Source organism: Rothia sp. HMSC062H08 (genome assembly GCF_001810775.1).
Lineage (GTDB): Bacteria > Actinomycetota > Actinomycetes > Actinomycetales > Micrococcaceae > Rothia.
Genome location: NZ_KV802674.1, coordinates 1 through 49,249 on the forward strand (window position 1 = coordinate 1; position 49,249 = coordinate 49,249).

At 60.1% G+C, this 49,249-nt stretch carries 39 protein-coding genes and 1 tRNA gene; 16 read left to right on the plus strand and 24 right to left on the minus strand.

Annotated features, from left to right (window positions below; translation table 11 throughout):
- Positions 1-495: 495 nt before the first annotated feature.
- From rlmB to HMPREF2765_RS07300, 9 genes are all read right to left on the minus strand, one after another.
- The gene (gene rlmB, locus HMPREF2765_RS07260) at positions 496-1,482 is read right to left on the minus strand and encodes a 23S rRNA (guanosine(2251)-2'-O)-methyltransferase RlmB (protein ID WP_070605010.1); all 987 of its coding nucleotides are present in this window, start codon (positions 1,480-1,482) and stop codon (positions 496-498) included.
- A gap of 95 nt (positions 1,483-1,577) precedes the next feature.
- Entirely contained in the window at positions 1,578-2,996 is a 1,419-nt protein-coding gene (gene cysS / locus HMPREF2765_RS07265; RefSeq protein WP_070605013.1) for a cysteine--tRNA ligase, read from the minus strand.
- An 82-nt stretch (positions 2,997-3,078) separates the two neighbouring features.
- Entirely contained in the window at positions 3,079-3,561 is a 483-nt protein-coding gene (gene ispF, locus HMPREF2765_RS07270) for a 2-C-methyl-D-erythritol 2,4-cyclodiphosphate synthase (protein WP_005509302.1), read from the minus strand.
- A 73-nt stretch (positions 3,562-3,634) separates the two neighbouring features.
- The gene (gene ispD / locus HMPREF2765_RS07275) at positions 3,635-4,378 is read right to left on the minus strand and encodes a 2-C-methyl-D-erythritol 4-phosphate cytidylyltransferase (protein ID WP_070605015.1); all 744 of its coding nucleotides are present in this window, start codon (positions 4,376-4,378) and stop codon (positions 3,635-3,637) included.
- A 15-nt stretch (positions 4,379-4,393) separates the two neighbouring features.
- Positions 4,394-5,077, minus strand: coding sequence for a response regulator transcription factor (locus HMPREF2765_RS07280; RefSeq protein ID WP_005507150.1), 684 nt, complete (start codon positions 5,075-5,077; stop codon positions 4,394-4,396).
- 41 nt (positions 5,078-5,118) lie between these two features.
- Entirely contained in the window at positions 5,119-6,246 is a 1,128-nt protein-coding gene (locus HMPREF2765_RS07285) for a sensor histidine kinase (RefSeq protein ID WP_049357739.1), read from the minus strand.
- Between the two features lie 182 nt (positions 6,247-6,428).
- The gene (locus tag HMPREF2765_RS07290) at positions 6,429-7,166 is read right to left on the minus strand and encodes a phosphoglyceromutase (RefSeq protein ID WP_070605018.1); all 738 of its coding nucleotides are present in this window, start codon (positions 7,164-7,166) and stop codon (positions 6,429-6,431) included.
- Positions 7,167-7,387: 221 nt separating this feature from the next.
- Positions 7,388-7,705 carry a DUF2516 family protein gene (locus tag HMPREF2765_RS07295; RefSeq protein WP_070605019.1) on the minus strand — a complete coding sequence of 106 codons (318 nt, stop codon included), beginning with the start codon at positions 7,703-7,705 and terminating at the stop codon, positions 7,388-7,390.
- Between the two features lie 48 nt (positions 7,706-7,753).
- Positions 7,754-8,956, minus strand: coding sequence for a trans-sulfuration enzyme family protein (locus tag HMPREF2765_RS07300; protein WP_070605022.1), 1,203 nt, complete (start codon positions 8,954-8,956; stop codon positions 7,754-7,756).
- A gap of 159 nt (positions 8,957-9,115) precedes the next feature.
- Here HMPREF2765_RS07300 and tmk point away from each other — a divergent pair, with 159 nt between their 5' ends.
- Positions 9,116-9,832: a dTMP kinase gene (tmk, locus tag HMPREF2765_RS07305; protein WP_083303635.1), complete on the plus strand. Its 717-nt coding sequence runs from the start codon at positions 9,116-9,118 to the stop codon at positions 9,830-9,832.
- Positions 9,829-10,968: a DNA polymerase III subunit delta' gene (locus tag HMPREF2765_RS07310; RefSeq protein ID WP_070605025.1), complete on the plus strand. Its 1,140-nt coding sequence runs from the start codon at positions 9,829-9,831 to the stop codon at positions 10,966-10,968. The genes tmk and HMPREF2765_RS07310 overlap by 4 nt, the downstream gene beginning before the upstream one ends.
- Positions 10,969-11,099: 131 nt before the next feature.
- Here HMPREF2765_RS07310 and HMPREF2765_RS07315 read toward each other — a convergent pair whose 3' ends face one another.
- The 3 genes from HMPREF2765_RS07315 to manA form a co-directional block, all read right to left on the minus strand.
- Complete coding sequence (locus HMPREF2765_RS07315) at positions 11,100-12,455, minus strand: PFL family protein (protein WP_049340341.1); 1,356 nt, start codon at positions 12,453-12,455, stop codon at positions 11,100-11,102.
- Between the two features lie 10 nt (positions 12,456-12,465).
- Positions 12,466-12,735: an ACT domain-containing protein gene (locus tag HMPREF2765_RS07320; RefSeq protein ID WP_049340339.1), complete on the minus strand. Its 270-nt coding sequence runs from the start codon at positions 12,733-12,735 to the stop codon at positions 12,466-12,468.
- A gap of 299 nt (positions 12,736-13,034) precedes the next feature.
- Positions 13,035-14,222 carry a mannose-6-phosphate isomerase, class I gene (gene manA, locus HMPREF2765_RS07325; RefSeq protein ID WP_070605027.1) on the minus strand — a complete coding sequence of 396 codons (1,188 nt, stop codon included), beginning with the start codon at positions 14,220-14,222 and terminating at the stop codon, positions 13,035-13,037.
- 137 nt (positions 14,223-14,359) lie between these two features.
- Between manA and HMPREF2765_RS07330 the strand changes: the two genes are divergently transcribed.
- A complete protein-coding gene (locus HMPREF2765_RS07330; RefSeq protein WP_070605030.1) occupies positions 14,360-15,766 on the plus strand; it encodes a phosphomannomutase/phosphoglucomutase in 1,407 nt (468 codons plus the stop codon).
- 157 nt (positions 15,767-15,923) lie between these two features.
- On the opposite strand, the gene HMPREF2765_RS07335 is transcribed toward HMPREF2765_RS07330, so the two are convergent.
- The 3 genes from HMPREF2765_RS07335 to HMPREF2765_RS07345 all read right to left on the minus strand — a co-directional run bounded on the left by HMPREF2765_RS07335 (position 15,924) and on the right by HMPREF2765_RS07345 (position 20,411).
- On the minus strand, positions 15,924-17,105 hold the full coding sequence (locus HMPREF2765_RS07335) for an FAD-binding oxidoreductase (RefSeq protein WP_070605032.1): 1,182 nt from the start codon (positions 17,103-17,105) through the stop codon (positions 15,924-15,926).
- Positions 17,106-17,730: 625 nt separating this feature from the next.
- A complete protein-coding gene (locus tag HMPREF2765_RS07340) occupies positions 17,731-18,201 on the minus strand; it encodes an RrF2 family transcriptional regulator (RefSeq protein WP_044150790.1) in 471 nt (156 codons plus the stop codon).
- Between the two features lie 359 nt (positions 18,202-18,560).
- Positions 18,561-20,411, minus strand: coding sequence for a phosphoenolpyruvate carboxykinase (GTP) (locus tag HMPREF2765_RS07345; protein ID WP_049340330.1), 1,851 nt, complete (start codon positions 20,409-20,411; stop codon positions 18,561-18,563).
- A 499-nt stretch (positions 20,412-20,910) separates the two neighbouring features.
- On the opposite strand from HMPREF2765_RS07345, the gene HMPREF2765_RS07350 reads away from it, so the two are divergent.
- From HMPREF2765_RS07350 to HMPREF2765_RS07370, 5 genes are all read left to right on the plus strand, one after another.
- A tRNA-Arg gene (locus tag HMPREF2765_RS07350) sits at positions 20,911-20,986 on the plus strand.
- A gap of 385 nt (positions 20,987-21,371) precedes the next feature.
- On the plus strand, positions 21,372-22,958 hold the full coding sequence (locus tag HMPREF2765_RS07355) for a DNA repair protein (RefSeq protein ID WP_049340329.1): 1,587 nt from the start codon (positions 21,372-21,374) through the stop codon (positions 22,956-22,958).
- Complete coding sequence (locus HMPREF2765_RS07360; protein ID WP_070593010.1) at positions 22,958-24,223, plus strand: cell wall biosynthesis glycosyltransferase; 1,266 nt, start codon at positions 22,958-22,960, stop codon at positions 24,221-24,223. Before HMPREF2765_RS07355 ends, HMPREF2765_RS07360 begins: the two co-directional genes overlap by 1 nt.
- Before the next feature lie 293 nt (positions 24,224-24,516).
- Positions 24,517-24,837 carry a 2Fe-2S iron-sulfur cluster-binding protein gene (locus HMPREF2765_RS07365; protein ID WP_005509285.1) on the plus strand — a complete coding sequence of 107 codons (321 nt, stop codon included), beginning with the start codon at positions 24,517-24,519 and terminating at the stop codon, positions 24,835-24,837.
- A gap of 2 nt (positions 24,838-24,839) precedes the next feature.
- Positions 24,840-25,772: a DUF4232 domain-containing protein gene (locus HMPREF2765_RS07370; RefSeq protein ID WP_049350511.1), complete on the plus strand. Its 933-nt coding sequence runs from the start codon at positions 24,840-24,842 to the stop codon at positions 25,770-25,772.
- Positions 25,773-25,924: 152 nt separating this feature from the next.
- Here HMPREF2765_RS07370 and HMPREF2765_RS07375 read toward each other — a convergent pair whose 3' ends face one another.
- Complete coding sequence (locus HMPREF2765_RS07375) at positions 25,925-26,512, minus strand: malonic semialdehyde reductase (protein ID WP_049340324.1); 588 nt, start codon at positions 26,510-26,512, stop codon at positions 25,925-25,927.
- Positions 26,513-26,659: 147 nt separating this feature from the next.
- Between HMPREF2765_RS07375 and HMPREF2765_RS07380 the strand changes: the two genes are divergently transcribed.
- Positions 26,660-32,206 carry a DEAD/DEAH box helicase gene (locus HMPREF2765_RS07380; RefSeq protein ID WP_070605035.1) on the plus strand — a complete coding sequence of 1,849 codons (5,547 nt, stop codon included), beginning with the start codon at positions 26,660-26,662 and terminating at the stop codon, positions 32,204-32,206.
- Between the two features lie 276 nt (positions 32,207-32,482).
- Here the strand turns inward: HMPREF2765_RS07380 and HMPREF2765_RS07385 are convergent, their stop codons facing one another.
- Positions 32,483-33,067, minus strand: coding sequence for a TetR/AcrR family transcriptional regulator (locus HMPREF2765_RS07385; RefSeq protein ID WP_005507171.1), 585 nt, complete (start codon positions 33,065-33,067; stop codon positions 32,483-32,485).
- A 570-nt stretch (positions 33,068-33,637) separates the two neighbouring features.
- Between HMPREF2765_RS07385 and HMPREF2765_RS07390 the strand changes: the two genes are divergently transcribed.
- The 5 genes from HMPREF2765_RS07390 (at position 33,638) to HMPREF2765_RS07410 (ending at position 39,364) form a co-directional block, all read left to right on the plus strand.
- A complete protein-coding gene (locus HMPREF2765_RS07390) occupies positions 33,638-34,789 on the plus strand; it encodes a pseudouridine synthase (protein WP_070605038.1) in 1,152 nt (383 codons plus the stop codon).
- 163 nt (positions 34,790-34,952) lie between these two features.
- Entirely contained in the window at positions 34,953-36,215 is a 1,263-nt protein-coding gene (locus HMPREF2765_RS07395) for a glycoside hydrolase family 76 protein (RefSeq protein WP_070605040.1), read from the plus strand.
- A 173-nt stretch (positions 36,216-36,388) separates the two neighbouring features.
- Positions 36,389-37,327 carry a Dyp-type peroxidase gene (locus tag HMPREF2765_RS07400; RefSeq protein WP_070605041.1) on the plus strand — a complete coding sequence of 313 codons (939 nt, stop codon included), beginning with the start codon at positions 36,389-36,391 and terminating at the stop codon, positions 37,325-37,327.
- 184 nt (positions 37,328-37,511) lie between these two features.
- Complete coding sequence (tgt, locus tag HMPREF2765_RS07405) at positions 37,512-38,822, plus strand: tRNA guanosine(34) transglycosylase Tgt (RefSeq protein ID WP_070541876.1); 1,311 nt, start codon at positions 37,512-37,514, stop codon at positions 38,820-38,822.
- Positions 38,823-38,854: 32 nt separating this feature from the next.
- Complete coding sequence (locus HMPREF2765_RS07410; RefSeq protein ID WP_070505903.1) at positions 38,855-39,364, plus strand: SRPBCC family protein; 510 nt, start codon at positions 38,855-38,857, stop codon at positions 39,362-39,364.
- Positions 39,365-39,486: 122 nt separating this feature from the next.
- Here the strand turns inward: HMPREF2765_RS07410 and HMPREF2765_RS07415 are convergent, their stop codons facing one another.
- From HMPREF2765_RS07415 to HMPREF2765_RS07445, 6 genes are all read right to left on the minus strand, one after another.
- Positions 39,487-40,194: a hypothetical protein gene (locus HMPREF2765_RS07415; protein ID WP_070599291.1), complete on the minus strand. Its 708-nt coding sequence runs from the start codon at positions 40,192-40,194 to the stop codon at positions 39,487-39,489.
- Positions 40,195-40,412: 218 nt separating this feature from the next.
- Positions 40,413-41,537 carry a phosphoglycerol transferase gene (locus tag HMPREF2765_RS07420; protein ID WP_070605043.1) on the minus strand — a complete coding sequence of 375 codons (1,125 nt, stop codon included), beginning with the start codon at positions 41,535-41,537 and terminating at the stop codon, positions 40,413-40,415.
- A 111-nt stretch (positions 41,538-41,648) separates the two neighbouring features.
- The gene (locus HMPREF2765_RS07425; RefSeq protein ID WP_049340311.1) at positions 41,649-42,161 is read right to left on the minus strand and encodes an acyl-CoA thioesterase; all 513 of its coding nucleotides are present in this window, start codon (positions 42,159-42,161) and stop codon (positions 41,649-41,651) included.
- Positions 42,162-42,507: 346 nt separating this feature from the next.
- Positions 42,508-44,013, minus strand: a complete 1,506-nt coding sequence (locus HMPREF2765_RS07435) for an amino acid permease (RefSeq protein ID WP_049350501.1) — start codon at positions 44,011-44,013, stop codon at positions 42,508-42,510.
- Between the two features lie 226 nt (positions 44,014-44,239).
- A complete protein-coding gene (locus HMPREF2765_RS07440) occupies positions 44,240-45,694 on the minus strand; it encodes an amino acid permease (RefSeq protein ID WP_070605048.1) in 1,455 nt (484 codons plus the stop codon).
- Positions 45,695-45,801: 107 nt separating this feature from the next.
- Positions 45,802-46,530 (minus strand): queuosine precursor transporter, encoded by a 729-nt coding sequence (locus HMPREF2765_RS07445; RefSeq protein WP_070605051.1) that lies wholly within the window; start codon positions 46,528-46,530, stop codon positions 45,802-45,804.
- A gap of 291 nt (positions 46,531-46,821) precedes the next feature.
- Here HMPREF2765_RS07445 and HMPREF2765_RS07450 point away from each other — a divergent pair, with 291 nt between their 5' ends.
- The gene (locus tag HMPREF2765_RS07450) at positions 46,822-47,904 is read left to right on the plus strand and encodes a hypothetical protein (RefSeq protein WP_049360592.1); all 1,083 of its coding nucleotides are present in this window, start codon (positions 46,822-46,824) and stop codon (positions 47,902-47,904) included.
- A gap of 109 nt (positions 47,905-48,013) precedes the next feature.
- The gene (locus HMPREF2765_RS07455) at positions 48,014-48,709 is read left to right on the plus strand and encodes a TetR/AcrR family transcriptional regulator (RefSeq protein WP_005509262.1); all 696 of its coding nucleotides are present in this window, start codon (positions 48,014-48,016) and stop codon (positions 48,707-48,709) included.
- A gap of 143 nt (positions 48,710-48,852) precedes the next feature.
- Here HMPREF2765_RS07455 and HMPREF2765_RS07460 read toward each other — a convergent pair whose 3' ends face one another.
- A complete protein-coding gene (locus tag HMPREF2765_RS07460; protein ID WP_005507186.1) occupies positions 48,853-49,176 on the minus strand; it encodes a type II toxin-antitoxin system VapB family antitoxin in 324 nt (107 codons plus the stop codon).
- Positions 49,177-49,249: the final 73 nt, after the last annotated feature.

Genomic DNA, 49,249 nt, shown 5'->3' on the forward strand with positions numbered 1-49,249 from the left:
GCCGCGGCGACTCATACAACTATACAGACCCCTAAACACCCCTGCAACCCGAAAATGGGTGAAGTAGAGCACAAATACGGGGGTTTAGGTTCATCCTGACCTAAACAGAACAGCAAAACCCCTAGTCAACGCAGGATAAGCCTCCCGAAAGTTCTTCAAAAAAAGTTTAAAAACCTTCAAAAGACCTCGAAAACCTGCAGAAGCTCCCTATAGAGCCCATATAGAAGGGCAGAAGAGCCCCTCAGCATCAAGAAGATAGGAAGAGAAGACGGGAAGAAAAGATGGGAAGAGGGGCTCCGCCCCTCCCCCATCTCTGTATTTCATACCGCCGTATTTCTGTACCGCTGCACTCCCCCGTTCTGCACCTCCCTATATATGAGCACCTACATATGGGGAGAGCGCAGAAGAGCACAGAAAAGGAGGGCACCCCTCACGGGGGCGCCCTCCTTATTCAAACTACAGAGCTACAGGCTGTAGCTCGCTAGCTTCAAAACTTTAGTTCGCGGAAGCGCGACGACGAGAAACATCGTACAGAGTAATACCCACAGCCATCGCCGCGTTCAAAGACTCCATCGCAGAATCAATCGGAATCGACACAATCTGATCGCAGTTCTCAGTCACCAGGCGGGACAGACCCTTACCCTCAGAACCAACCACCACGCACAGCGGCTCATTCGCAAGCTCCAGAGCCGGCAACTCAATATCGCCGCCGCCATCCAGACCAATCACGAAAATACCCTGCTCCTTAGCCTGCTGAATCACGCGAGTCAGATTAGTCGCCATCGCAACAGGAATACGAGCAGCCGCACCAGCACTAGTCTTCCACGCACCAGCAGTCACAGCAGCCGAACGACGCTCAGGAATAATCACGCCATCACCGCTAAACGCGGACACGCTACGAATAATCGCACCCAAGTTACGCGGATCAGTAATACCGTCCAAAGCAACAAACAGCGGCGGAGTCGACAGCTTACCCGAGTGCCAACGCTCCATAGTATCCAGCACCAGGTCAGTAGCGTCCGGGTATTTGTACGGAGGAATCTGCATCGCAACACCCTGATGCACAGAACCATCAGTCAAACGATCCAGCTCGCTACGCGGAATCTCCAGCATCGGAATATTGCGCTTATTCGCAATAGTCATAATCTCGCGGACGCGGTCATCCACCTCAATGCGGCTCATGATGTACAAGTGCTTCGAGGGAATCTCAGTACGCAGAGCCTCAAGCACCGCATTACGACCAGTCACCAGCTCATCGCTAGCACGCTTACCGCCCAGACGAGTCTGGAACTTACGGTTCGTACCGGTAGCAGCACGACGCTCAGCCGCACGCTTCATCTTATGCGCCTTGTGATAAACGCGGTCCTCAGCCTTCGGAGTAGGACCCTTACCCTCAAGCGCCTTACGACCGTGACCGCCAGTGCCCTTAGTAGCACCCTTCTTCTTGGTGGTAGCGCCCGGGCGCGAACCTGCCTTAGCCATTCTTCTCTTCCTTCGTCAAAGTAATGAATACGAGTCTACGCGAGAGAAACCCGCGCGACCTAAGCCTTACGCACAAACGCGGGGCACATCACCCTCTAGCCAACGCTCCAGCTCGAACCATTCGCGCCATCCTTCACCTGCACACCAGCAGACGCCAACAAATCACGCATCGCATCAGCCTTCGCCCAATCCTTCTGAGCACGAGCATCAGCACGCTCCGCCAACACAGCCTGAATCAGCGCATCCAAAGCCTCATGCTCAGCACCCGAAGTGCCCTCAGCGTTAAAGCTCATCAACTGCGCCAAGCCCAGAACCTCAGCCATAGCCATCACAGCATTCGCCGCCTCCGAAGCATCCTCACCAGAAGCAAGCGCCGCATTACCCGCACGAGTCTGCTCATGCAGAACCGCCAAAGCACGCGGAATATTCACGTCATCATCCATAGCCTCAGCAAAAGCCTCCGGAACCTCACGACCCGGCTTCAGCACATCCTGAGTTGCAGCAAGGAACGCCTCAACACGCTCAATAGCGGTTGCCGCCTCCTGCAGAGACGACGGACGGTAATCAAGAATCGAACGATAATGCGCACTACCCAGGTAATAACGAACCACCAGCGGACGAGCCATCTGCAGCATCTGCGCCGGCGAAATCGTATTACCGATAGACTTCGACATCTTCTCACCCTCATAGGTGACCATGCCGTTATGCATCCAGAAGTTCGCGAAATCATCACCAGCAGCAGTCGACTGCGCCAACTCATTCTCATGGTGCGGGAAACGCAAATCCAAACCGCCACCGTGAATATCGAAACGCGAACCCAAATACTTACCAGCCATCGCCGAGCACTCCAGATGCCAGCCCGGACGGCCGCGACCCCACGGAGACTCCCACGAAGCAGTCAGCGGCTCACCCTCCTTATAACCCTTCCACAGGGCAAAATCGCGAGGGTCACGCTTACCGCGCGGATCAGCATCCGCAGAATCCTGCATATCCTCAACGCTCTGATTCGTCAGCGCACCATACTTACCCCACGAACGCACGTCAAAATACACGTCACCAGAATCATCCAGCGCAGGATACGCGTGGCCACGATCAATCAGACGCTGAATCAGAGCAAACATCTCCGGAATATGACCGGTCGCACGCGGCTCATACGTCGGCGGATCAATACCCAACGCCGCATACGCCTGAGCAAAAACCTTCTCAAAACGGTACGCGAGCGCCCACCACTGCTCATTCGGGAACTCACCCTCAAAACCGGGTTCCATAGAATCAGCAGACTTCGCCAAAATCTTGTCATCAATATCAGTGACATTGCGGACCGTCGTCACCTTCAAACCGCGGTAACGCATCCAACGGCTCAACTGGTCAAAAACCAACGCCGAACGGATATGGCCCAGATGCGGTTCACCCTGCACCGTAGCACCACAATAATAGATACGCGCCTCACCGGGCACGACGGGCTCAAACTCACGAATAGTCGCGGAAGCTGAATCATAAAAACGCATAGTCACACTCTCATTCTACGGGGTCGGCTCAGACGCCGGGGCGGTAAATCAGCGATAGGTTACAGAATGGCTCGAAGCAGCCAAACACCTACGAACGCGGGTACACCAACGCCGTCGCAATAGCAGCCACACCCTCGCCGCGGCCCGTCAAACCCAAACCATCAGTAGTCGTCGCAATCACCGTCACCGGAGCACCCGCCGCCTCGCTCAGCACACGGTTCGCCTCATCACGGCGCGGAGAGAACTTCGGGCGGTTACCCACCAGCTGAACGCTCACATTACCAATCTCAAAACCAGCAGCACGCACAATCGCCGCAGCCTCAGAAAGAATACGAACACCAGAAGCGCCCTTCATATCCGGGCGGTCCACACCAAAATTAGAGCCCAAATCCCCCGTGCCGGAGGCGGCAAAAAGAGCATCCGCGGCAGCATGAGCCACCACATCACCATCAGAATGGCCGCTCAAACCACGCTCACCCGGCCAATGCAGACCAGCAATATACAGAGGAGTGCCCTCCTCACCAAAAGCGTGGACATCAACACCGGTACCAACACGAGGAATAACAGTCATCACAGGACCCTTCAATCGATTAAACATCTTCTCAGCAGCAGCGCCTCGGCAAAAGAGGCGTTAGGCGGCAGGGTTAGGCAGCAGAATCACCAAACAGCGCACGAGCAACCCGCAAATCCATCGGAGTCGTCACCTTAAACGCATCCGCATCACCGGCAACCGTCAACACCGGCTCACCCGCCGCCTCCATCGCCATCGCATCATCAGTCAACAGCTCAGCTTCCTCAGCAGGCAGGGAACGGCTACGCTCATGCGCCGCCAACAGGGCAGCCACCTCAAAACCCTGAGGAGTCTGCACCGCACGCATCTGCGCACGCGAAGGAGTACCCGTCACTAGGCCGGCAGAATCCACGGTCTTCACCGTATCCACCACGGGCAACACCGGAATCACCGCACGCACAACACCCTGCGGGCTCTCAGAACCTAAGCCCTCAAGCACTCGGTGATACACCTGCGGCGGAGTAAAAGCACGAGCGCAATCATGAATCAGCACATAATCCACCGGAACCTGCGCATCCTTCAAAGCATCCAACGCCGCAACCACCGAAGCCGTACGCGTATCACCGCCGGCAGTAATCAACGCACCGGCACGGCAGGCATCCTCCAAAAGCTCCGGGCAACTCACCGAACAATCAGCAGGAACAGTCACCACCACATGCTCAGCAACACCCGAAGCGAGCGCACCCTCCAACGCATAATCCAGCAAAGTACGACCATGCACACGCACAGCAGCCTTCGGAATCGGCTCACCCAGGCGAGTACCCGAACCAGCCGCCAAAACAATCACAGCAGTATTCGCCGCAGAAGCAGAACTCATCAGTCTCAAGCCCGCCTACGCCTCGAACTTATAGCCCAAGCCGCGAACCGTCACCACATACTGCGGGGCAGAAGAATCCGGCTCAATCTTCGAACGCAGACGCTTAATATGCACATCCAGGGTCTTCGTATCACCCACATAGTCAGCGCCCCACACGCGCTCAATCAGTTGGCCACGAGTCATCACACGACCCACATTGCGCAGCAGAATCTCCAGGAGCTCAAACTCCTTCAGTGGCATAGAAATCTCTTCACCATTAACCGTCACCACATGGCGGTCAATGTCCATACGCACCGGGCCGCCCTGCAGCACCGACTCAGTAGCAGAATCAGTCTCCGCCGAACGACGACGCAACACCGCGCGGATACGAGCAATCAGCTCACGCGCAGAATACGGCTTCGTCACATAGTCATCAGCGCCCAGTTCCAGACCGAGCACCTTATCCAGCTCAGAATCCTTAGCGGTCAGCATGATAATCGGGACCGAAGACACCTCACGCAGCTTACGGCACACCTCCATACCGGACATGCCCGGAAGCATCACATCCAGCAGCACCAAATCTGCGCCCTCGCGGTCAAACACCGGCAGAGCATCCAGACCGTTGTCCACAACAATCGTCTGGAAGCCCTCACGACCCAGCAAAAACGCAAGGGGATCCGAGAGGGCCTCTTCGTCCTCAACAATCAGAATTTTAGACATCAATAACTTCCTTCGATTTCATAAAACCTATACCGCTAACACTACACTGCGGCCGGAGGCTCGTTCAGCGGCAACGCCAACGTAAACGTCGAGCCTTCCTGCGGCATCGACCGAACCGTCACGCTACCACCGTGCTGAGTCATCACATGCTTCACAATGCTCAAGCCCAAACCAGTGCCGCCCGTCTGACGCGAACGAGCCGGATCAACCCGGTAAAAACGCTCAAAAATACGCTTCTGCTCGTCCTCCGGGATACCCACGCCCTGATCAGCAACCTCAACCAGCAGCTGATCAGCCACACGATGCACCCAAATATCCACCTTCGTATGCTCCGGCGAATAACGCACCGCGTTCTCCACCAGGTTCTGCACAGCAATACCGAGCAGCTCGGCGTCACCGTACACCTCGGGGACCTCCTCGATGCGGGTAGAAATCTGAATGTCCTTCTCCTCCGCCACAATATGCGAACGATCCACCGCATCAGCCACCAAAGAAGGCACCGACACCGGACCACCACGCGCAATCACATCAGTCGACTGCAGACGCGAAAGCTCAATAATGTCACGCACCAGCGCAGACAGGCGACGAGTCTCCTTATGCAGACGACCCACAAAATACTCAATCGCCTCCGGGTCATCACTCGCCTGTTCAATAGCCTCCGCAAGCAGACTCACCGCACCCACCGGAGTCTTCAACTCATGCGACACATTCGCCACAAAATCATTACGCATACGCTGCACACGAGAAATCTCAGTGCGGTCATCCGCGAGCACCAGAATGTACTCGTCACCCAAAGAAGCCACGCGAACGTCCAGCACCAGCGCCTCACCCTCACCGCGGTCAATTTCAAAAGTACGCTCCGCAAAAATACCGCGATGACGCACCATGCGAATCATATCCGCCAACTCATCAGACGCCACAGTATGACCACGCACCAAACCCATCGCATACGCACCCGGAGAAGCCTGAACCACGCCGCCCACCTCATCAATCACCAGGTAGGCGCGACCAATCACAGCAAGTACCTGAGCGGCACCATCACGCAGCGCCGGCGCCGATACCAAACTACGCTCCTGCTCCCGCTCACTACGCGCCACCGCGTTCATGCTCAGGACGCCCACCAGCAGACCTATCATGCCCGCAATAAAGGCGATCAGACCGGCATCCATGTACTTCCCTTCCATTCGGGTACCCCATAAGTATAAATGTGGCCGATACCCAGCACTTGGGCGAACGCCCCTCTTCTCAGACAGGCTCCCCGTGCAGAAACCCTGCAGAGAACGCAATGAGCCGCCCACCTCAACGGTGGACGGCTCATCACAATGACAGGGGTGAAACCCTGCCGGAGGTATTACTTGCCCTGGTTTGCTACGGCAGCAATAGCGTCCTTAGCAGCCTCGGGGTCCAGGTACTCGCCAGCCTTGACGGGCTGGAAGTTCTCATCCAGCTCGTAGTACAGCGGAATACCGGTGGGGATGTTCAGACCAGCAATGTCCTCATCGGAAATACCCTCGAGGTGCTTAACCAGCGAACGCAGGGAGTTACCGTGTGCAGCAACCAGAACGGTCTTACCTGCTGCGAGGTCGGGCTTGATGTCCGACTCCCAGTAGGGAAGCATACGGCCCAGAACGTCCTTCAGGCACTCGGTGCGGGGAGCGTTCTCAACATCCGCGTAGCGGGGGTCGTGTGCCTGCGAGTAGGGGTCGTTGTCATCCAGCGGGGGCGGCGGAACGTCGTAGGAACGACGCCAAGTCATGAACTTCTCGTCGCCGTATTCCTCGCGAATCTCGGACTTGTTCTTACCCTGCAGAGCGCCGTAGTGACGCTCGTTCAGGCGCCAGGTGCGCTTGACAGGAATCCACAGACGGTCTGCTGCATCCAGTGCAAGGTTTGCGGTGTTGATTGCGCGACGCTGCAGGGAGGTGTGAACAACATCGGGGAGGATGTTGCGCTCTGCCAGCAGCTCGCCGCCGCGCTTAGCCTCAGCGCGGCCCTTATCGGTCAGGTTAACGTCCACCCAGCCGGTGAACAGGTTCTTCTCGTTCCACTCGGACTGGCCGTGGCGCAGGAGTACTAGTTTGTAAGTCATACCTCTATTTTTTCATTTACCCGCCGGTTTGTCATGCCTTAGAGCCTAGAAAATATGCATTCTCCCAAAAATTTATAAGGGTCTTTTCTACCAGAACGAAAGGCTCAAAAACCCCGCCAGAAATAGGGAAAAGCCCCGCACACCATCCGACCGGGACAAACCCGTCAGACAGCGCACGAGGCTTCACCATCTATCGCACAAAGCGAGCGCACAAGCTAACGCTAGAAACGGCGGCGACCCACCGAAGGCCACACACCAGCCAAGAACACACAGCTAATCACAGCAGCAATCAGCTGAAGAATCAGTACAGTATTACCGCCGCCAGTCACCGCAGCAAAAACGCTAAACAGCGACACCGCAGCAGAACCACCGGTCAAAGCCAGCCACGTGTTCTTCGGGCGCTTACCGGCAAAATCGTACGCGTTCGCCGGAGACGACCACGCACGAACAAAAGCCAGCACACCAACCACAGCGCCGGCAACAGCCAGTAGCACATCGATAAGAGTGGTCACATAGATGACCAACAGAATAGGAGACATAGTATTCCTTAGAATCAGCAGCTTCTCTAGACAACCCTAGCAAAGCGCTTAGCGGACAACCTTAAAGGCCTCAACCAAGTCATTGTAAAGGTCATCCACGTTCTCAATACCCACCGACAGGCGCAGCAGAGACTCCGGAATCGAATCCGGCTCGTTACCGTGGCGACGACGACGCTCCACAAGAGACTCCACGCCACCCAGAGAGGTTGCCGGGGTCCACAGCTTCAACGCCTCCACGACGTTACGGGCACCAGCCGCATCGGTATCCAGAGTGACGCACAAAATCGCACCGAAACCGTCCATCTGCTTCTTCGCAACCTCATGACCGCGGTCGCTCTCCAGACCTGGGTAACGCACCTCAGTCACGAAGGGGTGCTCGCTCAGACGCTCTGCGAGAACCTGCGCGTTCTCTACAGCACGCTCCACGCGCAGCGCCAGGGTGCGCAGACCGCGCAAACCAAGCCACGCCTCCACCGGACCGGGGATTGCGCCGTTGGTGATGCGGTGGTGCAGCATCGCGTTGTACAGCTCCTCATTCGAGGTCAAGGTCATACCCAGCAGAACATCAGAGTGGCCCGCAAGGAACTTCGTAGCGGAGTGAACCACTACGTCTGCACCCAAATCCAGGGGACGCTGCAGAATCGGGGTCGCGAAGGTGTTGTCCACCGCGGTCACAATGCCCAGGCGGCGAGCAGCAGAAAGCAGGGCAGGCAGGTCAGCAACCTCAAGCATCGGGTTCGTGGGGCTTTCCAGCCACGCCAGGACCTTCGGTGCCGAGTAGTTCACGTTCTCCGGGGTCACGCCGGTGCGGGATGCGGCATCCTCCATAGCGGCGATAACGCTCTCGGTGTCTTCAATGTCCACGCGAACGAGCTCAATGATGCCGCGGCGTTCCAAATCCTTGCACAGGGTCACCGACGCCATGTATGCGTGCTTAGGAATCAGAACGATGGAACCAACCGGCAACAGGTCGATGACAGCAGCGACAGCAGCCATACCGGAGGGGAACAGCAGACCGGGCTGGGTAGCGTTCTCCAGCTTTGCCACAACCTCTTCCATGCCCTCCCAGGTGGGGTTCGAGAAGCGGGCGTACACGCGGTCCTGCTCAATATTGACGGCGTCCACACCGCGGTAGGTGGAAGAAAGAACGATCGGAGGGTTCACCGGCGCATCATGCTCGTGTGCCGGGCGGCCGCCAGAGACGACGAAGGTCTCTGCGGAGTAATTCATGTCGTGGTTATCTGCACTCATGTCTTTAAGCCTGGCACACCCTGGCATAGAACGCACGTCCGTACGAGTGATAGCACACAGGATTTACATGTTTTTTACCTTTATGCGCGCTCAACCCCACGCGGAGGTATCACCAAAACCGCACCGGTGCTGCTAAGAGACCCGGTACCCTTAAGGGTGATGGATACTCTCAGCTACACCCCCGATGCGCAGAATCTTCCCGCCGACCCGACCGGTCGCCGCGGGCTTTTTATCGTGGTTGAAGGAGGCGACGGCGCCGGCAAAACCACCCAGCTTACCTTGCTGGATAAAGCACTACGCGCCCGCGGATACCGTGTCATCACCACCCGCGAACCCGGCGGCACCGAGATTGGCGAAAAGCTGCGAGCGCTCGTCCTTGAGGCAGGTCAGGGCACCATTGACGACCGCACCGAGGCACTGATTTTTGCGGCGTCCCGCGCGGCACACGCCTCCCAGCTGATTCGCCCGGCGCTCGCTGAGGGCGCCATCGTACTCAGCGACCGCTATATTGACTCTTCTGCCGCCTACCAGGGCGTAGGCCGTGATCTGGGCGTTGAAACCATCGTCGATTTGAGCCGTTGGGCCACCGCCGATCTGGTTCCCGACGCAACCCTGCTGTTGAGCGTGCCGCTGAGTGCCGAGCAGGAACGCATGGACCAGCGCGGCACCGTCGACCGTATTGAGGCTGAAGGTGCGGCGTTCAAGGCGCGTATTCACGGCGCGTTCGAGCAGATCGCCCGCGAGGACGCTAACGGTTCGCACCGCATCATTGATGGTGTGGGCACGATTGAGCAGGTGCACGCGCGCGTGCTCGAGGTGATTGAGCCTCTGCTTGCCCTCCGCGAGCTGGTCCGCACCGGTAAGGAGGGCTCATGAGCCTCTGGGATACCCTGCTGATTCCCGCCGATAAGCTCCAGCAGCTACGCGCAGACGCCGCAGCTGACCGCCCCACGCACGCTTGGCTGTTTACCGGGGCGACCGGCGCGCCTCACCGTGAGGCGGCAAAGGTTTTCGCCGCCGCTCTGCTGTGCGAGCAACCCGACCCGCAGAACCGCGGGTGCGGCCAGTGCAAGGGTTGTGTGACCGTGATGAACGGTTCGCACGCGGATTTTACGCACTTTAGTACCGAGGCGATGCAGATTAGCATTGATGAGGCACGCGAGCTGGTCATGAAGGCTCAGGACCGCCCAACCGTGGGTCGTTGGCGCGTGATTCTGGTCGAGGACACCGAACGCATGCCGGAGCGTACCTCCAATGTGTTGTTGAAGGCAATTGAGGAGCCGCCGCCGCACACGATTTGGCTGCTGACGGCGCCCTCCCCCACTGACGTGCTGGTGACGATTCGTTCGCGTTGCCGTCCGGTTCAGCTGCCAGTTCCGACGGATGCTCAGGTGCACGAGTATTTGCTGGCGCACGGCGTGGCTGATCCGTTGGCGCAGCGTGCGGCCCGTCTGGCTCTGGGTGATGCGCAGGAGGGGTACCGTCTGGCAACCGATGAGCAGGCGATGGCTCGTCGGGAGCTGATTACCTCCCTGATTCTGAATGTTCGTTCTATTTCTTCGGCTTTCAATGCAGCTGAGAAGCTCACTGACCTTGCCGACCAGGACTCACAGGCCGTCTCCGCTCTCAAGGATGAGCAGGAACGCCAGGAGCTGCTGACTCTGTTGGGTATTCGTGAGGGCGAGCGGGTTTCGCCATCTTTGCGAGCGCAGGTTCGCCGTCTGGAGGAGCAGCAGAAGCGCCGCGCTAAGCGCGTTTCCTCCGATACGCTGTTGCGTTCCGTGGCGCAGGTTCAGACGGTACTGCGTGATGCGTTGACGGTGGCTCTGTCGGCGAAGGCTCCGCTGGTCAATGAGCATTTGCGTGAGCCCCTAGAAGCGTTCTGCACCCGCCGTTCCGCCCTGCAGCTACTGGAGGATGTGCAGGCGATTGAGCTGACTCTGCGTCGCCTGCGGACGAACGCAAATGCGCGTCTGGCGCTTGAAGCATTGATGAGCCGCTTCGTGTATTAGAAACGCTCAGACAAGAGTCTTTGGCTCTTCAAGACAGCACAAAATGGGGAGGCACCGAAGAAATATTCTTCGATGCCTCCCCTTTTTCTATTGGTTCTCAGTGCCCCTAGAGTTTAGTTGCGGAATCGAGCTTAGTTGCGGAAACCGTGAACCGGCGACGGAATACGACCGCAGCGGGCGATGAACGCCTCCGCGCTGGGGGTGTGGGTGGGCATGACGGGTGCTCGACCGAGCAGGCCACCAAATTCGACCATGTCGCCTACGCCCAGGCCGACCGCCGGGATGACGCGAACCGCGGTGGTCTTGTGGTTCATCACGCCGATTGCTGCCTCGTCGGCAATCATTGCGGCGAGGGTCGCGGCGGGGGTGTCGCCGGGAACCGCGACCATGTCCAGGCCCACCGAGCAGATGGCGGTCATCGCTTCAAGCTTATCGAGGCTGATGTGTCCGGCGGCTGCGGATTCAATCATGCCGATGTCCTCAGAGATCGGGATGAAGGACCCGGAGAGGCCGCCGACATTTGAGCACGCCATGAGGCCACCCTTCTTCACCGCGTCGTTGAGCAACGCGAGTGCCGCAACGGTACCGTGGGTACCGACGGTTTCCAGACCCATTTCCTCGAGGATGTGTGCGACCGAGTCGCCAATCTCTGCGGTGGGCGCCAGGGAGAGGTCGATAATGTTGAACTGCACGCCAAGGCGTTCAGCGGCGAGGGTACCGACCAGCTGGCCAACGCGGGTAATCTTGAAGGCTGCCTTCTTGATTTCTTCTGCACAAGTGTCGAAGGATTCGCCGCGGACCTTCTGCAGGGCGCGGTGTACCACGCCGGGGCCGGAGACACCCACGGAGATGGTGGTGTCTGCCTCCTGAACACCGTGGAATGCGCCCGCCATGAAGGGGTTGTCGCTGACGGCGTTCGCGAAGACGACGAGCTTGGCGCAGCCGAAGCCGTGTGCATCCGCGGTCAGGTCTGCGGTGGCGCGGATGGTCTCGCCCATGAGCTTGACTGCGCTCATGTTAATGCCGGCTCGGGAGGATCCGATGTCTACGGAGGAGCAGACCACGTCGGTTTCTGCGAGCGCTCGCGGGATGGAGCGAATCAGCTTCTCGTCGGCGGGGGTCATGCCCTTATCGACGAGGGCGCTGAAGCCGCCGACGAAGTTCACGCCGACTGCCTTCGCAGCTGCGTCGAGGGTACGAGCGAACTCTACATAGTCCTCGTCGCCGGAGGCGCCTGCCACCAGCGCGATGGGGGTGACGGCGATGCGCTTGTTGACGATCGGGATGCCGAGCTCAGCTTCGATACCTTCGCAGACGCTGACGAGGTTTGCGGCGCGGTTGGTGATCTTGTCGTAGATTTTGCGGCGGGCTACTTCGCCGTCGGAGTCGGCGCAGTCGAGCAGGGAGATGCCCATGGTGACGGTGCGAATGTCGAGCTTCTGCTCCTCGATCATTCGGATGGTTTCTAGAATATTGGTGTTGCGCATCAGTGGAGCCCTAGATGGCGTGCATTGCTTTGAAGATGGATTCTGCCTGGATGCGAATCTGCACCTTCTGTTCGTGTTCGACACCGATCATGGCTTCCTGCAGATCGATGAGGTTCTGCTGCGCTTCGTCGAAGGAGCAGTGCATGATCATGGTGAAGTATTCGCCCATGATGGTCTGGGAGACGTCGAGGACGTTGACCTTACGCTCGGCGAGGGTTGCGGTCACGGCAGCGATGATGCCTTCGTGGTCGATGCCTGTGACGGTGAGGATGATCTTCACAGTGTTCTCCTAGCAGTTTGGGGCTGCGTACCTGAGGAAGAGGTGCATAAAGGCACAGGTATACGCATATTTATAAGACCAATTATAGGTTACTCAGAACACACTGTGCAGGGTAGACACAAAAATATCCCCTGCATCCCATATTCGGGGCATAAAAAATCCACGCCTTCCCGGTCTGAATAAATACAGGGAAGAACGTGGATTCTTTATTATGTGCCAGTCTTGATGTATCTTTCGACACTCCTTATATCTGGCTAGATTATAACTGTCTAGAAGTTTTAGTTATCGAGGATTATTTCCTAAACATAAGAAGCAATGTACAGCTCGCCATTACCGCTCAAGGTTGCCTCGGAGGGCTCACCCACGTGCAGTACCGACTCGGTGGCGCCCAGCACGAACTCTTCGGTGCCGTTGCCGTCTGCCGCGTGAATGGTGATTTCACCGGATACGCTCAGTGCGGCACTAATACCCTCAAAGGTGTATTCCTGCGGCTTGCCCTCTTCAACGCGGATGCGGGTTACGCTCATGCGCTCATCCCACATGGCATAGGTGCCCACGGGTGCGTTATCGGGGGTGGGTTGCTGAATCACGGGGGCGTCCTGGCTTTCGCCGAGAACCTTGATGAGCTCTTCGGTGTCGATGTGCTTTGCGGTCAGACCCGCGCGCATCACGTTATCGGAGGGGTTCATCAGCTCAATGGCGGTACCGGAGACGTAGGCGTGCACCTGGCCGTCGGGGGTGAATGCGGATTCGCCGGGTGCCAGGTGCACCAGGTTCATGACGAATGCGACGAGCAGGCCGCGGTCGCCGGGGTACTTGCCGGCAACAATCTGTACGAGCTCAGCGGCGTCAGCAATGAGCGCGTTTTCGGAGCCGGTCAGCTGTGCTGCCACCTCGATGAGCTGTTCAACAGCGGTTGCGGCAGCGTCTTCGGGCATGCGAATAATCTCGGTCAACAGCTGCTTGGGGGTAAGCTCCACGCGCTCTGCCAGCCAGTCAGCTTTGAATGCCCTCGCCAGTTCTGCCAGCTGCGCGGAGGTGCGCACACCGGTGAGCACACGCATCGGGGTCAGCGCAATGACGGTTTCGGGCTTGGAGTAGCGGTCCTTGTAGTTGCGGTGCGGCGCGTCAATCGCGATGCCGCGTGCCTGCTCGTCCTCGAAGCCAGCAATAGCCTGCTCGGGGGTGGGGTGCACCTGAATCGACAGGGGTGCATCAATCGCAAGGATCTTAAAGAGGAAAGGGAACCAGTCGGAGGTACGGTCCGGGCGCAGGAAACGGGAGGGCTCAGCCTGAATCAGTTCGTTGAGCGGGGACTCGGTGCCGTCAACGGTTGCGCGGGAGGGAGCAGCCGGATGCGCACCAACCCACACCTCAGCCTCGGGCTGCTCGGTGGGTACGGGCACGCCACGCATGCGTCCGAGAATTTCGCGGGAACCCCACGCATAATTCTGAATCTGGTTTTTTAGGGAAAAAATCTCACCCATGGGGGAAAATACCTCTCGACGTGAGTTATTTGAAGCAAGTGACGTGATAAAAAACCCATACATTCAGCGGAATTTATAAGGTTTTACCAGCCCATTATAGAGGCTACTTGCACTTCTTTACCGCTAAAATAAAAGGCGTGACTACTATTAATCTACATGACTCATTCAAAGCGTACGACGTGCGTGGCATCGTCGGCGAAACCATTACCGCAGAGACTGTTCGCGCTACTGGCGCGGCTTTCGTAGACGTTCTGGGCCTGGAGGGCCAGACCATTCTGGTCGGCGGCGACATGCGCCCCTCCTCCCCCGAATTCATGGATGCATTCGCCCAGGGTGCAACCGCTCGCGGTGCAAATGTTGAGAAGATCGGTCTGATCTCCACTGACGTTCTGTACTTCGCATGTGGCGTTGAGAACGCTGCCGGTGTTACCTTCACCGCTAGCCACAACCCCGCAGAGTACAACGGCATGAAGATGTCCAAGGCTGGCGCTGTTCCGCTGTCTTCCGAGTCCGGTCTGTTCGATATTCGCGATCTGGCTCAGAAGTACCTGGATTCGGGCGAGATTCCTTCGGTTGAGAAGGTCGGCACCGTTTCTGAGAAGGACATTCTCAAGCCTTACGCAGAGTACCTGCGCAAGCTGGTTGATCTGTCTTCCATCCGCCCCCTGAAGGTTGTTGTTGACGCTGGTAACGGCATGGGTGGTATGACCACTCCCGCTGTTCTGGGCGACACCATCCTGCCGGGCCTGCCCCTGGAAATCGTTCCTCTGTACTTCGAGCTGGACGGTACCTTCCCGAACCACCCGGCTAACCCGCTGGAGCCGGCTAACCTGGTTGACCTGCAGAAGGCTGTTGTTGAGCACGGTGCTGACATTGGTCTGGCATTCGACGGCGACGCTGACCGTTGCTTCGTCATCGACGAGAAGGGTGAGCCCGTCACTCCTTCCGCTGTGACCGCTCTGGTTGCTGAGCGCGAGATTGCTCGTGCGAAGGCTGAGGGTAACGAAGAGCCCGTCATCATCTACAACCTGATCACCTCGAAGGCTGTTCCTGAGCTGGTTGAGAAGCTGGGCGGCCGCGCAGTGAAGACCCGCGTGGGCCACTCCTTCATCAAGGCTGTTATGGCTGAGGAGAACGGCGTTTTCGGTGGCGAGCACTCCGCTCACTACTACTTCAAGGACTTCTTCAACGCAGACACCGGCATGCTCGCTGCAATGCACGTGCTGGCTGCTCTGGGTGGTAGCGATCAGCCTCTCTCCGAGATCAGCGCGAAGTACTCTCCGTACGTTGCTTCCGGTGAGATCAACTCCGAGCTGGAAGACAAGGCAGCCGCTGTGGACCGCGTGCGTGCACACTACGCTAACGCTCCCGTGGTTGTTGAGGACTCCGACGGCACCACCTTCACCAACACCGAAGAGGGTTGGTGGGTGAACCTGCGTCCTTCGAACACCGAGCCTTTCCTGCGCCTGAACCTTGAGGCACCGGATGTTGCGACTATGGAGCGCGTCCGCGACGAGGTTCTGGCTCTGGTTCGCCAGGGCTAAGCACTAGCTAGCTGCTAAAGATCCCGTCCCGCAGATTATTTCTGCGGGACGGGATCTTTTATTTTGGGTTCTAAAAACCCGGCTAGGTTCTCCTATCTCAGAGGAAGAACCTAGCCGGGTTTAAGAAACCTAGCGGACGAGCCGGCTTACGGGGTTTTTACGCCTCGCGTGCCTGGTCGTGGAGCATCCACTGGTCGGGGCCGAAGATTTCGTAGTTGATGTTCTTGCCGGGAACGCCTGCCTCAACCAGTGCGGAGCGTACGCCCTGCATGAAGGGCAGCGGGCCGCAGAGGTAGACGTTAGCGTTGGCGGGAACGTCCAGCTTGGAGACGTCGACGCGGCCGGTGTAGTCGCCACCCTCACCTTCGATGAAGGAGACGAGGCGTGCGTTGGGCAGCTTGCCGACGAGCTCGGTGAGCTCTTCGCGCAGGGGCCAGGTGTCCAGGCGGCGGTCTGCGTGGACCACGGTCACGGGGCGCTCGGAGCCCTTCTCAACCAGCTCGGAGAGGAAGCTGAGCATGGGGGTGGTGCCAATACCTGCGGAGAAGAGGTACAGGGGTGCCTGGGGGTCGCCGAAGCCTTCCAGGGTCAGGTCACCGTAGGGGTTGGAGACCTCGACGACTGCGCCGACTTCCAGCTCGTGCAGGATGGAGGTCATCTCGCCGTTGGGGTCGAGCTTCACAGCGATGCGGCGCTGGTTCTTTTCGCTGGGCAGCAGGGTGTACTGGCGTGCCTGGCGCAGGCCGTCACGTGCGGGAACGACGATGGAGATGTACTGGCCGCCCTTGGACTCGGTCATGGGGGTCTCGTCGGCGGGCTCGAAGGTCAGCACGACAACGTTCTCGCCGGTCTCCTTGCGCTCAACGAGCTTGAAGGGTGCGAACATGACGTCGTTTGCCTGAGAAGCGTACAGGCCCTTCTCCAGCTTGATGAGGGCGTTGCCCATGAGCCAGTAGACCTCGGTCCATGCCTCAACGATTTCGGGGGTAGCCAAATCGCCCAGGTTAGCGGCGATTGCCTCGAAGAGGTACTTGTAGACGGTGGGGTATTCTTCTTCCTTCAGGCCCAGGGATGCGTGCTTGTGGGCCACGCGGGAGAGGACCTCGTCCGGGTAGGAGTCCGGGTGCTCGACAATGTAGGAAGCGAATACTGCGATGGAGCCAGCCAGTGCGCGAGGCTGAGTGCCTTCAAGCTGGGAGGAGCGGGAGAACATGCCGTCCATCAGGTCGGGGCGGGCAGCAAACATTCGACGGTAGAAGTCGGGGGTGATGTCGTTGATGCGCTCAGCGATAATGGGCAACGTTGCCTCAATAATGGGGCGGGACTTCTCAGAGAGCATGTCATGCCTTCTTCCTGTGTGGTCACCTCGGTCATTGTGGCGAGGCCCCTCAATATCAGTATTGCGGGGCATTCACTCAGACAGCTCAGTTGGTGACGAAGTGTTTATAAAGCACCCTTACCGTAGCATTTTGCGGGGTGCTTGCGCTGTGTGCAGGTCATGCCCCGAGGGTTATTTGGCGCTACAGATGCTACTTATGGTTCACCCTGACTCAAAGAGAGAGCCGAGCGTCACACTATATATTTTCAGCACTGTTTTTGAGTTCGCCGGGTGACTAGCCCCGAAGTGTGCATAAAAATTCTGGCATGGAAATATATTTACTATGGAAAGTATGCAGTGCGGTGCAAAAATGAATATGGTCACATTTTCTGCATTTGAAAAGCAAATTTGCAATATCCTGCATTTACTGCACATTTTCCGGGTTCGTGCAGGTGCCGACAACCGCGCACGCAGAGTCAAAAACACTCCCCCGCGGCCCTCAAAACCCCCACGAAACACCCCCGCGCGAACCGCCTAGCAGCCCCCGCATCAAGCACAGAAACGCCCAAACCTCCGTGTTAAAAACTCTGTGGAGCCTCCCGCTGGAAAGCTCCACAGGCATCACGTATCGCTTGAATACTTACGACTAGCGCGCAGGCAACGCATTCTCCGGAGGCCCAAAGCCCAGCTCGACGAACACCGGGCCAACGGGGCGCGCACCGGCAGTCAGTTCGCTAATGATCACCGAATCAACCGATGCATAGAATGCCTCGCGAGCCTTCGCCAGCACATTGCGCAGGCGACAGAACTTATCGAGGGGGCAGTGGCCATTCTCGTCCTCGCACTCAATCATGGGGATATCGCCCTCAGTAGCGCGAAGAATAGTGCCGACGGTCGCAGAACGACCCGCATCCGAAAGCATGACGCCACCGGAACGACCGCGAGTCGAGTCCAGGTAACCCATGTTCACGAGGAAAGCTACAGCCTTCGCCACGTGGTTGTAGGGGGTGTCCACACCTTCAGCGATCTTCTGGGTGGAAAGCTTCTGACCGGGCTCCAGAGCAGACAGGAGCATCAGAACGCGGAGCGAGACATCCGAGAATGCTGTCAAACGCATGGATACTCCTTCTAATCTCTCGTGCCACCACATATCAGTACATGTAGCAGCGGATATGCGCAGCTCGTGAAAGCCATGTGCATTCAAAAATCTTACATTGGAATTGTATAGGGGTGATAAGAGAGGCAAGAAATTATAACCAGCTGCTTCTGTGCCCCAACCACCCCGGCGGGGATTTAAAGTATTTCTCAAGAGCAAGTGGACTGCATAGCCTTACATTCACACCTTTGCGAGAAAACTTATCATTCCCCCCAGCTGACGGGGATTCAAATTTTCCCCAAGCAGAAGGAAGGAGCGGAATCTCATCGGGAGATTCCGCTCCTTCAATGCGCTAAACCTTAGGTATTAGCTGGAGTGTCTTAGCCCTCCAGAGCCTTCGCCAGAGCGTCGCGCTGTTCGCGAACCTCAGCAGGCAGCTTGTCGCCGAACTTCTCGAGCCACTCGTCGATGCTGGGCAGCTCAGCAACCCATTCTTCCTTCGAGACAGCCAGAGCAGCCTTCAGTTCTTCCTCGGAGATTTCCAGACCGGTCAGGTCCAGGTCTTCCTTGGTGGGAACGGTGCCCAGGAAGGTCTCCTGGCCGCCAGCCTTGCCGTCGAGGCGGTCGCAGATCCACTTCACAACGCGAGAGTTCTCGCCGAAGCCGGGCCATGCGAAGCCACCGTCGGGGGTACGGCGGAACCAGTTGACGTAGTAGACCTTCGGCATATTCTCAGCGCCGTGCTTCTTGCCCAGGTCCAGCCAGTGCTTGAAGTAATCACCAGCGTTGTAGCCGATGAAGGGCAGCATTGCCATCGGGTCGCGGCGAATCACACCGACAGCGCCCTTAGCAGCCGCGGTGGTCTCGGAGGAGAGGGTAACTGCGCGGAAGACGCCCTGCTCCCAGCTCTCGGACTCGGAAACCAGGGGGATGGTGGTCTTGCGACGGCCACCCAGAACGATGGCGCTCAGCGGCACACCCTCGGGGTCGTAGTACTCGGGAGCGAGCATATCCACCTGGGATGCGGGGGTGCAGAAGCGGGAGTTCGGGTGAGCTGCCGGGCGGCCGGACTCGGGGGTCCAGTCCTGACCGGTCCAGTCAATCAGGTGCTCGGGAGCCTCATCGGTCTTACCCTCCCACCAGACGGAGCCGTCGTCGGTCAGTGCAACGTTGGTGAAGATGGTGTTGCCCTTGGCGATAGCCTTCATAGCGTTCGGGTTGGTGGAGTAACCGGTGCCCGGTGCCACGCCGAACAGGCCAGCCTCGGGGTTGACCACGCGTGCCTGGTGGTTCTCGTCGAACTCGATCCATGCGATGTCGTCGCCGACCATCTCAGCCTTCCAGCCGTCAATGGTGGGTTCCATCATTGCGAAGTTGGTCTTGCCACATGCGGAAGGGAACGCTGCGGAGATGTAGCGAACCTTGCCCTCGGGGTTGGTGACCTTCAGGATGAGCATGTGCTCTGCCATCCAGCCCTCATCGCGACCGATAACGGATGCGATACGCAGTGCGTAGCACTTCTTACCGAGCAGTGCGTTACCGCCGTAGCCGGAGCCGAAGGACCAGATTTCGCGGGTCTCGGGGAACTGGACGATGTACTTCTCGGGGTTGCAAGGCCAGGGAACATCTTCCTGACCGGGCTCCAGGGGTGCACCAACAGAGTGCAGAGCCTTGACGAAGAAGCCGTTGGTCTCGTTCAGCTTGGCAAGAACGTCCTTACCAATGGTTGCCATGATGCGCATGGAGCAGACAACGTATGCGGAGTCGCTGAGCTCAACAGCAATCTTGGGGTTCTTAGCCTTCAGGGAGCCCATGACGAAGGGAATGACGTACAGGGTACGACCGCGCATGGAGCCCTCGAACAGACCGGTCAGGGTCTGCTTCATTTCGACGGGGTCGCGCCAGTTGTTGGTCGGGCCTGCGCCTTCTTCAGTCTCGGAGCAGATGAAGGTGCGCTCCTCGACACGTGCAACGTCGTCGGGATCGGAGAAAGCTGCGTAAGAGTTCGGGAATTCGTGATCGCTGAGGCGAACGAAGGTACCGGCGTCAACCAGTTCCTGTGCCAGGCGGTCATATTCTTCCTGGGAGCCATCGACCCAGTAGATGTGTGCGGGCTGGGTCAGTGCCGCAACCTCGCGAACCCATTCCAGAAGACCCTGGTGGGTGGTGGGTGCGCTCTGCAGCTCCTTTTCGAGTTCGGCAGAGAGAGTACGAGTTGAGGTGTCAGCCATTGACGTTTTCCCCTTCATTCGGTGGCCCGGATACTACGTTGATCCGGTTAGGTCTGCGGTAACAAAGAAGCAGTTAAACACTACAAGCGTGCAAACAAATGTGAATATGCACGCTTGGACAGTCTCCACTTCCTCGTGATGCTTACAGAATAACGCATTAATGGTCTGCAGAGCTTTCTATGACACCATTTCTTAAGTTCTGCGCATCACATTCTTAGAGTACGAGAAGATTTCTGTAAAGAATTTTTAGGTCGTATGGCGGGACCCTTCGGGGATTTTAGGGGCCTACAGCACCGGTTTTAGGGTGCCGAGAAAATATTTTGAAAAAATTTTACGCCGCCAAAAACCCCGGAATCATGCGGTAAAACAGGGCATTATCGAGTCTTTCGGAGGGGATTTTGGGTCAATTTCGAGTTTTTCGGCTTGCGCACCCTTGGAGACATCCGTATAGTAGTACCTGTTGCCGCGACGGGTTGAAGAAATCCGAAGCGAGGAACATGCGCCTGTAGCTCAACGGATAGAGCATCTGACTACGGATCAGAAGGTTGGGGGTTCGAATCCCTTCGGGCGCACCACCGATCCCCGGTTCTTTGGAACCGGGGATTTTTTGTATGCCCAGAAGATAGACCCCGGAAGACACACCCCTGGAAGACATCTTTGGGAAACAAGCGCGCTGAAAACGCTCTGACACAAGCCCCGGGCAGAGCTCAAGCCACTGCACAGTACAACATGTTGCAGTACGACACGCCGCAGGCTCTAGCTAGGTGTAGCAAGGACGCTTCACCAGCTGACGCTGCCCCATCCGTGCCAAAAACCGCGCCCCAAAGCACCCCAACCTGTGAATCCACAGATTTATGCTCCCAGATGACGTGCCCCGGGGCACACCCGCCAAAAAACGCATAGGATGGAAAGAGGACCCTCCACACATAGGCTGGAGAGCAGACAACGCGAAGGAGCACTATGGCACAGCTATCCATTCCGCAGTCCCTGATAGGTGCACTCATCGATATAGCCGACCTTGGAACACTCGACTACTTCCCGCCCACCGAACGATGCGCCCACTGGTCCCTCTATGACGCGCAACACCAGGAACTACTCTGCCCCTGCGCACCCGCCGCCAACGCCACCACGGAGAAGCTCTTTGAAGCCGCGGCGAAGATTCTCTACGAGAACTTCCCCCGATATATCGACTCTCCCGAGGAAATCATTCCCTATACCTCCCGGCAGGAACTCGTTGCCGCTCTGCGTCGTGGCGACGATGAGCTCAGCGATGAGGAGCAGACAACCAAAGTTACCGCAGACTCTACGGCTGATGTTGAGGTTGAACCTAACCCCACAGAATCTGCAGTAATTGAGGATGCTGAAGTTAGCGCTTCTGTTGCGCCCAAGCCTGCAGCCCCGAAGCCTGCGCCTTCCCCCGCGCTCTTTGCGGCCCGCGCAGCGCAAGCCCCCAGCCCGGTTCCCAGCGTGCCGGAAGAAGCACCCGCAGAAAAGACCGCACCGGTGCCGAGCCCGGCAACGATTACCGCTGCAACGTCTGTAGCAGCGGCACCCGAGCCCACTGTACCGAAGCCAGCTGCGCCCAAACCCGCAACTCCTACGTCTGCAGTGCCGAAGCCTGCCGCACCGACTCCCGGTGCCCCCTCCCCCGGTATGTTCCGCAAGTCCACGCTCACCTACCGACCGCCGCGCATCGAAGAGTACCTGGAGGGTCTGCGCGCCCGCCAGCAGGCGGCCGAAGCCGCCGCCCCGGAAGCCGCGCAGTCGGTAGCGGGTACCGAACAGGTATCTGCTGAAGAGTTGCCCGTGCTCAGCCACGCTGCACCGATAGCTACGGTCCCGAAGCCTGCCGCGCCGAAACCAGGTGCGCCGAAGCCTGCCGCGCCTACCCCGAGCGCTCCCGCCGCAGAGCCGGTCGCCGCAGCACCTCGCGCCATTACCGCTGAGGACCGCGAACGCCCCTACCCCTACCGCCTGCGTCCGAGCCTGCGTGCCCGCCTTGAACGCGAAAACATCAGCGAAGAGCTCGTGCGCGCCATCCTGCGCGAAGGTAAAGCAGAACGCATCAACGACTGGACCATTCGCTTCACCCACGACGACTACCGGGTTGACGTGAACACCGCCTCCGCAGAAGTCATTACCGTCATCGACGAATACGACGCCGACTACAACGAGGCGGCGCAAACCTCCCTGGCTCAGGGCGAATACACCTCGCTCAACGCCCTGGAACTTGAGTTCAGCGAGCGCGCCCGCACCTTCTTGAAGAAGAACCCGCCGTTCGTTTTCGATCTGATGCTCCAGACGCTGAGCAGCCCCGAGAGCGTGCGTATGGCTGAAGGCTGGACCCGCATCTACGCGGCGCAGGGCCTGGAAATCGCAATCTCGCCCGATGAGCGGACCGTTATGGCTCTGGCGAAGACAGCGGACTTCCACAACCTGCACGCAGAAACCCTGCGCAAGGTGCAGCTGGAAGAGCTCAGCAACACCCTGGCAAAGCAGGCAGAAGATAAAGCAGCTCGGGCAGACACCACCGAGGAGGAGAAATAATGTCCGCTAAGCAGATTACCGTTCCTCTTGAGGTGTACGTTCGCCTGCAGGAGCTTGCTTCCCTCGCAACCTATAGCTACCGGGACAACCAGGGCTCAGAAGAAAGCACCGCAAACGATAAGCCGTGGGATTTGCTCTCCAAGGACGGCGCGTCCCTACTCGATGAGAACGGCGCGCTCAAGCCCGAAGCGGCAGAGCTCTACTTCACCCTGTTGCCGCTCATCGCCCAGGAATTCGTAGAGCAACAGCAGGCACTCGTGGACGCATACCGTCAGGCGCCCAAGCCCGCCGCCGCACGCGCCAAGATTCGCCCCTCCAACCAGCGCCTCATTCCGCTGACCGAGGTGCCGCTGGAGAACCAGCGTATTGCCGCGCGCATCGAGAAGGAATTCTACGGCGAGGTGCCGCCGCGCCGCCGTATCTACGGCGTGCTCCCGGGCGTGATGGACTATATGATGCGCCACAGCCTCACCTACGAGCTACTGCTGGACATCATCGAATCGCCCGCAAGCACGGTGGTTCAAGAAAGCGCGCAAGAGAACCGCTACGGCCGAGAAGTCACCCTCTACACGCATGAAGAGGAAGGCTACCAGGTGGTGCTCAACCCCCTGACCGCCGAGGTGCTCGCGCTACGCCCGCTGCAGGCTCTCGCCGGAGGCTACCAGCTCTCCCCCGAGGCTCAGGCTCAGCTCAAATCGCTCGGACTGACCGGCGAGTACATTGCCCGCATCCTGGATGAGGCCGAGGACCGCCGCCCGATTCCCGGCAGTAGCCGCACCGTGTACTCGCTCAACGGCTACCAGGTGGAGTTCTCGCACTCCGACCAGCAGGTGATTCGTATTAGCCGCGGCACCGCGCCCAGCCGTAACCCCTTCGAATCGCAGCCGAGGATGAGCGGTACGAAGAGGCAGCGCGGCCGCAAGATTCCGCACGATGTGGATGCGTTCGTGCAGCTACTGCAGGAGCACGGCTTCACCATCACCATGGGTGGTAAGCACTACGATATCCGCCACGAGAAGCTGGCTCCGGGGCAGAAGGCGGTCACCTCGGTGACTCCCTCGGATTCGCAGCGTTGGCACCTGAACTCGGCACGCCAGATCCGCAATACCTTCGGTATCGACCTGCGCTACGCCGACCCGCGTGATAGCGTGCGAGGTATTGTGCGCGGTCCGGGACGAAGCGTCCAGAATACTGATGACCACAGCGTAGAAAAGCAGGACGCCGAGAAGAGCGCGGAGAAGACGGCGGAGAAGGAATCCGAGTAGCTCTTCGTCACAGTTGAAGCATAGCCGTTGAAGCGCGCCCGCGTGCCGGTTCTTTATACTGCCCCCAGCATGTCTTTGCATCTGGGGGCAGTATTCATATGCGCCTATATCCCGCGTTGTCAGGGCAATACGGGGTAGACTGGGGGCAATACAGACATGCTATTCAGCATAAAAATTAATATGCGTTCCCGTGATATGCGTGACGGTAGGGTTGGGGATGCGCCACAAAGTACGGTGAATAACAGCCCCTACCTCTACAATAGAAACGCATCACTACAGAAGAAGGAGAACGCATGGGCGTAACGATTAAGGTCACTGACGAAGCAGGCGTAAACTACGACATTCAGTGGGAAGACCACCACACCCTCCTGGAAACCCTCCAGGCTAACGGCGTGCCGGTCCTCGCAACCTGCGGTGGTAACGCATCCTGCGCTACCTGCCACGGCTTCATCGACCCCGAGCACTTCGAGGCTTCCGGTGAGCGCACCGAAGCTGAGCAGGACCTGCTCGACATGGTCGACGATGTCGCCAACGAGTACTCTCGCCTGTGCTGCCAGGTCGAGTACGCCCCCGGTATGGACGGAGCAGAAATCCAAATGCAGGCGGCGATGTAATCATGTTTAAATCGGCTCAGGTACTCGCATCAACCACCCTCCTCTGTTGCGTGCTAGCGCTCAGTGGATGCGGCGCGTCCCAGGCCGGTCAGGAAGCTGAAGGTACCTCGGCAAATCCGAGCGCATCAGCTTCGGTCAAGCCCGGCACGATTCGAGTAGCCTCCGACGGGGCTACCCCTTCGGTGAGCCCGGGCTCCATTACCGTGGTGAACTCCCCCGACGCGGAACACCACGAGTCTTCCTCCCACACCGAGACTCACGAGTCGAAGCAGAGCTCTGACTCTCATTCCTCTGAGTCCTCCCACGAGGGTTCCGAGCAGAACAAGTCGGACGACTCTGATTCTCAGCAGGATTCCCAGAAGAGCTCAGACTCGTCTTCGCAGTCGGGTTCTCGCTCTTCGGGCAACTCTTCGAACTCCTCCGGTTCCTCGAACTCGTCGAATTCTTCCAACTCCTCGAATTCTTCGAGCTCTTCGGAGAAGTCCTCTAACTCCTCCAACAATAACGCTGCTGAGGGACCGACCCAGTGCGATCTGGACGACCTGAACGTTTCGGTTGCCATTGGAGAAGGCTCCCCCGGCGCCCGAAACTACACCCTGTACTTCCAGAACTCCTCGAACTCCCCCTGCACCCTGCGCGGCTACCCGCGCGTGGTCCATGCGGGCCCCTCGGGAACCTGGGTCGGCCGTGAGGCATCCGCCTCTGCTGAGTACATGAACCCTGCGGGAGTGACCCTCAACCCCGGCGATAGCACCACCGCGGTACTGCGTTCGGTGTACCCGGCACGCTTCGGTGACGATTGCGGTAGCCGCCCGGTTCAGGGCTTCCTGGTGGGTCTTCCCTCCGGTTCCGGTGGCGTGATTGTTCCGCTGGATACGACCGCATGTTCCTCGTCTGTTCCGCAGCTGTCGGTGGGTCAATTTGGTGCCCGCTAACGCGCCCGTTGCAGATGTGACAACATCTCTGGCACGTTGTGTGCGCATATAGTTCGCATATAGTTCAAGGGCGGTTCCCCTCGATGGGGAACCGCCCTTGAACTGTCTATAAACCTAGGGTTTAGCTTTAGCTATGCGGTAGCCGCGCACTCTTAGAGGGAGCGGGCAACCTCATCGTGGCTGAAGCGTGCACCGCGCGGGTATGCGGGCGCCTCGCCGTGACCGAGGTTGACGACCAGGAAGGGGATTTCTGCGTTGTCCGCGAAGAATTCCTTCTTGATGCCGGCGAAGTCTGCGCCGGTCATGGGGCCGGCATCCAGGCCGAGTGCACGGATCGCGGTGATGAAGTAGCCTGCCTGCAGGTGAGCGCTCAGCTCAGCGGCGGGGGTAGCAAGCTCCTCGGAGGTGTAGAAGCCCTTGATGAAGCCGGCAGCGTTGGGGTTGAAGGTGTCAGCATGCTCTACCCAGTTTGCGTCTGCGGAGAGAATCGCGGTGACCGGTGCCGCCTGAGTCTTAGCCTTGTTGCCGTCTGCCAGGTGTGCGACGAGGCGCTCGCGTGCCTCGGGGCTCTTGACCCAGGTGATGCGCAGGGGCTGGCTGTTGAAGGCGGTGGGGCCGTAGAAGGTCAGTTCCTGGATGCGGCGCAGCTGCTCGTCAGTGACGGGCTCCTCGGTGAAGGAGGAGACGGTGCGCGGCTCGTGGAAGAGGTTGATGAGCTGTTCGTCGTTCAGGCGGGTCATGGTGGTGCTCCTTTGTGTTGTTCTCTCAGTCAATTACTTTACAAGTAAAACATTACGGGCTTGTTAGGAACCTGTCAAGCACATCTTCCTCCCCCAGCCCCCAACAATTCAAGAGGCGCACACCATAAACCCCGCCATAATAGATACATGACCGACGCACTCTCCCACTTCTCCGCCCCCGTACGCGACTGGTTCCGCGCCACCTTCAGCGCACCCACCGCCGCCCAAGAAGGCGCCTGGGAGAACATCCGCAACGGCAACAACACCCTCATCATCGCCCCCACAGGCTCCGGCAAAACCCTCGCCGCATTCCTCTGGGCACTCGATGCCCTACACCGCGAACACGAAGCCGGAACTGCAGGCGGCACGCGCATCCTCTACATCTCACCCCTCAAAGCACTCGGTGCGGACGTCGAACGCAACCTACGCGCGCCCCTCGCCGGAATCACCCGCCTGAGCGGCAACGACACTGGCGAGCCGAGCATCACCGTGGGCGTGCGCAGCGGCGACACCCCCGCACGCGAACGCCGCCAACTCATCAGCAACCCACCCGACATTCTCATCACCACCCCTGAATCCCTCTACCTCATGCTCACCAGCGCCGCCCGCAACACCCTCGCCGGCGTGACCACCGTGATCGTGGATGAGATTCACAACCTTGCCGCCACCAAACGCGGCGCGCACCTGGCAGTATCCCTCGAACGCCTCGATGCGCTCCTCGAAAAGCCCGCACAGCGCATTGGTCTCTCCGCAACCGTCGAAAACCCGGAGGCGGTCGCCCGGTTCCTCGGTGGCATTCAGCCGGTGACCATCATGAGCCGCCCGGTTGCCAAAGAATGGGACCTGCGCCTGAGTGTGCCCGTGCCCGATATGGCGGCGCTCGGAGGCGCCAACGACTACGGGCAGGGGCTCTACGCCCCATCAGAATATGCGCCCTCGGAGGTGCCGGGCGGCGGGGGCTCAACTTCTGCCGGCTCGGCGCAGGGCGCGGCACAGCCTGCCCCCAGCGCAGCGAATACCCCGGCAAGCACGCCCTACACGCTGGAAGATGCCATTGGCGTATTCCCCGGGCAGGCAAACCTGGCGCAGGAACCCGCGCAAGAAACTGGGCAAGCAAACCCGGCGCGACAGGGCGATAACACCGCGCCCAAAAATACGCTCACCATCCAGGAAGAGGCATTGCGTGAGGGAGCACTGCACGAAGGGGAGCTGCGCGAAAAGGCATTGCGAGACACCGCCGATAGCGAGCACCCCGAGACCTCCATCTGGCCGCGTGTGCAGGAGCGCATCGTCGACCATATTGAGAACAACCGTTCTACGATTGTTTTCGTTAACTCGCGCGGACTAGCGGAAAAACTCACCGCGGCACTCAACGATATTCACCTGCGCCGCGTCCTCGCGAAGCAGGGAATTGATCCCGAAGACTATGCGGCAGGCATCTGCGACATCGCCGAGGTGCCACCGCTCGCCCGCGCGCACCACGGCTCCGTATCCAAGGAACAGCGCACCCTCATCGAGGAAGCGCTCAAGGGCGGAACCCTACGCTGCGTGGTCGCCACCAGCTCCCTGGAGCTGGGCATCGACATGGGCCACGTGGACCTCGTAATCCAGGTGGCCGCACCTCCATCGGTTGCCTCCGCACTGCAGCGCGTGGGCCGCGCCGGACACCGCGTGGGCGAAATTTCGCGCGGATTCTTCTACCCCAAGCACCGCGGCGACCTGCTCGGCGCAACCGTCACCCTCGCCGGAATGCGCAGTGGAACCCTCGAGCCGCTTGCCATCCCCACCAACCCCCTGGACGTACTCGCGCAGCAGACCGTCGCCGCCTGTGCGTTGGGCCCCATCAGCGTGGACTCCTGGTACGAGGCGCTACGCCGCAGCGCGCCCTACGCCGAACTGCCGCGCGCCCTCTTCGACTCCGTACTCGAAATGCTCGCCGGACGCTACCCCTCCGACGAATTCGCCGAACTGCGCCCGCGCATCATCTGGGACCGCACCCCCACCGAGGAAGCCCCCTCCGGCAGTATTGAGGGCCGCCCGGGTGCGCAGCGCCTCGCCGTCACCAGCGGCGGCACGATTCCCGACCGCGGGCTCTTCCCCGTCTACCTGGTCAGCGGCAATGAGGAGCGCGGCCCTAAGCGCGTGGGTGAGCTCGACGAGGAAATGGTGTACGAATCCCGTGCTGGCGAGGTCATCACCCTCGGCGCGAGCAGTTGGCGCATCGAAGAAATTACGCATGACGCGGTGCGGGTCTCCCCCGCACCCGGTCAGCCCGCACGCCTGCCCTTCTGGCACGGCGACCGCATGGGCCGCCCCTACGCCCTGGGCGTGCAGACGGGTACGTTCACGCGCGCCCTCTCCAGCCTGGACGCCACCGATAGCGCCGCCGCCCGCCAGCAACTCGAACAGCTCGGACTGGACACCTGGGCAGTCGATAACCTGCTCGCCTACCTGCGTGAGCAGCGCGAATCCACCGGGGCGGTCCCCTCCGATACCCGCATGATTGTAGAGCGGCACCGCGACGAACTGGGCGATTGGCGCGTGGTCCTGCACTCGCCGCTCGGCTACGGGGTGCACGCACCCTGGGCGCTGGCGGTACGCGCCCGCATTGAGGAGCGGTACGGGGTGGACGCTTCCGTCATGGCGAGTGATGACGGCTTGATTCTGCGTCTGCCCGCTATGGAGGATGTGCCGCCCGGCGCTGATCTGTTCCTTTTCGACCCGGACGAGCTGGAGGCGATTGTCACCGAACGCGTGGGCGATTCGGCGCTTTTTGCGTCTCGGTTCCGTGAGAATGCGGCGCGTGCCCTGCTGTTGCCGCGCCGTGATCCGGGTAAGCGCACCCCGCTGTGGCAGCAGCGTCAGCGTGCGGCGCAGCTGCTGGATGTGGCGCGTAAGTACCCTGATTTTCCGGTGCTTTTGGAGACGGCACGCGAGTGTCTGCAGGATGTGTACGATGTTCCGGCGCTGGTTCAGGTGCACCGTTCGTTGCAGTCTCGGGCGGTGTCCATGCTGGAGGTTGAGACGAACGACCCTTCGCCTTTTGCGCGCACCCTGCTCTTTGAGTACGTTGCCGAGCACCTCTACGACGGCGATGCGCCCGCCGCCGAACGCCGCGCCGCCGCGCTGTCACTGGACCCGGCTCTGCTGGCTGAGTTGCTGGGGTCGAGCGGTCTGCGCGAGCTACTGGACCCGGCGGTTCTGGTGCAGACTCAGCAGCGTCTGCAGCGCACGGGTGAGCGTTACCGCGCCTGCGGTGTGGAGGGCGTGGCGGATTTGTTGCGTCAGCTGGGCCCGTTGAGCGCGCAGGAATTGAGCCTGCGTTTGCGGGCTGACAGCTTGCTGGCGGCGGCACCCGGCATTGAGCATGAAGATTCCGAAGATTACGGCGAGGAGTACAGTGCGCACGCCAGCACGGATCAGGCGCGTGCTCTAGCGGAGGAGCTGGTGCGCTCGCGCCGTGCGTTCTCGTTCATGGGAGCTGCCGATGGTTCCGCCGAGCCGCAGCTGTACTATGCGGTGGTTGAGGATGCCGCGCGTCTGCGCGATGGACTGGGCATTATGCCCGCCGCGGCGCTTCCTACTGCCCTTTTGGAGCCGGTTGCGGAGCCTTTAGAGGATCTGGTTTCTCGCTATGCGCGCACCCATATTCCCTTTACGGCGCAGCAGGCGGCGGAGCATTTTTCGCGCCTGACCCCGGTGGGTGTGGGCGTGCTGACTCCGGTGTTGCAGCGCCTTCAGCAGCAGCGCCGCCTGAGCTCTGGCGAGTTCCTGCCCGAGGTGCTGCGTGCCTCCGGGGCGGCTGGTGTTGAGTGGGTGGATGCGCAGGTTTTGCGCACGATTCGCGCCCGTTCTCTGGCGGCGTTGCGTGAGGAGATTGAGCCGGTATCGGCGCAGGTCTATGGCGTTTTCCTGCCTTCATGGCAGAACGTTCGTTCTTTATCTGTGCGGGTTGCGCAGACCCTGCCGGAGGCGAGCGCCTACGGTGCGTTCATGCCTTCCCGCCGCGCCGCCACGGTGGTAGGCGAGAGAGTGGCACCCCTCGGCTCGGCAGCACCCAACCCGTTAGCTGAGCACGGCGCAGAACATATGGGACAAGATTCCGCCTCCGCCACGGAGGATCTGCTCACCGCCATCGACCAGCTGGCGGGTGTGCGCGTACCGGCTTCCGCGCTGGAGACGCTGATTCTTCCGGCGCGCGTGCCCGGCTACCAGCCGCACATGCTGGACGAGCTTATGGCAAGCGGCAGGGTGTTCTTCACCGGCGCCGGGCAGCTCGGCGGCGGTAGCGCGCAGAAGTCTGACGGCTGGATTCGCCTGCACTTGAGCGAGAGTTCCTCGCTGACCCTGGGTGAGGACTACCCGGAGCAGCTGTTGCGCGCGGAGAACCCTGAGCTTTGGGAGGCACTGCAGGCTCCGGGCACGCTGGAGCACGCCATCTATGAGGCGCTGGCTCACGGCGGCCTGTTCGTGCCGGCGCTGCGTGAGCGAGTGGCGCAGCTGATGAGCGTGGCGGCACCTGCCGGTCAGGTGGTGACTTTCCCGGATGCGGCGGAGGTTTCGGCGGCGCTGTGGCGCCTGGTGTGGGCTGGTGCGGTGACGAACGATAGTTTCGCTCCGGTTCGAGCGGTACTTGCCGGTGTCCGCAGTGCGCATCCGACTCCGGCACCTGCCGCGCGTCTGTCGCGGGTGGGTCGCCGCGGTGCGGGTCGTATTGCGGCGGCGCGCGCCTCCATGGGTAACGGCTTGGCGGGCGGTTACGGCGCTGATAGCTATGGTTCCAGCGGCTACTCTGCGCCTGCCGCCGGGCGCGGTCTGCGTTCCCTGCGCGGCGGGCTCCATGCCGTCGCTCCCGCCGTTGCCCCGCAGGATAGCGGTCGCTTCTCGCGCGTGGACACGCTGTTGCAGGAGCCGGTGGAGGCGACGGTTGCGGCGCTCGCACGCGCCGACCTGCTACTGGACCGCTACGGTGTGCTGACTCGAGGGTGCCTGCAGGTGGAGGATTCTGCTGGCGGGTTCTCGCAACTGTACCGGATTTATTCGGCGGCTGAAGATCGTGCGCTGGTGCGTCGCGGCTACTTTATTGAGGGTTTGGGCGCGGCGCAGTTTGCCGCCCCCGCGACGGTGGACCTGCTACGTTCTACCGCTGATAGCCTCAGTGTTCCCGCAGGTCCACAGGGTTTTGGTGCAACACAGGGTTTTGGTGCGAGCGCCTACACCCCGCAGCGTACCGATACCGAGCAGGTGTACGGCACATTCACGGTGACCCTGTTGGCGGCGACCGACCCGGCGAACCCGTACGGTGCGGCGCTGAGCTGGCCCGCGATTCCCTCCTTTGCACACGAGGGGACTGTGAAGCACCGTCCGGCACGCAAGGCGGGCGCCTGCGTGGTGCTGGTGGATGGCGCCCCGGTGCTGTACGTGGAGCGCGGCGCGAAGACCCTGCTGGCGTTCACAACCGACCCGATACTTCTGGAGGCGGCGGCCCCCGCCCTGGCGCGCCTGGTGTCCGCCGGTGGTGCGGAGAAGATTTCGGTGGAGAAGGTTAACGATGTGGAGCTTTTGGGCACGCATACCTTGAGTGTCTCCGGCGGCGAGGTTATGGAGCATCCGGTGGAGGCGCTGCGTGCGGCACTGCAGGCGCAGGGGTTCTACGCGACGGTTCGTGGCCTATCACTACGCCGTTCCATTTAGCCGAACCGAGCCTCAAGCTTAGCCTCAGAGTAAAACTATTTTCTTCAACCTCAACCTGAGCATTATAATGCCCCGCACCCTCACGGAAGGGGGTGCGGGGCATTATGTTTCCCTACTCACGAACCGGGTGGTGTTCCCGGATTCCACCACGTCGCAAGCGGCGTGGTGGAGGAATAACCGCCCGGATGTCCACGTCGCCTTTGCCGTGGAGCACGTAACCAAACATCGGAGCGGGAAGTCCTACGCTGACCTGTTACCTCTTAGGGTGACAGGTGGCTAGTAGCCGCCGGTGAGGGTGTCAACGGCACCCAGGCACAGGTCGATAGCTTCTTCGAGCCCGAGCCCGCGGGAGCGAACGGTGCGCTGATCGCGGGGGTTGAGCTGCACGACGTGCATGGCGAAGTAGTCGACGAGCTGCAACCAGCCTCCGAGGATGACGCGAGTGCGGTCATTAATCGGCATGCCGGTGCGTTCAAGCATCCATTCGAGGTAGTCGGTAGGGTTGTTCGGGAAGTCCTCCCCACCGGGGGTGGGAACGCCGGCTACAACGAGGAAGTACGTGCGTAGCGCATTGCGCAACGCCTCTTCGGGGTTTTCGTGATGCTCGCCCAGGGCCTCAAGGACTGCGTTGGCTTCGCGTCGGGTGACAGCGGCCGCCAGGGAGTCCTTGCCGGGGAAGTAGTGGTAGAGCAGGGCGCGGGTAATGCCTGCATCGCGGGCGATAGCGCTCATGGAGGCACCGAGCACGCCGCGGCGAGCGAAATGTTCTGCAGCGATTTTCAGAATTTGCTCTTCGCGTTCGTGCGGCTCCATACGCAGGGCACCGGTGCGAGGCTCCGCATTCTTTTGTGAATGTTCCATAACCTCTCCTATCGCATTTTCCGGTGCTTTGGAATTGTCCGATTGCACCGCTGTATTTGGGGGTGTTCCTTTAACCTCTGCATCCTTGCGCTGTTTCTGTCCCATTTCGACCCCTTCGTTCGAAATATCGAACTTCTGTGTCTTAACCGTACCGCTTTAAGGCTACTTTCAGCCTTTATTAAGGCGTTTATGACGTAGGGTGCCCAGGTTAGCATGTCTTTAATTGCTTTACATCTTTTATACTTAGAAAAACCAAAGGGGCTAAATTGAGGGTTATTGATTTATGATTTGACAGCATTTTCGAAAATACCGCACTTAAACGCTATTTTTTGTAAAATTAATGTAGTTTTTTTAAATTAAATGTCCAATAATTTCAAAAATTTGTGAAGTTTTCGTTTTCTGTTCCACATATTCACACAAACATTCATGAGTGTCAGACAAAACTGTCTTCCGCAACCCCACACCCAAGCCCACGGTAATATTTCCACCCGCACGTAGCTCAGCCCAACTCACTCAGTACGCCTCCAGCTTGCCTCCGAACCTACCCCGCCCAGGCGGTAGAGTAGAGCCATGCCCGTACAGAACACCGCACGCACGCAGCCTATCGCACGCCCCGATACACAGCAGGGAATACAGCCCGCCTATCAGGCAAAGCCTGCACGCCGCACACATCGCCGCCTGCTGGCCCCTCCGCTGGCTCAGAAGAACGGTATCGACCCAATTCAGCTGATCCTGCCGCGCGTGGAGGAGCTCCCCGCCGAGCTCACCCCGAGCAACACCACCCCGAACAATACGGCTCCGGCAACCATTGCGGATTACCTGATTGCGCGCTTCTACCCGAACGACCCGCAGATTATTCACGCCCGCTTTAATACCGGCGAAGTGCGTCTAGACGATGGCACGATTCTGACCGGCGATAGCCCCTATATGCCGGGTGAGCGCATCTGGTATTTCCGCGAGCTTGCGGATGAGCCGCAGCTACCCTCCGACATGCCGGTGCTCTACGAGGATGAGCACGTGCTGGCGATTGATAAGCCGCATTTTCTGCCGACCACCCCGCGCGGCGCCTATATTGCGCAGACCGCGCTGACCAAGCTGCGGGTGCGCGAGCAGAACCCGCTACTGATTCCGATTCACCGCCTGGACCGCCCGACCGCGGGCGTGCTGCTTTTTGCTAAGACCGTGGAGGCGCGCCGCCCCTTCCAGATGATGTTTCAGCACCGTCAGGTGTCGAAGACTTACCGTGCCGTGGCGCCGGTTCCCGCCGATGCTGCCGCCGCCGAGCAGGCGTTGAGTGCGCAAGGGTTGCAGGTGCGTTCGCATCTTCAGAAGATTCGTGATCAGCTGCAGGTTCAGCAGCTTTCTGAGCAAGAGTGCGCGGCGCATGGTGTGGAGCCGAATACGCTGACGACCGCGAAGATTCTGCGGACTTTCACTCCGAGCGCGCAGGCGGTTGCTGGTTGGCGCGCGGAACCGAATAGAGAATGGGCGCTCTATGATTTGGCGCCTCACACCGGCAAGACGCACCAGCTGCGGGCGCACCTGAATATGCTCAGCGCCCCCATTCTGGGCGATGTGCTCTACCCGCAGGTGCTACCCGACGCGCCAGACCGCCCGGAGTACCCGCTGCAGTTGCTGGCGTACAGTCTGCATTTTGAGCATCCCATCACCGGCGAGCGAGTGGATTTGTACAGTGGCCGCTCACTCACTGCCGTCTCCTAACCGGTTTTTGAATGGCGTTCACCCCGTTCCCTGCGGTGCATCTTCTCGGCGGTCTCTCGAAAAGGAATCACACCCGAGAGCCCGCCCACAGCATCCGGGCGCTCAGAGGGCAAAAAGTGGGATAATTTCAGACGTAATACTTCACCGCAACTACAGAGGGTCCATGAATTCCCAGCCGTCTTCCCACAACGCGCAGTCTCTGGAGTCGATTAGCGAGTACGCCGAGCGCACCTCCTCGCACGCCGCTACCGCAGCCGACAGCGTCACCGACACCTTCGTGCACCGCATCCTCGGTGTTCCCGGCGCCCTCATCGGTTCGGTACAGGTTCCCGACCCGCGCCCGCTGAGCCAGCGCCTGAGCATTTGGCACTACTGGTGGCAGGCGCACCTGCTGGACTGCATGATTGATGCCGGTCAGCGTCACCTGCGCGAGGGCGATATTACTGCCGCCCAGGAGCAGCTGCACCGCGCCCGCGCACTATTGCGCGGCATTAACGTGCGTAACTACGGCCGCTTCGCTAACGACTACTTTGACGATATGGCGTGGCTAACCCTCGCGGTGGGCCGCATGAACTCCTTCTGCATTGAACTGACCGGCGCTAATGATGTTGCCGCCCAGGATGCTGGCGCCGCCCTCTTCGAGCAGCTGGCGAAGGGCTTCTCCCCGGTGGGCGGCATGAGTTGGCGTAAGTCCAAGCGTGATTTTGTGAATGCTGCGGCGACCGCGCCGACCGCTCTGGCGTATGTGCGGGCGGGCGACCCGAAGACTGCCGCCGCGCTCATGGACTGGATGAACGAAACCCTCTGGGATGCAGAACGTTCGCTCTATATTGACGGCGTGAACGTGCGCGGCGACGAGTACGAGTACGAGCGCAGCGAATTCACCTACAACCAGGGAACCGCCCTGGGCGCCCTGCTGAGCCTCGCAGCTTCCGGTGTGCCCTGCGAGGTGGACCCCGCCGAGCGCGCCGAGCGCCTCATCGTCGGCATCGTCAAGCACATGACCGAAGAGGTGGAGTTCCTCTCCGGTGCGCGCCGCCGCATCCTCATCTCTCACGGTGACGGCGACGGCGGCCTGTTCACCGGCATTCTCGTGCGCTACCTGGGCATGGCGGCGTCCTCGCCGCTGCTCAGTGATGAGGCGCGAGCGCTCGCCTCGACCCTGGTGTACTCGACCGCACGCGCCCTGTGGGAGGGTCGCCGCGAGTTCGACCCCAACCTGCCGATGAACGAGTACGGCATTGACCCGAATGAGATTCGCGGTAAGGCGCTCGTGCAGTTCTCCCCGCGGTTCACCGAGCCGATGAGCAAGGTTGTGAAGCCCGGCGCGCCGGTGGAGCTGTCCGCTCAGGTGCAGGCGTGGACTATTTTTGAGACGGCGGCGCGTCTGGCGCATGCGCGGTACCTTGCCTCCCACAATTTCTAAGGCACGGTTTCTAAAACCCTGCTTGCTGTTCTTTGCCCCCAGCCCTAATCTTCTCCCTGCGGTGCGTTCTCGCATCGGCGCATTCTCCCAGTAGCGCAGAAGGTTAGGGCCTGTGCAGAAGGTTAGGGCTAGATTCATTGCAGGGGCGTACACACGGGCGTACGGTGAATTTTATGCTTGCACCAGAATCACAACAGGTCACTGCCAGCCCGAACGCTAACACCATTTTCATGGTGTGGAAGTTCAAGGAGGGCGTCTCGCAGGATGCGCTCGTTGAGGGGTTCCAGAACCTCTGCGGGCTCGTCATTAACCTCAACCACACCGCCGCGAACCGCTACTCGTCCGAGAACGCTAACGTCGTGCTGGGCATCAGCTACAGCGCGTGGCTGACCCTGGATCTACCCAAGCCGCTGCCGCAGGAGCTCGTGGAGTTCGAGGAGATTAGGGGCCCCAAGCACACCGCAGTGTCCACTCCCGGTGATCTGCACTTCCACATCCGCGCGACCCAGCCGTCCGTCGCCTACGATATGGCCTCCGCTATTACTGCGGCGCTACGCGATATTGCTGAGACCGTGGATGAGGTGCACGGCTTCCGCTACTGGGACGGCCGCTCCATCATCGGTTTTGTGGACGGCACCGAAAACCCGCAGACCCCCGCGGCACGTGAATACTTCGGTATCATCGGTGACAGCGATCCCATGTACAGGGGCGGCAGCTACCAGTTCGTGCAGAAGTACATCCACGACATGACCGCGTGGAACGCCCTGCCCGTCTCCGAGCAGGAGAAGGTCATTGGCCGTTCCAAGCACGACGACATCGAGATGAGCGAGGACGAGAAGCCCGCCAACTCGCACTCCGCTATCGCCAATATCGGTGACGACTTCAAGGTTATTCGCGACAACATGCCCTTCGGCACCGTGGGCAACAACGAGCTGGGCACCTACTTCATCTGCTACGCCAGCACCTTCTCGACCGTTCAGAAGATGCTCATGAACATGTTCATGGGAGTGGATGGCGCCAACTACGACCGCCTGCTGGATTTCAGCACTGCGGTGACCGGCACCCTCTTCTTCGTGCCGACTGTGGACATGCTCGGCGACTTCGCCGGCTAACTTCACCGGCTAGGGCGAGCTAAACCCAGCCACCCTGCCTGTACCCTAGTCTGCCTGTACCTCAGCCTGGCTGTACCCTAGCCTGACGGTACCCGCGAAAACCCCGCCTCCGGCGAGAGAGGCGGGGTTTTCCGGTAGGCTAGGGTATAGACATTCAGACGGAAAGCAAACAATCGAGAGAAGAATGAGCGTTCTAGATAACTCTTTCCCCACCGAGGACTTTGGCTTCACCATCACCAGCCGCCTGGCGGACACCGCCTCCCCCAGCGCTGAACGTGTAGAAGCCAACGGCGGACAGTTCCGCGGACGCACCGGTGTCATCACCACCCCGCACGGACAGATCCAGACCCCCGCCTTCACCCCCGTGGGCACCAAGGCAACCGTCAAGGCGGTCCTACCCGAATCCATGAAGGAGCTCGGCGCTCAGGCTCTGCTCTCCAACGCCTACCACCTGTACCTGCAGCCCGGCCCCGAAATCCTCGACGCAGCAGGCGGCCTGGGTGCTTTCATGAACTGGGACGGCCCGACCTTCACCGACTCCGGTGGATTCCAGGTCATGAGCCTGGGCTCCGGCTTCAAGAAGGTTATCGACATGGGTACCGTCGCGGACGCTAAGGGCGCCGACGGCCGCCCCCTCGGTGACGACGACGTGGCGAAGGGCAAGGAACGCCTCGCCCACATTGACGACGACGGCGTGAACTTCAAGTCGCATATTGACGGCTCGATTCACCGCTTCACTCCTGAGGTGTCCATGCAGGTTCAGCACCAGATCGGTGCCGACGTCATGTTCGCCTTCGACGAGCTGACCACCCTCTACAACTCCCGCGGCTACCAGGAGGAGGCGCTCGAACGCACCCGCCTGTGGGCGCTACGCTGCATCGCTGAGCACCAGCGCCTGACCACTGAGCGCGTGGGCAAGCCCTACCAGGCACTGTTCGGCGTCATTCAGGGCGCACAGTACGAGGACCTGCGCCGCAAGGCATGCCAGGATCTGGGCTCCATGCCCTTCGACGGCTTCGGCATCGGTGGTGCGCTTGAGAAGGAAAACCTCGGCACCATCGTGCGCTGGTGCGCCGAAGAGCTGCCCGAATCCAAGCCCCGCCACCTGCTCGGCATCTCCGAACCCGACGACATCTTCGTCGGCATCGAAAACGGTGTAGACACCTTCGACTGCGTCTCCCCCACCCGCGTGGCACGCAACGCCGCCGTCTACTCCCCCACCGGCCGCTACAACATCACCAACGCGCGCTTCAAGGCGGACTTCTCGCCCATCTACGAGGGCTGCGACTGCTACACCTGCACCCACTACACCCGCGCCTACCTGCGTCACCTCTTCAAGGCGGACGAGCGTCTGGCGGCGACCCTCGCCTCCATCCACAATGAGCGTTTCATCGTGCGCATGGTGGACGACGCCCGCGAAGCCATCAAGGACGGCACCTACTTCGAGTACCGTGACGAGTTCCTCGGCAACTACTACTCCGGCAAGAAGCCCTAAACCCGCTCTTCAACCCGTTTAAGGAGAACCCTATGAGCATCACTCATGTTCCCGATGAGGAGCTTCTCGTCTTCGACCACGAGATCGCAGCCCCGGTCGAGGACGTCTTCGGCGCCTACCTGGACCCCGAACTGCTGGTCCGCTGGTACGGCCCCGCCGGCTGGCACGTGCGCCCCACCGACGTAGTCGTGGAGCCCGTCGTCGGCGGTCTGCAGCGTCTGTCCATGATCAACGAGGTTGACCCCTCGGTGTCCTGCATTCTGCAGAGCCGCTTTTTGAGCATTGAACCGTTCAAGGAGCTCGAATACGCAGAGCAGCTGCCCGACCACCTGGGCAACCCCGGTAGCGTGCTGGTGTACCAGCGTCACCGTTTCTTCCCCGAAACCGTGATTACCGCCGACGGCGTGGGAGCCGGTACCCGCATCGTTATTGAGATTGGCCCCATGCCCGCCTCGGTTCACGAGGAGGTACGCACCACCTGGCGTTCGACCTTCGCCCGCCTGGATAACGTGCTTGCCACCCGTGCCCGCGGAGAGTTCTAACTCGCACCAGCTCTGATTCTGCCCGCCTGCGGGTGGGAATACTAAAGCGCCGCGTTGACGAATGATACGTCAACGCGGCGCTTGTGTTTAATACCCGTGCCTTGCCGGGTGGGAATCGTAAACTAGTTGGTCAGCTTCACGGTAATGACGGTGCTGCCACCATCCAGGGACACACACTCGGGGGTCGCACGATCCGCGCCGTCGCCCGGCTTCCAGTAGCAGCGCGCCGACATGACGGTACGCTCACCATTCGCCTTATCGGTCACCTCGGCGGGGTTCTGCACCACAAACTGGCGGATCAGCTCACGCGCAAACAGGCAATCCACCGCACCCGAGGTCACCTGAACCGTAGCGTTGTGCTTCAGGTAGCCAGTAGCGTCCATGCTGCCGCAGCTACCGCCCGCAGACTGAACATCCGAGCTGGACAGGCTCGCGGTGCTCGACGCCTTCGCCGAAGTATTCGCCTTAGCCGATGCGGAAGGGCTCGACGCCGCGCTCGCCTGCGCGGTCGCCGCGGGACTTGCGGTGGTGATGGTTCCGGGGCTCACGGTAGCCGCCGCGGTGGGGGTGTGCACGGTACCGGCAGTCGGGGTGCTTTCAGTGACCGTTGCGGTGCGGGTGGGCGAAGGGGTCGCCTTCGCGCTCGTAGCGCTGGGGCTAAGGGTCGCGGTGGCGCTCGGGGAGGCGGTGGTAGCGCCTCCGGAGCATGCCGACAGCGCCAGCAACAGCGTGGCACCGAGCGCTACGGGGCTGTAGCGCTTAGCGGTGCGGAGCGTAGTAGAACGAGCCTGGGTAGAAGTCTGGGTAGAGTGCTTCTGTGCCGGATGCATGGTGACCTTTCTGCGTCATCGGTTCGGGTTCCTAACCAGTATTCTAAAGACGCTACCTGTGAGCTAGCTATACGGCATCTTAGGAACCCACAGGGTGCCCCCGCTAGGACACAGCGGGTAGAGGCACAGCGCAATAAGAGGGGCTCCCCGGCAGTGCGGGAAGCCCCTCCTTGGCTCTTCACAACTCATTGACAGCTCATTAACTCTGACGCGGGCGCTTATCCTTCTCGCCTGCCACCGACCGTAATAGTGCGGCCGTTCCCGTCATGGCAGGTCATCGAGCCAGTCTCAATCTCGCCCAAGCAGGTCAGCTGCTTGCCCTCAGCAACGGGCAAGATCACCACATCCAAGGCGTGCATTATCTTCGTGTTTGCGGTGGTGGTTTCCGCGTGCAGAGCCGAGGACTCATTCACGGTATTCACCTCGCTGGCGCCGGTCAGGAAGTTCATGCGAGTCACCTCCACCGGACCGGCAAAAGTGCGGCCGACAGCACCGTTACCGTTGCCGGTCTGCTCGCCGGTGCGGCGCTCGCACACCAGGGTTCCGTCCGCGGGGTTCAGCTCGCAGAGGGTGCGCTCGTCATCGCTCTTGAAACGGTAGTAGCCGGCACCGGAATCGTAGTAGGAGGGCTCCATGAGGAAGGGAATCTGGGGAGCATCCGGATTGTCCAGGCGAGCCACAAAGGCGACATCCTCACCGATGGTGCACTCGGGGGCGCCGCGATCCTCGCGACGGTTCTCAACCATCTCGTACTGCGGGTTCCAGTAGCAGGTGGCGTCCTGAACCTTCGCAACCTGGTGCTGGGTCGTGTTGTCGTCGGCACGCGGGGTGGTGACGTACTCGGTCAGCACGTCCAGGGCGTGGGCGCAGTCCACGGTACCGCGCAGCACCATGATTTCCGCGCCGGTCTTCAGGTAGCCCTTACGTCCGATGTGTCCGCAGCGCTCGCCGGCGGAGGCGCGCTCAGCCTCCACCTTTTCGGGCGCACGGGGCGTCGCAGCGACAGTGGGGTTTGCGACCGTTGCGGAGGTTGCCTTCGCCTCAGCGGGTGCGGAGGACTCGGACGCCTTCGCCTCGGCGCTCTCTGCGGGGGCTGACACCCGAGTCTCGGTGACGGTCGGCTCGGTCTTCTTCGTCGGTGACGGGGACGCGGTGGAGGAAGGGAGCGGGTACTGCGAGTGGTTAGCCGTGTTGGAGGGGCTGGGGCTCGACGAAGAGTTTTCGCTCTGAGAACCGCCAAAGCAGCCGGTCAGGGCGAGGAGCAGGGCGGCGGCGCATCCGGTGGCGCGCATCGTGCGGCGACCCCGGCTGGCGGAGTCTGCCTGAGTGTGGTGGAACGACATTGTTATCTCTCCCGGGAATGAACCTTTTGCACCCTTTGCAGAAGGTATTTAAAGCATACGCTTGACCCCGTTCAAGACCGGTTTATTACAGCGGAGCGCCGGTATCTACCCCTATTTCTGCGGCAGGTAGGAGCTCAACAGCTCACGCTGCTCGGGGCTCAGACGGGTCAAACGACCCACAACCGAATCCCAGAACGCCAGCACGGTAAAGGCACGCACGCACTCGCGGCCGTCCACCGGGGAGAGAATCGAGTAGCCAATACGCACGGATGCGGCGCTGACCTTCTCCACGCTCAGGCGCACTGGCACGGGCTCACCAGTGTAGGGCAGCTGAGCCAGGTAGCGGATGCCGTGCTCGGCAATGAGTGCCTGCACACCCTCGGCAACCAGGTCGAAAAGCGGAATCGGAGGCTGCGGTGCCACGGTGGGCTTCTGCCCGGAGGAGGGCGGTGGGCCGAAGAGCGCCACGCGGGCTTCTTCCATGACCGAGAGGATGGCAACGTTGTTGACGTGCCCGTAGGCGTCCATATCGCCCCAGCGTGCGGGTACGTGCACCAGCAGTTCGTCGGTGGTACCGGCCTCAGGGGCGGGGGTGTTTTCGCGGTTCTTTTCGTGGCTTTGCATGGTTTTAACTCTACTCCCCCGCCGCTTTGAGGGGGCTATTCGTACGAATCCGCAAGGTACAGCAAATGAATCAGCTGATGATGATTCGGGGGCTAGAAATATATTTGGTAGTTAAAGCGATGAGGCTCGAAAGCTACGATGCTTTCGAGCCTCATCCAACACACAGACATTTGAACGCATACAAGATCATACGGTTCACTGTCTATGATAGACCCCACTCTGAGGGCCAACTGCATTTTTACGGTTTTATTACGAGGAATTCCAGAAATTTTCCGTATTTTTCGTTTATTACTGTGTTGGAGTCTCTGCAGGCCCCAGCACCGGCTCTCCCGGCAGCTACAGAACCTTAACGGCCCAGCTTAGCCGCAGTCTCCAGGGCATGATCAGCGTCGTACTTCATGGCGTCATACTCGGCAGTTGCCTGCTGAGCCTCAACAAAGGTCTGCTCATCAATCATGTGAGTGTGGCGGATACGAGCAAAGTACAGCAGGCTCAGAACCACAAAGTAGCCCACGCCCACAATTGCCGGAACCATAGAACCGCGCACCATGAAGAGCGCAACCCACACCGCGAAGAGCAGCAGAACGCCAACCGCCGCGGTGAACTGGCCACCCCACAGGCGGAAACCATTGGCAGCAGGCTCAACACGCTTGTACACGATGTAGGCGAACAGAATCAGAACCCACACGGTCAGCGCGCACACCATGATCACAAAAATCATGGAGAGGAACGCTTCCTTCGGGCTGTACAGCGCCAGCAGAATAGCAATAACCATGCCGCTGGTCGACGCCCACACGGCGCGAGCCGGAACGCCAGCACGGTTCACCTGAGCCAGCTGGCGAGGCGCCATGCCGTCAGCCGCCAGGGAGTGTAGCAGACGCGCACCCGCGTACAGGTTTGCGTTCGCGCTCGACAGTGCCGCAATCAGCACCACAAAGTTCACGAAGTGCGCCACGCCCTGAATGCCGAGCTGTTCAAAGACCAGAACGAACGGGGAAGCATCCACCGCATCGCCTATGCCCGAGGCCGAACGCCACGGAATGATAGCAACAACAATCAGCACCGCCAGCACGTAGAAGGTCGCCAGGCGAATCATCATCGCCTTCGCCGAGGAACGCACCGAACGAGAGGGATCCTTCGCCTCCGCAGCAGAGATCGAGATCATCTCAATACCGCCGAAGGAGAACATCACAACAGCCAGCGACAGCCACACCGACTGGGGGCCGTTAGGCATGAAACCGCCGTCGTTGAAGAGGTTCGCGGTACCCACCGCAGCGTGACCGGGCAGACCGAAGAAAACCAGGCACAGGCCCACCAGCAGGAAGGCAACAATCGAAATGACCTTAATCGAAGACAGGAAGAACTCCAACATGCCGAAAGACTTCACGCTGGTCAGGTTCAGCACAATCAGCGCCACACCAAACGCGGCAATACCCGCCCACAGCGGAAGCTGCGGCCACCAATAATTCAAGTACATCGCAACCGACACCAGCTCAACACCGGCAATCAGCACAGTCGCCGTCCAGTAGGCGATGCGAGTCAAAAAGCCCGCGAAGGGGCCCAGGTAGCGGGTAGCAATAGTACCGAAACCGCCGCGGACAGGGTAGCGAACCGCCATTTCACCGGTTGCCGCGCCAATCACCGAAGCGAGCGCAGAACCAATAGCGTAGGTGAGAATGACCGCGGGACCAGCCATCGCAATGGCGGTGCCCGAACCCAAGAAGAGGCCCGTACCGAGCGCGGAACCCATCACGATCATGGTCATCTGTCCGTGGGACAGAGAACGCTTCAGGGTGCGCGATCCGGCGGTCCCCGCTGCAGCGTGGCTGCGGGTATCGTCGTTGTGGGACACGAAGGTGCCTTCCGTCAGTACGCCTTAGGGGCGTGATGTGCAATGTGTGCTCGCACCCGGCTTCTGCGGCTTCTAGCCTCGTTGACGGGTACGAATAGTTAACTATTCTACGGGCACACTCACACCGCTCAGAACAGCGCCGTCTAGGGTACAAAAGCGAAAAGGCACCGAACGGGGGTGCTCCCCCATCCGGTGCCTTTTATGTTTTAGCCTCGCGAGGCTTTATTTAGTGCTGTGCCGCGCTGGTGTTCTCGTCGGCGTGCATAGCGTCCAGGTCGGGGCGCTCATAACCGCCCTGAACCTTCGAGGAGATGGCGTAGCCAATAGAAATCAGCACGAAGAAGACGATGCCGACCATGATCGATTCCTGAACGCCCGAGCCAGGCAGCATGAACATTGCCGCCAGGGTCGCCAGAACACCCGCCAGAGCCAGACCTGCGGTGACGCGGCCACCCAGCACGGTGAAGGAGGAGGCGTCCTTCTGGTCCTTCTTGTACGCCTGGTAGGTCAGCAGAATCATGACCCACACAACCAGGATGCACAGGGTCACCAGCGCCATGAGCAGCGCAAAGATGTCGCCAATCTTGGCAACAGCCATCACGGTTGCCACGACAACGCCGGTGAAGGAGATGAGCAGAGCCACGACCGGCACGCCGCGCGAGGAGGTGCGTGCAGCCACTGCGGGAGCCATACGGTCAGAGCCCAGGGCGTGCAGCAGGCGAGTTGCCGCGTACAGGGAGGCGTTAGCGCCAGAGAGCGCAGCAACGAGCACCACGAAGTTCATGATGTCCGCGGCGAAGGGGATACCCAGCTCAGAGAAGACGAGCACGAACGGCGACTCGGTCAGCTCCGAGTTCTGTGCGGCGGTCTGCCAGGGCACCAGGCACAGAATAATTGCCATGGACACCACGTAGAAGGTGGACAGGCGCCAAATCATTGCCTTCACGCTGGTTGCCACCGAGCGTGCCGGGTCTTTCGCCTCCGCTGCGGAGAGAGAAATCATTTCCACACCGCCGAAGGAGAACATGACAACAGCCATCGAAATCCAGATGGATGCCGGGCCGTTGGGCAGGAAGCCACCGTCGTTCACGAGGTTTGCGGTACCCGCCGCGGCATGACCGGGCAGGCCCACGAACACCAGCAGTACACCAATCACCATGAACACGATGACGGCAGAAACCTTAATCGAAGAGAGCATGAACTCCAGGGCGCCGAAGGACTTCACGCTCACCAGGTTCAGCACCAGAATAATTGCGCCGAAGAGGGCGACGAACACAGCCAGGGGAACGTCCGGGAACCAGTACGCCATGTAGTGGCCAACCGCCACCAGCTCAGCGCCAGCCAGCGGCACGGTGCACGCCCAATACGCCCAGCGAGTCAGGTAGCCGCTAAAGGGGTTCAGGTATCGGCTCGCAATGGTGCCGAAACCGCCCTGGACGGGGTGACGCACGGACATTTCGCCCGCGCACGCAGCAATGGTTGCCGCAATCATCGAACCAATAGCGTAAGAGACGATTGCGCCGGGGCCCGCAATTTTAATGGCGGAGGAGGAGCCCAGGAACAGGCCCGTACCCAGCGCCAAGCCCATCGCAATCATGGTCAACTGGCCGTGGGAGAGGGAACGATTCAACGAGTCGTTCTTCTCCGACTGCTCGGGGGTGTTCCCCTGCAGTTTAGACATAACGTATCTCTTTCTTAGACATGCTGTGTATTGAATAAAGCTGAAATGGCAATGCCGCCCGGTCGTTAGGCCGGGCGGCTCTGCACATCAGCTGTCAGGAGGTTAGCTTATGCCACGTACTCGAGTTCGTGACGCTTGAACCAACCAATAATCGGGTAGCTGATCGGCATGAGGATCACCTCGACCAGGCACTTATAGATATAGCCAATCAGTACGTAGTTGATGAATGCTTCCACGGTGTCGATGCCGAGCACCGGTGCCGCAATGGAGCAGAAGATAACGGTATCGAGCAGCTCACCGACCAGGGTGGAGACGATCATACGCAGCCACAGGAAACGGCCCTTGCTTGCCTTCTTCATTGCCACCATAACCCAGGCGTTCAGGGTCTGACCGAAGAGGTAACCGAGCAGGGAGCCCGTAAAAATCTGCCAGACCGGGCCCAGTACGCTAGCGAATGCCTCCTGGCCGGTGTAGAAGCTCGCAGCGGGCAGGTGCACGATCAGCAAGAAACACAGGGCAGCAAAAGCAGCCGAGCCGAAGGAGGCCACAATCGCGCGGCGGGCACGCTTAAAGCCGTACACCTCAGAAAGAAGGTCGCCAATCACGTAGGCGAGCGGGAAGAGGAAGAAACCACCATCGGTGACAATGGTCGAGCCAATCAGGGGCAGTTCGAAGGGCAGCGGGCCGAACTCCACACCCTTGGTTGCACCAATATTCGAGATGATCAGGATGACGCAGGATGCGCCCAGCAGCAGATCAAAGTAGCCGCGGCGACCAGCCCAGGGCACCGTAACGGTGCTCGTCTGAGCCATAGATTCGCTAACGGGTTTAGCCATTACTTTCCCCAAGTCTTTCTTCATGCGATGTGTTTCTTCACGTAAGGCACGAGCCTTCACGCGTGGTGGGTGAGCGCGCTATGCAGGGCGCTACTCACCGGCTCGTCTGCCACCCGAGCCTATCTAATAGTACCTATATGCTGTGCTGGCGGCAGGTTTCTGCGCCTCTTTCAAGAGTGTGGACGCCTTTCAAGAGTGTGGACTCCGCATGCACCCGGTTACCCGGCGTGGGATGCCTGCGGAGCCGCCTTATCCCGGCAGCGGCAGAACCCGCACATTTACAATGGAGATATGAAGAGACTGAGCCGCAGAGTTCACCGCAGCGGGGTTTACCGCAGCGGCGCTCACCGTACCGGGCAGGTGGCGTCCCCGCTGGAGACGGGGCGTGTGCTGCGTGCCTCGGTGCGCCGCTCGATTCGGGGCTCTATACGGCGAGCGCGGAGGCGGCTGCACCGTAACCAGCGGCGGCTGAGCGCGCATATTCCGCGTCTGCATCCGCTTTTTGCCTATGCGGCGCAGGCTGTGCGCACCGGTCTTTCCCTGCTGGAGCCGGTGTTTCTGGCTTCGTCTGAGTTGCTCGGCTACCGGTCGTTTACGCATCGCGGCCGCAATATCTACTATCGGGTCGATAACCTGCACCTTCTGTCCGAGTCTGAGTATGCGCCCGGTGTGCTGTTCTATTTTGATGGCGACCACCTCTCCCGTGTGGGTAGCCGTCTGTTGCGCCGCGACTCCCCGTTGCGTGCCGAGTTGGCGCAGGTGGCGGCTGAGTTCAATATGCTGTCGGTGCCGGTGTTGTCGCCGGGTAGTTTGCGGGATCCGCGCCTGGCCGATGGTGATTCTTATGCGCCTCCGCTGACCTATAACTGGTGGGTTCGTGCCCGCTCGAACGGCAGGATGGTTCGCGCCCTCATTGAGGAGATTGCCCTGGCGTACAAGGTGGATATGAGCCGCGTCTGGCTTGCGGGCTATTCAGGTGGTGCGGAGTTTCTCAGCTACGAGCTGCTGTCGCACGATATTGACTGGATTCGCGGAGGCGGCGCGACTTTCATCGGTGGAGGCGGTGCTGACGGCGTGCCGGCTCGGGTGCGTGAGCGGGCTGCGCTGAATCCTTCTTCGCATGCGCATCTGTTGATGAGCTGGCATGTGGGTGTGTTGGATGGGCGTTCGCCGTCGGGTCGTCGGCGTATGGCGACGAGTTCTGAGGGGAGTTGGTCGGCGCGGATTGCGGTGCAGGAGGGTAGTGCGTTCTACGAGGGTTTGGGTGCGCGGACTTTGTTGCAGGTGACTCCGGGGCGTGGCCATACGGGGTATCCGATTGCGTCGTTGGTGGGTGCTGATTTGGCGGCTGCTACGCGTTTGGGCTTCTTGTAGTGCCGGTCGTTCTGTCATATTTGTGAAAATTCGCATGGATTGGGCAAATTTCTTGGTGACACATTCAATAAATTCGTCATTTGCTGACGATTTGGGGTAGAGTGTCACTATGCCTCGTATTTCTGCAGCAACCAACGCCGCCCAGCGCGAAAACACCAAGCGCGCCATCCTCAACTCCTTCGGCGAGATCCTCTACAACCGCGGCCTCTCCGGCCTGACCATGACCGACGTCGCCAAGAACGCCGGCATCGGCCGCACCGCGGTCTACAACTACTTCGCCGACATGGGCGAACTGCTGGTCGCCTACGCCCTGGACGAGACCGAACGCTTCCTCAACGAGCTGCGCGTCGGCCTGGAGGGCATCGAAAACCCGATTGACCAGCTCGCGGTCTACATTCGCTTGCAAATCAACGACCTGGCGCGCCGCCACCTGCCTCCGGGCCCTGCGATGCGCTCCATGCTCTCCCCCGAGTCCTACGCGAAGCTCGGCAAGCACGTTCACGAGCTGCAGATGGTGCTCGCGCATATTCTTTCTGCCGCCATTGCCGAGAACTACATTCCGAAGAACGACATTCGCGAACTGGCGATGCTCGTGCACGGCTCCCTCTCCTCAAGCGCCGGTCGCGCCGAGGACGCACCGGATGAGGAAACCCGTGAGCGCCAGATTCTGAATACTATCCGTTTTATTCAGATGGGCCTGGGCGCGCGTTTTGACGCCGAGGGCAACCCGGTTCGCCTGGATTCCGAGGAGTCCCTGCCGGAGCAATCCCCGGTGCAGGAGGCGGGCCTGAAGGTTGCGTCCTAAGCGTGGTATCTCTGCGTAGCGGAACGTAGCTCAGTTATACGTCACAAAAATGCCGCGGACCTGATGCTTCTTTGCATCGGTCCGCGGCATTTTCTGTATTCGGGTAGGCGTTTACGCGGTTAGGTTTTTACGCGAGTAGGTTTTTACGCGCCGGGCAGCAGCGCCGGGGAGATTGAGTCCAGGTCCAGTACGCGCGCATACATGACGGCGCGGCGGTGCAGGGCGTTACGCAGTGCGCGGTGCACGCCGTCTTCGAGGTAGAGTTCGCCTCCCCATTTGACGACGTGAGGGAAGAGGTCGCCGTAGAAGGTGGAGTCTTCGGCGAGTAGGGTCTCGAGGTTGAGGGTTTTTTGGGTGGTGATGAGGGTGTCGAGGCGTACCTGCTGCGGCGGGATTCCTCCCCAGTCGGCATGGGTCATGCCGTGCTGGGGGTAGGGGCGGCTGTCGCCTACTTTTTTGAAGATCATGGTGGTGCTTTCTGCAGGTATGGGGCGCTCCGATGGCGCCCGGAACCGTGGGGTTCTGAAGAAATAGTACCAA

What these genes read in the sequence shown, in the direction of transcription:
- rlmB (WP_070605010.1), bottom strand. Translation starts at nt 1,482, where the DNA reads ATGGCTAAGGCAGGTTCGCGCCCGGGCGCTACCACCAAGAAGAAGGGT.
- HMPREF2765_RS07280 (WP_005507150.1), bottom strand. Translation starts at nt 5,077, where the DNA reads ATGTCTAAAATTCTGATTGTTGAGGACGAAGAGGCCCTCTCGGATCCC.
- tmk (WP_083303635.1), top strand. Translation starts at nt 9,116, where the DNA reads ATGGATACTCTCAGCTACACCCCCGATGCGCAGAATCTTCCCGCCGAC.
- HMPREF2765_RS07440 (WP_070605048.1), bottom strand. Translation starts at nt 45,694, where the DNA reads ATGTCTAAACTGCAGGGGAACACCCCCGAGCAGTCGGAGAAGAACGAC.
- HMPREF2765_RS07315 (WP_049340341.1), bottom strand. Translation starts at nt 12,455, where the DNA reads ATGCGCAACACCAATATTCTAGAAACCATCCGAATGATCGAGGAGCAG.
- HMPREF2765_RS07335 (WP_070605032.1), bottom strand. Translation starts at nt 17,105, where the DNA reads ATGCTCTCTGAGAAGTCCCGCCCCATTATTGAGGCAACGTTGCCCATT.
- HMPREF2765_RS07445 (WP_070605051.1), bottom strand. Translation starts at nt 46,530, where the DNA reads ATGGCTAAACCCGTTAGCGAATCTATGGCTCAGACGAGCACCGTTACG.
- HMPREF2765_RS07390 (WP_070605038.1), top strand. Translation starts at nt 33,638, where the DNA reads ATGCCCGTACAGAACACCGCACGCACGCAGCCTATCGCACGCCCCGAT.
- HMPREF2765_RS07400 (WP_070605041.1), top strand. Translation starts at nt 36,389, where the DNA reads ATGCTTGCACCAGAATCACAACAGGTCACTGCCAGCCCGAACGCTAAC.
- HMPREF2765_RS07285 (WP_049357739.1), bottom strand. Translation starts at nt 6,246, where the DNA reads ATGGATGCCGGTCTGATCGCCTTTATTGCGGGCATGATAGGTCTGCTG.
- ispF (WP_005509302.1), bottom strand. Translation starts at nt 3,561, where the DNA reads ATGACTGTTATTCCTCGTGTTGGTACCGGTGTTGATGTCCACGCTTTT.
- HMPREF2765_RS07365 (WP_005509285.1), top strand. Translation starts at nt 24,517, where the DNA reads ATGGGCGTAACGATTAAGGTCACTGACGAAGCAGGCGTAAACTACGAC.
- HMPREF2765_RS07375 (WP_049340324.1), bottom strand. Translation starts at nt 26,512, where the DNA reads ATGACCCGCCTGAACGACGAACAGCTCATCAACCTCTTCCACGAGCCG.
- HMPREF2765_RS07355 (WP_049340329.1), top strand. Translation starts at nt 21,372, where the DNA reads ATGGCACAGCTATCCATTCCGCAGTCCCTGATAGGTGCACTCATCGAT.
- HMPREF2765_RS07300 (WP_070605022.1), bottom strand. Translation starts at nt 8,956, where the DNA reads ATGAGTGCAGATAACCACGACATGAATTACTCCGCAGAGACCTTCGTC.
- HMPREF2765_RS07460 (WP_005507186.1), bottom strand. Translation starts at nt 49,176, where the DNA reads ATGATCTTCAAAAAAGTAGGCGACAGCCGCCCCTACCCCCAGCACGGC.
- HMPREF2765_RS07360 (WP_070593010.1), top strand. Translation starts at nt 22,958, where the DNA reads ATGTCCGCTAAGCAGATTACCGTTCCTCTTGAGGTGTACGTTCGCCTG.
- HMPREF2765_RS07420 (WP_070605043.1), bottom strand. Translation starts at nt 41,537, where the DNA reads ATGTCGTTCCACCACACTCAGGCAGACTCCGCCAGCCGGGGTCGCCGC.
- HMPREF2765_RS07455 (WP_005509262.1), top strand. Translation starts at nt 48,014, where the DNA reads ATGCCTCGTATTTCTGCAGCAACCAACGCCGCCCAGCGCGAAAACACC.
- HMPREF2765_RS07385 (WP_005507171.1), bottom strand. Translation starts at nt 33,067, where the DNA reads ATGGAACATTCACAAAAGAATGCGGAGCCTCGCACCGGTGCCCTGCGT.
- HMPREF2765_RS07410 (WP_070505903.1), top strand. Translation starts at nt 38,855, where the DNA reads ATGAGCATCACTCATGTTCCCGATGAGGAGCTTCTCGTCTTCGACCAC.
- HMPREF2765_RS07395 (WP_070605040.1), top strand. Translation starts at nt 34,953, where the DNA reads ATGAATTCCCAGCCGTCTTCCCACAACGCGCAGTCTCTGGAGTCGATT.
- HMPREF2765_RS07370 (WP_049350511.1), top strand. Translation starts at nt 24,840, where the DNA reads ATGTTTAAATCGGCTCAGGTACTCGCATCAACCACCCTCCTCTGTTGC.
- HMPREF2765_RS07295 (WP_070605019.1), bottom strand. Translation starts at nt 7,705, where the DNA reads ATGTCTCCTATTCTGTTGGTCATCTATGTGACCACTCTTATCGATGTG.
- HMPREF2765_RS07290 (WP_070605018.1), bottom strand. Translation starts at nt 7,166, where the DNA reads ATGACTTACAAACTAGTACTCCTGCGCCACGGCCAGTCCGAGTGGAAC.
- HMPREF2765_RS07415 (WP_070599291.1), bottom strand. Translation starts at nt 40,194, where the DNA reads ATGCATCCGGCACAGAAGCACTCTACCCAGACTTCTACCCAGGCTCGT.
- HMPREF2765_RS07425 (WP_049340311.1), bottom strand. Translation starts at nt 42,161, where the DNA reads ATGCAAAGCCACGAAAAGAACCGCGAAAACACCCCCGCCCCTGAGGCC.
- tgt (WP_070541876.1), top strand. Translation starts at nt 37,512, where the DNA reads ATGAGCGTTCTAGATAACTCTTTCCCCACCGAGGACTTTGGCTTCACC.
- HMPREF2765_RS07450 (WP_049360592.1), top strand. Translation starts at nt 46,822, where the DNA reads ATGAAGAGACTGAGCCGCAGAGTTCACCGCAGCGGGGTTTACCGCAGC.
- manA (WP_070605027.1), bottom strand. Translation starts at nt 14,222, where the DNA reads ATGGGTGAGATTTTTTCCCTAAAAAACCAGATTCAGAATTATGCGTGG.
- HMPREF2765_RS07310 (WP_070605025.1), top strand. Translation starts at nt 9,829, where the DNA reads ATGAGCCTCTGGGATACCCTGCTGATTCCCGCCGATAAGCTCCAGCAG.
- ispD (WP_070605015.1), bottom strand. Translation starts at nt 4,378, where the DNA reads ATGAGTTCTGCTTCTGCGGCGAATACTGCTGTGATTGTTTTGGCGGCT.
- HMPREF2765_RS07340 (WP_044150790.1), bottom strand. Translation starts at nt 18,201, where the DNA reads ATGCGTTTGACAGCATTCTCGGATGTCTCGCTCCGCGTTCTGATGCTC.
- HMPREF2765_RS07345 (WP_049340330.1), bottom strand. Translation starts at nt 20,411, where the DNA reads ATGGCTGACACCTCAACTCGTACTCTCTCTGCCGAACTCGAAAAGGAG.
- HMPREF2765_RS07380 (WP_070605035.1), top strand. Translation starts at nt 26,660, where the DNA reads ATGACCGACGCACTCTCCCACTTCTCCGCCCCCGTACGCGACTGGTTC.